Genomic DNA, 54,555 nt, shown 5'->3' with positions numbered 1-54,555 from the left:
CCCCCGCCCCGTCCCCGCCCCGTCCCGTCCCGTCCCGTCCCGTCCCGTCACCCGGCATCATGGGCGAATGATCATTGCCGCCGCACAATTCACCCCCGTACCGGGCGACATCGAGGCCAACGCGGCACGGATGGCCGCGCTCATCACCGAGGCCGCCGAGCGCGGCGCAGGCCTGGTGGTCTTCTCCGAACTCGCGCTGACGCACTACGACCGGCACCTGATAGCCGCCGACCCGGCAGGCATGACGGTCACGGAGGACGACGCCCGGCTGGCCCCCGTACGGGAGGCATGCCGGGCGACGGGGGTCGCGGCGGTCGTCAACGCGGCGGGGCGGACGGGCGGTGACGGGGACCGTCCGGCGATCTCCTCGTTCGTCCTCGGACCGGACGGCACGCTGCTCACCCGTTACGACAAGATCCACCTGTTCGAGGGCGAGGGAGAGAGCGAAGGAGCGAGCGAGAGCGCGCTCTTCGCGGCGGGCACCGCCGACGGCCGCTTCACCCTGGGCGGCATCCGGTTCGCCCTCGCCACCTGCTTCGACAACAGCTTCCCCGAGGTGCCCGCGCGGGCCGCGGCGGACGGCTGCCGGGTGTATCTCGCCAGCTCCTTCCACGACTCGGCACAGCGGGTGGCGCAGTACGGGCAACTGGCGCGGGAGCACGGGCTCCAGGTGCTGCTCGCCAACGGCACGGGGACCGGGCACTCCGGTCCGGGGTGCGGCCTCAGCGGCGTCTGGCTGCCGTCCGGCGAACGGGTGGCGGCGGCCGCCGAGTGGACCGGGCCGGTGCCGGGTGACGGCGCGGAGCTGGTGCTCAGCGATGTCCGCGACCGGATCACGCTGATGGCCGACCCGGAGGTGGCCGCGATCCCCGTCCAGGAGTGCGGCGAGCCGCTGGTGGACGTGCGGACCGCGGCGCCCGAGCTGCTGGTGGCCGACCTCCGGGACGACGAGCGGGGCGCCTACGCGCAGCTGCGCGAGGGAGTGCTGAAGCGGCTGCTGGCGGCGCAGCGGGCACTGCCGGACGGGCTGCGGCTGAAGATCGTCGAGGGCTACCGGCCACTGGAGCTGCAACGCCGCTACTTCGAGGAGTACGTGGACGAACTGCGGGCCCTGCACCCCGACCGGGACGCCGGGCGTCTCCACCAGGCCGCCAGCCGCTATGTGTCGCCGCCCGGGATCGCCCCGCACAGCGCCGGTGGCGCGGTGGACCTCACCCTCGTCACCACGGAGGGCGAGGACGTCGACATGGGGACTCCGATCAATGCCGGTCCGGAGGAGAGCAACGGCGCCTGCTACACGGGTGCCCCGGATCTGAGCCCCGCCACCCGCACCCACCGGCGGGTGCTGAACGCCGCCCTGAACTCCGCCGGGCTGGTCAACTACCCGACCGAGTGGTGGCACTGGTCCTACGGCGACCGCTACTGGGCCCTGGCGACCGGCGCGGACCATGCGCTGTACGGGCCGAAGGAGTGGGACGGGCCGACGGAGGGCGACGGGCGGTGACGTGCCGCCGCGCACCCGGCCCCCGTACCGCTCGGCGGTGCGCAGGCTCGTGCGCGGCGAAGGTCCCGGGCCTCAGCCCTGCGGCAGCTCGGGCGCCAGTGCCTCCAGTTCCGCCCGGGTCGGATAGGACGGCTGGGCGCCCGGCTTGGTGACGGCGGCGGCGCCCACCCGTACGGCGAAGCGCGCCGCCTCGGGCAGCGCGTCGCCGCGGGCCAGGCGGGTGGCGAGGGCGCCGGTGAAGGCATCGCCGGCGCCGGTGGTGTCCACGGCCTTGACCCGAACGCCCGGGACGTCCGCGGCTCCCGAGGCGTCCAGGACCAGCGCACCGTCGCCGCCGAGGGTGACCACGACGGAGCGGGCGCCCCTCTCGCGCAGCGCCTGCGCCCACTCGGCGGGAGTGCCGTCGGCGAGCCCTGAGAGCTGCCGCGCCTCGTGCTCGTTGACGACCAACGGGTCGGCCACCGCGAGGAGTTCGGGGGCCAGCGCGGTCGCCTCGGGCGCCGGGGAGGGGTTGAGGACGACGCGGGTGCCGGCCTGCTCGGCGGCCGTGGCGGCGGCCCGTACGGACTCCATGGGGATCTCCAGCTGGAGGGAGACCACCGCGGCCGCGGCGATGGTGTCCTTCGCGGCGGCCACGTCCTGCGGGGTGAGGGCAGCATTGGCGCCGGGCGAGACCACGATGCTGTTGTCGCCGTCCGGGTCGACGATGATCATTGCGGTGCCGGTACGGGCCGCGTCGTCCACGATCACCGGCGAGACATCGGTGCCCGCGTCGTGCTGGGCGCGCAGCAGCAGTTCGCCGTATGCGTCGCCGCCGACCCGCGCCAGCAGCGCGGTGCGCCCGCCGATCCGGGCCGCGGCGGCCGCCTGGTTGGCCCCCTTGCCGCCGGCCGATTCGACCAGGTCCGTGCCGGTCACGGTCTCGCCCGCGCCGGGCCGCCGCTCGACCCGTACCGTCAGATCCGCGTTGGCCGAGCCGACCACCAGGACGTCATACATGCACCGCTCTCCCACTTCACTCACCTGTCGTTGCCGTGCGGCCCGCCGGGGCCGCGCTCTCAGCCGTCGAACTTCGCGGCGTTCTTCGCCGTCACCAGCACCACCGGCACCCTGACCGACTGCGGCAGCTTCTCACCACGGGAGGCCTTCAGCGCCCACTCCACGGCCTGCTTGCCGAGGAGTTCCGGCTGCTGGGCGACGGTGGCGGTCAGCGTGCCGTTGCGGACCGCCTTGACGCCGTCCGGGGTGCCGTCGAACGCCACGACCTTCACGTCCTTGCCGGAGCGGCCGCCCAGCGCTTTGGACGCGCCCAGCGCCATCTCGTCGTTGGCCGCGAACACCCCGCCGATGCCGCGGTGTGCCTGGAGCATGTTGGTCATCACGTCCATGCCCTTGGTGCGGTCGAAGTCGGCGGGCTGCCGGGCGACGACCTCGATGCCGGGGTACTTCTTGATGCCTTCCTCGAAGCCCTTGCCGCGCTCGCGGGCGGCGGAGGTGCCGGCCTGGCCCTCCAGGAAGGCCACCTTGCCCTTGCCGCCGAGCGATTCGGCCAGCGTCTTCGCGGCGAGCCGGCCGCCCGCGACATTGTCGGAGGCGATGGTCGAGCCGACCTTGCCGCCGTTGACACCGCGGTCGATGGAGATGACCGGCACCTTCGCCCGGTTGGCGACGCCGACGGCCGGTACGGCGGCGTCGGAGTCGACCGGGTTGATGATGGCCGCCTTGACGTTCTGGCTGGTGAACGTCTCCATCTGGTTGATCTGCTGGGTGGGGTCGTTCTGGGCGTCGGTGATGTTGAGGTGCAGACCGCGGGCGTCCGCCTCGGCCTGGGCGCCCTTCTTGATGCCGACGAAGAACGGGTTGTTCATCGTGGACAGCGCGAGCCCCAGGTCGGTGTTGCCGCCGCGGTCGCAGCCGGCCAGCCCCAGGGCGACGGTCGCGGCCAGCCCGGCCGCCAGCGACGCCTTGATCCGGGCGTTCCCCCGGGCGTTCCTCGGGGCGTTCCTACGGGCCTTCATCGCGCGCTCCGGCGGCGCAGCGTGTCCAGGAGCACCGCCAGCGCGATGACCAGTCCGGTGGCCACCTGCTGCCAGAACGCCGAGACGCTCAGCAGGTTGAGGCCGTTGCGCAGGACGGCGAGGATCAGCGCGCCGATGAGGGTGCCGGAGGCCTTGCCGGAGCCGCCGGAGAGGCTGGCCCCGCCGATGACGACGGCGGCGATGGCGTCCAGCTCGTAGCCGGTGGCGGCCTGCGGCTGGGCGGAGGTGAGCCGGGCGGCGAGCACGATGCCGGCGACCGCGGCGAACACCCCGGACAGCGCATAGATGGCGAGCTTGCGGCGCTTGACGTTGATGCCCGAGAGCCGGGCCGCCTCCTCGTTGCCGCCGATCGCGAACATCGCCCGGCCGGAGTACGTACGGGCCAGGATCAGCGCGGCGATCAGCCCCATCGCGATCATGACGAGGACGGGCACCGGCAGCCAGCCGCCGAGGGTGTCACCGAGCGCCCCGACCGAGGCGGGGAAGGGGATCGGGGAGCCGCCGGAGATGACCAGGGCCAGACCGCGGCCGATCGAGAGCATCGCCAGCGTGGCGATGAAGGCGGGCAGCTTGCCGTAGGAGACCAGGGCGCCGGAGACCAGACCGGCCGCCGCGCCGGTCGCCAGGCCGAGCAGCACCGCCATCCAGACGGGCAGGCCCTCCCCGGTGGCCGCCCAGGCGACGACGGTGGCGGAGAGCGCGGCGACCGAGCCGACCGACAGATCGATACCGGCCGAGACGATCACGAAGGTGACGCCGAAGGCGAGGATCGCGGTGACCGACGCCTGGACACCGACATTGAGGAGGTTCTGGCCGTTGAGGAAGTCCCTGGACAGCACCGCCATCACCACGACCAGGGCGATCAGTCCGCCGAGCGGGCCGTTTCTGAGGACCGCCCGGGAGAACCACGCCCCCGCGCCGTCCCGGTCCGGTGCCCGTCCCACCGCCTCGGCGGCAGCTCCTGTCTTCACCTCAGTGGACATCGGAGCCCTCCATCGCGCTCTTGTCGTTGTGCTTCGTGCTCGTGCCGTGCGGGGACTGGAGCGCCAGCTCCATCACGGCGTCCTGGGTGGCCTGTTCGGCCGACAGCTCACCGGCCAGCCGGCCCTGCGACATCACCAGCACCCGGTCGCTCATACCGAGCACCTCGGGCAGATCGCTGGAGATCATCAGCACCGCGCGGCCGGACGCCGTCAGGTCGTTGATGAGCTGGTAGATCTCGACCTTGGCGCCGACGTCGATGCCGCGCGTCGGCTCGTCGAGGATCAGCAGCCTGGTGTCCGCCAGCAGCCACTTGCCGATGACGATCTTCTGCTGGTTGCCGCCGGAGAGGGTGCGGGCGCTCTGTCCCAGGCCGCTCATCCGGACCTTCAACTGCTCGGCGACGGTGGCCGCTTCGCGCCGCTGCGCGCCCCGGTCCACCAGTCCGCCGCGGGTGTCGCGGTCGAGCCTGGCGAGGGTGAGGTTGTCCTGGAGGGAGGCGTCCAGGACCAGGCCCTGGCCCTTGCGGTCCTCCGGTACGAGGCCGAGCCCGGCGCGCATGGCGGCGCGGACATCGCCGCGGGCCAGCTCCTTGCCGTCGATCTCGACCGTACCGGCGTCATAGCGGTCCACGCCGAAGATCGACCGGACCACCTCGGTGCGGCCCGCGCCCACCAGCCCGGCGAGACCCACGACTTCACCGGCCCGGACCTCGAAGTCGATGCCCTCGAAGACCGGCCCGGCCACCGAGCCGTTGCGGGTCAGACCGCGGACGCGCAGCAGGGGCGCGCCCGGCGTCTCGGGGCGCTGCCTCGGGTACTGCTCGGCGATGTCCCGGCCCACCATGAGGCGGATCAGCTCGTCCTCGTCCGTCGAGGCCGGCACCTCCTCGACGGACCGGCCGTCGCGCAGGACGGTGACCCGGTCGCCGAGCGCGCCGATCTCGTCCAGGTGGTGGGTGATGAAGATGATGCCCACGCCGGTGTCCCGCAGCTCGCGGACGATCCCGAAGAGGGTCTCGACCTCCTCGGAGGTCAGGACCGCGGTCGGCTCGTCCATGATCAGGACGCGCGCTTCCAGGCTGAGCGCCTTGGCGATCTCGACCATCTGGAGGCGGGCGATGCCCAGTTCGGCGACCGGGGTGTTCGGGGAGACGTCGAGGCGAACGCGCCGCAGCAGTTCGGCGGCCCGTGCCCGCATCGTCTTCCGGTCGACCAGGCCGAGCGCGGTGCGCGGCTGGCGGCCCAGGAAGATGTTCTCGGCGACGGTCAGCCCGGGGACGAGGTTGAACTCCTGGTAGATGGTGGCGATGCCGTGCCGTTCGGCGTCCTGCGCCGAGCGGATGGTGACCTCCTCGCCGTCCACGAGGATGCGGCCCTCGTCGGGGCGGTGGGCGCCGGAGAGCATCTTGATGAGGGTGCTCTTGCCCGCGCCGTTCTCGCCGAGCAGGACATGCACCTCACCGGTGCGCAGGGTCAGGTCCACGCCGTCCAGCGCGCGGACGCCCGGGAAGGACTTCGTCACCCCCTCGACGCGCAGCAGTTCGCGGCCGCCCGGTACGTCGTCGTTGACGCCGGTCATGCGCTGCCCCTCTCTTCCTCGGATGACTCGTGTGGTGACTGACTCGGGTGGCCCGCCCGGCCGGGGGAGCCGGACCGGAGTGCCGGTCCGGGCGCCGGGCGGGCCTGCTCAGGGGGTGGGCAGCTCGCCGCAGGAGCGGCGGGTGACCAGCCGGGCCGGCAACAGCACCGAGGCGGCGGGCCGGCCCTCGATCCGCTCCAGCAGGGTGTGGACGGCGGCCCGGCCCAGTTCGCGGGTGGGCTGGGCGATGGCGGTCAGCGGCGGGTCGGTGTGGGTGAACCACGGCACGTCGTCATAGACCACCAGCGCCACATCGTCGGGAACCCGCAGCCCGCGGGCGCGGAGTTCGTCCATCGCGCCCAGCGCCATCAGGTTGTCGGTGGCCAGCACCGCGTCCGGCGGCTCGGCGAGGTCGAGGAAGTCGCTCATCACCCGCCGGCCACCGGTGTGCTGGAGGTCGGGGGTGGCGCCGACCCGCTCGTCGGGCAGGGTGAGGCCGTATCCGGCCAGCGCCGTACGGAAGAGGGCGAGGCGCTCGTCGCCGGTCGGGGTGCCGGCCGGGGCGACGATGATCGCGGGCCGGCGGCGGCCGAGGGCGGCGAGGTGGGCGGCGAGCTCGGTGAGCGCGGTGCGGCCGTCGGCGCGTACGCAGGGGGCGTCGATACCGGGCACGGTGCGGTCCAGCAGCACCAGCGGGGTGCCGGAGGCGACGACCTCACGGAGCATCGCCGAGCCGGTGCCGGCCGAGCTGACCAGCAGACCGTCGATCCGGCGGTCGAGCAGGGTGCGGATGTAGTCGTCCTGCTGTGCGGGGCGTTCGCCGGCATTGCCGATGACCAGGCTGTAGCCGAGGCTGCGGGCCTCGTCCTCGACGGCGTCGGCCAGCTCGGTGAAGAAGGGGTTGGTGAGGTCGCTGATGATCAGGCCGAGGGCACCGGTCCGGGCGGTGCGCAGCGCGCGGGCGACGTTGTTGGGGCGGTAGCCCAGCTCCTGTACGGCGGCGAGCACCCGCTCGCGGGTCTCCGCGACCGGGCTGTGGCCGTTGAGGACGCGGGAGACCGTGGCGACGGAGACCCCCGCCCGCTCTGCCACATCTTTGATGTTCGCCATGGCGCCGTTGCCATTCTGTCCGTGCGCGCGCTCACCGTGCGGGAGAGCGGGTGCGCATGATCAACATGTAATCGATTTCTTGAGCAGTTCGTGGGGGCTACGAAATCGATTACACGGCGGGTGCGTCAAGATGCGGCGAAGGTGGCCTGCGTCACATCGGGGCGGGGTGGGGTGGGTGCGGGCGCGCGGGGGCCGGGGATGCGGGTGCGGCGGCCGGGCACGGTGGTGCGGCCCTGCGCGCTGCGACAGACACAGGGCCGCACCCGCCACCGCGGACGCAGGGGGCCGCAGCCCGCGCAGACACTCCAGAGGCAGCCCCCGCCGCAGACGCCAGGGACCGCCCCCACCACGGACGCCAGAGACCGCCCCGCCGCATACGCCAAGGGCCGCACCCCGTCGCGGGATGCGGCCCCTGCGTGCGTGCCGGTGCGGCCGTGCGTCAGGCGACGGTCAGCTTGACCTCGATGTTGCCGCGGGTCGCGTGGGAGTACGGGCACACCTGGTGCGCCTTCTCCACGAGGTCCTTGGCGGTCGCCGCGTCGACGTTGGGGATCGCGGCGGAGATCTCGACCGTGAGGCCGAAGCCACCGTCCGGGGTCTTGCCGATGCCGACCTGGGCGGTCACCCGGGAGCCGGAGACATCGGCGTTCTCCCGGCGGGCGACGACGCTGAGCGCACCCTGGAAGCAGGCGCTGTAACCGGCCGCGAAGAGCTGCTCGGGGTTGGTGCCGGCGCCACTGCCGCCCTGCTCCTTGGGCGGGTTGACGATCACGTCGAGCTTGCCGTCATCGCTGGCGACGCGGCCGTCACGGCCGTTCTCAGCGGTGGCGACGGCCGTGTAGACGACGTCGACGGTCTGGATGGACATACCAAATCCTCCTGTGGTTCGCCGCGACTCGCGCCCACGGATCGCGACGGCTTGCCGCTGAGCCTAACGGTCTGGCGCAAGGCCCCCGCCGGGGAGTCACCCACTCTCCCCGCCAGGTCCTGCGTCGGACCGCCAGGGTCACCGTCAGACCGCCAAGCCCTGCGTCAGGCAGCCAGAGCCACCGTCAGTCCGTGAGGCTCACGATCATCTTTCCGGTGTTCTCACCGCGCAGCAGGCCCAGGAACGCCTCGACGCCGTTCTCGATACCGGCCACCTTGGTCTCGCTGTACTTCAGCTCGCCGGAGCGGATCCAGGCGGAGACCTCCTCGACGAACTGCGGCTGAAGTGCGGCGTGGTCGCTGACCAGCAGGCCCTGGAGGCGCAGCCGCTTGCCGATCACCATCGCGAGGTTGCGCGGGGCAGGGCTCGGCTCCGTCGCGTTGTACATCGAGATCATGCCGCAGATGGCGGCGCGGCCATGGACATTGAGGGAGCTGATGGCCGCTTCGAGGTGGTCGCCGCCGACGTTGTCGAAGTAGACGTCGATGCCCTCCGGCGCGGCCTCCTTGAGCTGCTTGGCGACATCGCCGTTCTTGTAGTTGAAGGCGGCGTCGAAGCCGTACTCCTCGACGAGCAGCTTGACCTTGTCGTCGGAGCCGGCCGAGCCGATGACCCGGGAGGCGCCCTTGAGCTTGGCGATCTGGCCGACCTCGCTGCCCACCGCGCCGGCCGCGCCGGACACGAAGACGGCGTCGCCCTCCTTGAAGGACGCCACCTCCAGCAGACCCGCATACGCGGTCAGGCCCGGCATGCCCAGCACACCGAGGTAGGCGGTGAGCGGAGCCAGCGACGGGTCCACCTTGGCGGCACGCTTGGCATCCAGCACCGCGTACTCACGCCAGCCGAGGCCGTGCAGGACGTGGTCCCCGACGGCGATGGAGTCGTCGCGCGAGGCGATGACCTCGCCGACCGCGCCGCCGTCCATCGGCTGGTCGAGCTGGAAGGGCGGGACGTAGGACTTCACGTCGTTCATCCGGCCGCGCATGTACGGGTCGACGGAGAAGTGCTGCGTACGGACGAGGATCTGACCCTCACCGACCTCGGGCACCGCGGCCTCGCGCAGCGCGAAGTCCTCCGGGGTGGGCCAGCCGTGGGGGCGGGCGACGAGGTGCCATTCGCGGCCGGTCGTGGGCAGTGCGGACATAACGCGATCCTCCTAAAGCTTCAGGTACTGAAACAACCATGCCCCTCGATATTTCATGTTGTCAAGTAAATGGGTATCCTCGTGTGCATGACCCCCCGCGCAGACTCCTTGACCGTCGAGGTCGTCGAGCTCATCGGCACCGTCGTCGCCCGCTACTACGAGGAGTACGAGCACGCCGCGGCCGAGCACTCCCTCACCGGCGCCCAGGCCAGGGTGCTCAGCCTGCTCTCCGCCGAGCCGCTGCCCATGCGCAAGGTCGCCGAGCGCCTGAAGTGCGAGCCGTCGAACATCACCGGCATCGTGGACCGCCTGGAGACCCGCGGCCTGGTCGAGCGCCGCCCCGATCCGGCCGACCGCCGCGTCAAGCTCGCCGCCCCGACCGGCGAGGGCGCGCGCACGGCCGAGGCACTGCGTACGTCACTCCACTTCGCGCGCGAACCCCTCGGCCGGCTGACGGTCGCCGAGCGGACGCTGCTGAGGGAGCTGCTGCAACGGATGCTGGGCGTCACGCCCGAGTGAACCGGGCGGCGGCCGTCAGGAGCCGCACTGCACACCGACCACCCCGGTGGCGTCCGCCTCCCCCTCGGCTCCCGTGGTCCGCAGCCCCCGCAGCAGCGTCAGCGCCGCCACCGCGGCACAGGCCATGACGCCCGCGGCGACCAGCACCGCCGTCTGTAGTCCCCCGGTGAACGCGGCGCGGGCCGCGGTCAGCAGCGCCTCGCCCGCCCGGCCCGGGAGTGCACCGGCCACGGCGGCGGCGCCCGCCAGCGTCTCCCGTGCCGCGTCGGCCGCGCCCGCCGGAAGGCCGGCGGGCAGGGCGTCACCGATGTCCGTGCGGTAGATCGCGCTCCCGATGGTGCCCAGGATCGCCATGCCCAGTGCGCCGCCCAGTTCGGTGCCGGACTCCAGCACGGCCGAGGCGGAACCCGCCCGCTCGGGCGGCGCGAGGCCGATGGCCAGTTCGTTGCCGAGCGACATCACCATGACCAGGCCCGAGGCGTAGACCGCCGAGCCCACCAGGACGAACCACAGGGCCGAGCCCGGTTCCAGCCAGGAGAGCCAGACGAAGCCGCCGGCCGCGATGACGCACCCCATGGCGATGACATACGCCCGGTCCATCCGCTGGGCGAGCGCGGTGGCCGCCGGCGCCATCCCGCCCACCGCGAGGGTCGGCAGCAGATTCCACAGTGCCGCCTCCATGGGACTCATGCCCCGTACGGACTGGAGGTACTGGGTGAAGAACACCGCACAGCCGACGATCGCGAACATCGCCAGCAGATTCATCAGCACCGAGACGCTGAACCCGCGGTGCCGGAACAGCTCCAGATCGAGCATCGGGTGGCGGGCGGTGCGCTGGCGGTACACGAAGGCCGCGGCGGCCAGCAGGCCGCCCACGACGGCGAGTACGGGCCATGCCGCCAGGCCGTCGCGGGCGATCTCCTTGACCCCGTAGACCACCGGCAGCATCGCGAGCAGGGACAGCAGCGAGCCGGGCAGATCGAAGCGTCCGGCCGCCGGGTTCTTGAACTCCGGCAGCAGCAGCGGCCCGCAGACCAGCAGCAGCACCATCGCCGGAGCGTTGACCAGGAACACCGAACCCCACCAGAAGTGCTCCAGCAGCGCCCCGCTGAGCACCGGGCCGATCGCGATGCCGCCGGTCACCGCCGTCGACCAGATCGCGACCGCCTTGCCGCGCTGCCTGGCGTCGTGGAAGAGGTTGCGGATCAGCGCGAGCGTGGACGGCATCAGGGTCGCGCCGCCGATGCCGAGCAACGCCCGTGCGGCGATGAGCATTTCGGCACTCTGCGCGTAGGCGGCGGCCCCGGAGGCGAGTCCGAAGAGGAGGGCGCCGGACAGCAGCAGCTTGCGGCGGCCGATGCGGTCGCCGAGCGCTCCCATGGTGATCAGCAGGCCGGCCAGGACGAAGCCGTAGACGTCCAGGATCCACAGCTGCTGGACGCTGCTGGGCTCCAGCTCCGCGGTCAGGAACGGGACCGCGAAGTACAGCACCGAGACGTCCATCGAGACGAGCAGGCACGGCAACAGGAGGACGCCCAGGGCGGTCCACTCCCGGCGGCCGGCCAACGGTTTGGATGTGTACGCAGTAAACGACATGGGTGACACGGTAAGCAGAGTGCGCTTACGGTGCAAACAGTAGGACTGACAAGGGAGTTGGAGGTGCGTCACACTAGTGCACTTGCCTAGTGCGATGCCCTGATCAAAGACGCCCTGTTACCCTCACAGCCCGCCGAACCGCCCTGGTGCACTAGTACGGAGGTCCCCCCGTGGAGCAGCCGGCCCCGCCGCCCTACCGCCGGATCGTCGACACGATCCGCCGCCGTATCGACACCGGCGAGCTGACGCCGGGCGACCGGGTGCCCTCGACCCGGCGGATCACCCAGGAGTGGGGGGTGGCGATGGCGACCGCCACCAAGGTGCTGACGACGCTGCGTCAGGAGGGCCTCGTACGGGCCGTACCGGGAGTGGGCACGGTCGTGGCCGAGCCGCAGCGGACCGCCCGCAGCGGGGCGGCGCGGGAGCGGCGGCCGCGCGAGACGGACAGCGGGCTGAGCCGCGAGAGCGTCGTACGGGCCGGGGTCAAGGTCGCCGATGCCGAGGGGCTGCGGGCGCTGTCGATGCGCCGGGTCGCCGCCGAGTTCGGGGTGTCCTCGATGGCGCTCTACCGTCATGTGGCGGGCAAGGACGAGCTGGTGCTGCTGATGGCGGACGCCGCGTTCCACGACATCGAGCTGCCCGAACCGGCGCCGGACGGCTGGCGCGAACGCATGGAGGCGGGCGCGCGGCTGCAATGGGAGCTCTACCGGCGTCACCCGTGGCTGGCGCAGTATCTGTCGCTCACCCGGCCGCAGCCGATGCCGCGGGCGATGGCGCTGATCGAGTGGACCATGGCGCGGGTCCGGGGCATGGACCCGGTCACGCTGATCCACATGGCGCTGACGCTGCTGGGCTACGTGCTGTCCACCGCCGCCGGGTTCGAGGACGATCTGGAGGCCGAGCAGGAGACCGGCATGGACCAGAACCAGTGGATGGCGACGATGGAGCCGGTGTTCGACGGCATCCTCGACTCGGGTTCCTATCCCATGTACGCGGGGCTCTCGGGAATCGAGGAGGACGTGGTCAACCTGGAGTCGCTCTTCGAGTTCGGGCTGGCCCGTCTGCTGGACGGTATGGAGACGCTCGTCGAGGGCCGGGCGGCCGGGGCCGCCGGCGCCGGCTGAGCTCCCCGACGGCGGCCCTCCCGCCCCCGGAACCCGCGCCATCCACCACCATGTCCTTCATGAACGGCACCGCTGACCACGACCCGCCCGCAGGCTCCGGCGCCCCCTCCGGTCTGCCGGGGCCGGTCGCCTTCCAGCTCGTGCTGCTGCGCCGGATGGCCGACCACCACCCCGGCCTGGTCGAGGACGCCCTGCGCACCCTGCGGGTCTCGCGCGCCGACCTGCGCGAGGCCAACCGCCGCTGGCAGGCACGGATGCACGTCCCGCGGGCGCGCGGCGGCGTCCAGCCGTATCGTGCGCTGCTCGGCACCCCCGAGTCCGTCACCGCCCGGCGGATCGGCGACCTCACCTGCGAGGCGCTGGTCTGGCCCGTTCCGCTCTGGCCTGATCTGCGGTTCGAGGTCCTCACCGGCACCAGGGGCGCCGTCTGGAACGCCTGGCTCGTCCGGGCACCCGGCGCCACCGGCCCTGACCTGCGGACGACCGAGGATCTGCGGCCCTGGTCCTGCACGGTCGACGAGGTCGCCCGCGCCTTCGCCCCGGCCCGTCCGATGGAGGGCAGCGCCCCCACCCGCTGGCGGCTGTCGTGCACCGCTCCCGGCCCCGACGGCACGCCCCAGGAGATCGTCCCCGAATTCACCTGGGGGCTGTACCAGCGGCTGACCGGCCCGGCCCCCGCCGCACCGGCAGATCGCTACGGCCTCACCCCTTTGCCCTAACCGCCCCCTCCCCGTCCCCCGAGCGGACCTTCCCAGCAGGCGGCCCGCCGTGCACGACCGGAGGATGACGCACGAGCGGTCCCTGCGAACAGGCCGCACGAGCGCTCCGTCCATACCGGCCAACGGGGAGGAATCACCCATGACCACCAGCCTCGCCCAATTGCGGCGGTGCTCGGCCGCCGTCGACATCGGAGCGGCCCGGACCAGGGTGTACGTGAAGAACCAGGGGCTGGTCGTCGATGAACCGACCGTCGCCGCCATCAACACCCGCACCGGGGCGCTGCTGGCCGTCGGCGCCCAGGCCGAGGTGATGGACGGCCGCACCCCCGACTACATCCGCGTGGTGCGGCCGGTCTCCGGCGGCACCGTCGTCGACATCGACATGGCCCAGCGGCTGTTGCGCACCCTGGTCGGCGAGCGGCTGCGCAAGACCTGGCGGCGCCGGCCGACGATGCGGGCCGCGGTCTGCCTCCCGTACGGCAGCGAGCCGCTGGCGCAGCGGGCGGCCGTGGAGACGCTCACGGGGCTGGGGGCACGGCGGGTGGAGCTGGTCGACACCCTGGTCGCCGCCGCGGTGGGATCCGGACTGCCGGTGGAACAGCCCGAGGCCACCATGATCGTGGTGTGCGGCGCGGGAACCACGCAGGTCGCGGTGCTCTCCCTCGGCTCGATCGTGGCCGCGGAGACCGTCCCGGTGGGCGGCAACGCCATCGACCACGCGGTGATCCAGCATCTGCGGCTGCATCACGAGCTGATGCTGGCGGGCCAGGCGGTACGGCCGCTCCAGTTGATTCTCTCCGGTGGCGACGGCCTCTCCCCCGGCTCCACCGAGGTGCACGGCAGGGACGTGGTCAGCGGGATGGCGCGCTCCGTCCACGTCGACACCGAGCGGGTACGGGACGCCATCACCACCCCGCTGACCGCGATCCTCGACGCCATCGGGGCCGTGCTGCGGCGCTGCCCGCCGGATCTGGTGGCCGACCTCGGGGAGCGCGGCATCGTGCTCGCGGGCGGCAGCGCGCTGATCCCCGGACTGGAGCCGATGATCCATCAGGCCACGACCATGCCGGTGCACACCGCGGACCGCCCCGACACCTGTGCCGTCATGGGGCTCGGCGCCATGATCGAGGGCAAGGTACAGCCCCTGCACCTCGATCCGATGGCTCCGTAACGGCCCCGGCCGGCCTCGTACCGCAGCGTGCCGAGCGCGCCACGGGCTCTGCGCGTGACGGGCTCGGGCGCTACAGGATCCGGGCGTTCCAGGCGACCACCGCGGGGCGGTCGTGCTCGCTCCCCAGGACGCCGACCGCGCCGGTCTCGAACGTGAACAGCCCGCCGGCCGAGGGCGGCAGCCCGAGCCGCCGGGCGGCCAGCACCCGCAGGAAGTGCGCATGCGCCACCAGCGCCACATCGCCCTCGTCGACGGCGAGCTGGGACGCGATCCGCGCCAGCACCCGGTCGGCGCGCGCCCCGACCTGCTCGGGTGACTCCCCGGGATGCCCCTCGGGCCCCTCGGTGGCGCCGTCGGAGAACAGATACCAGCCGGGCCTGCTGCGGTGGATCTCGGCGGTGGCGATGCCCTCGTAGCCGCCGTAGTCCCATTCGCGCAGGTCGGGGTCGATCTGCGGGCGGGCGAGGCCCGCCAGCTCGGCGGTGCGCAGCGCCCGTTCCATCGGGCTGGCGTACACCTGCCCGATCTTCCGGTCCGACAGCAGCGGCCGCAGTGCGCGGGCCTGCTCCTCACCCTTGGCGGTCAGCGGCAGGTCGGTCCAGCTGGTGTGCCTGCCGTCCCGACTCCACTCGGTCTCGCCGTGCCGGACCAGAAGGAGGTCGCTCACGAGCCCTGCGCCTGCTGCCCCTGTTCGGCCTGCGCCTGCTCGCCCTGCGCGGCCTCGGTGACCGAGGCGCGGACCTCGTCCATGTCCAGCGCGCGGGCCTGGCCGATGACGTCCTCCAGGGCCTCCTCGGGGAGCGCGCCCGGCTGGGCGAAGACCGCGATGTTCTCGCGGACGATCATCACGGTCGGGATGGACTGGATCTGGAGGGCCTGCGCCAGCTCGGGCTGCGCCTCCGTGTCGACCTTGGCGAAGACCAGGTCGTCGTGCGTCTCGGAAGACCGCTCGAAGACCGGGCCGAACTGCTTGCACGGACCGCACCACTCGGCCCAGAAGTCGATGAGAACGAAATCGTTGCCGGAGACGATTTCGTCGAAGTTTTCCTTGGTGAGCTCGATGGTGCTCATGCGTGTTTCCCTGCTTCCGGTCTGTCGACGATTGCCAGTCGGTCTCCGGCTGCGGTAACGGGCATCACCCATGACGTATTCCGCAGGCCGGACCGTCCCGCACCCCTGCCCACCGATCGCGTTCCTAGACATAGCGATTCACGTGGGAATCCCCACGCCGCCCGCCGGGCTCCCCCACCACGACGAGGGCACCCCCGCACCCCCTGGATACACGCCCTCCCCGGGCGCTTCGGGGAGCTTCGCGGATGCGGTCTCCCCGGAGCGCGCCATGCCACCCCTAGCTCTTCGCCTTGGCGTAGTCGGTCGCCATACCGCCCGCGAAGTCGTACAGGATGACCTGCTCGTCCCCCACGACCCAGGCATCGTGCCCGGGCGGACAGACGAAGACGTCGCCGGGGCCCACCTCGGACTCCGCGCCGTCGTTCATCCTGAGCCGCATCCGGCCCTGGACCATGAAGCAGTTGTGGTGGACCTCGCAGCTCGTGGTCCCGGCGATCGGCCCCACCGACTCCGTCCAGTGCCAGCCGGGCTCGAAGGTGGCCACGGCGAAGTCCAGCCCGGTGAGGTGCAGGGCTTCGAGGTGGCCCAGGGGAAAGTCGCGCCGTTCATCCGGCTTGTCGACCGTCTTGACTTCCATCATGAGGGCTTCCTCCATCCACCCCCCTGGGCCGTCCGTGCATACCCCCTGGTCCTTCCATGGTGCGCCGCACGAAAGCACCCGGCCACCGCGTCCCGCCCGGGGACACGCAGGATTCCACCGGCCCCACGGGATGCGTCCGGCCCCTGGTTCCCGGCGGGAAAGGGGAGCCCTTCCACGACCCCGAGGCGGACGGGCACCGCGGCCGCGAACGACTTCCCCGGGCGCCGCAAACGACTCCCGGGGCGCGCCGGGTACGACTCCCGGGGGCGCCCCGGCCGGGATGTCGCCGGAGAGGTGCCGTGGCACGCAGTCGCCTCCCCCGGCGGCTAGCATCGCGAAAGGACCGCCAAGAACGGAGCTTTCTTCTGTGCGTCATCTGCGCGTAGGCGTCGCCATCTTGACCATGGGAAACCGTCCCGCCGAACTCCAGGCGCTGCTGGACTCGGTCGCCAAGCAGGACCTCCCGCCGGCCCACATCGTGGTCATCGGAAACGGCTCCCCGCTCCCCCCGTTGCCGCACGGCGCGACGGGCGTCGAGCTGAGCGACAACCTGGGCGTCGCCGGCGGCCGGAATGTCGCCCTGGACGAGCTGCGCAAGCTCGGGGACATCGATCTGGTGGTCGATCTGGACGACGACGGCCTGCTGATCAGCCCGGACGTGTTCAGCCGGCTGGCACAACTGCACGCGAACGACCCGGAGTTGGGGATCGTGAGCTTCCGCATCGCCGACGAGCTGGGCCGCACCCAGCGCCGGCACGTCCCCCGCCTGCGGGTCGGCGACCCCGCGCGCGGCGGTCCGGTCACCACGTTCCTCGGCGGCGGGCACTCCCTGTCCGTCCCGATGCTGGACAGGATCGGCGGCTGGCCCGACGAGTTCTTCTACGCCCACGAGGAAACCGACCTGGCCTGGCGGGCCTTGGACGACGGCTGGCACATCCACTACGCGCCCGAGCTGGTGCTCCAGCACCCGTACACCTCGCCCACCCGGCACGCCGTCTTCCACCGCATGGTCGCCAGGAACCGCGTATGGCTGGCCAAGCGGCACCTCCCCGCGCTCCTGGTACCGCTCTACCTCGGCGTATGGGCCGTGCTGACGGCCGTCCGCAGTCGCTCGGCGGCGGGCATGCGCGCCTGGGCCGCAGGCTTCGCCGAAGGAGTACGCACCCCGTGCGGACGGCGGCGGCCGATGCGCTGGCGCACGGTGTGGCGGATGACGAGGCTGGGCCGCCCGCCGGTCATCTGAGAGCAGCCCTGACCCTTCTCGTCACAGACGGGACATCAGGTACGGGTCCGTCACCCCGCCGGGGCAGGCGAGCCGTTCGATGTCCCATCCGGCACGCCGGGCGCCGGCCTGATACGCGCTTTCGTAGAAGCCGAGCACGGCGGCACGAGGGTCGGCCGCGGTGCGGACCTCGTCGTACGGCAGCACCGCCAAGTGGCTGTCCCCGCGGGCGGCCCACTGTGCCGCGGCGGGTTCGAGCGGCTCCTCGGCCAGCCCCGCAGGCTCAGGAGCGGTGTAGGAGTAGAACGCGGGCGCGGTGAACGAGTCGTCGCCGAACCAGAAGCCGAAGCTGATGACCTCCCGGGAGTACGCCTCCCGGGTCACCGGGTCGACCTGACCGGGCTGGTCGATGTGCCGGTCGGAGAACCGGGTGTGGGCGATGTCGAAGGTGTGCCAGAAGTGGTGCACCGGGCTGACCTTCCCCGAGTAGCCCGCGGCGAAGTCCTCCAGCACCGACGCCACCTGGCTGAGAACCCGCCAGTAGCGGTGGGCGTGCCCGGCGTCGTAGGCGGCGTGTTCGGTGTCCTCGGCGAACGGCCGGGCGGCGTCGGGCAGATCGAACGGCCGCGGGACGGCGAGCTCCACCCGGACGCCCAGCGCGGCCAGCGACGCCATGACCGCCTCGTAGAAGGACGCCACGGAGTGGCCGACGAGCGGAAAGGAGACCGTCCGGCCGTCCCCCGTCGCGATGACCATCCGGTGGCCGACGAAGTCGAAGTCCATCGTGAAGAGCGGGTTGTTGTCGCACTGCCCCATCGGACGGGTGGTGATGCCGCGTCCGGTCAGATGGAACGGGACGTTCCACCAGTGGTTGCGCCGGGCACTGGCGGCGAGCCGGATCTTCCCCACGATCTGCGCAAAACGATGGAGTGTTTCTTTGGTGTCCCGCCATTCGGCGAACGGGATCGGCGGGAACAGCTCCATCGTCATCACCTGCCCTTCCCGCCCAACGCTCCTGACGGCCGGACGGGTCCTGGAAGACCAGATGACCACGCCCGGAGAGGTACGGCACGTCGTCGAACCCGAGAGGCGCAACGGCGTTCGCGCAGCGCACCGGCCGGAGAGGACCGCGCGGAGAGGGCCGGGCGGACCCGGCTGGTCGACGGTGACCGCCAACCCCCGTTCAGTGACGGAACGACGCCCCTGCCACCAGGCCGTACCCAGGACAGCGGCGCAGAGGATAAGCCTCAGCCGCCTCGATGGCACCTCGCCGGAGGCGACATCTCCCATCAAACTAGAACAATTCGACAACGCATCCCGGGCGGAGCAACATGAATTTGTGGGAGGTGCACAGATGATTGCGAACCTCAGGCGACGGCAGGGCCCCCGGTGGGGTGTATGCCGAGCAGACGGGCCTCTCCGCGATCAACGACCATGAGCCGAGATGAGCTCATGTTCTCCAGACCGCACGTGAATCACTGGCCGGCCTTGCAGATCGCCCTTCTCGGCGGTTTCGACCTCGTGGTCGGCGATGTGCCGGTGGTGGTCCCCGTCGGCTCGAAGCGACTCCTGGCGTTCATCGCGCTCAACGGCCGCACTGCTGCCCCTCGGTCCCTGGTCGCCGGAAGTCTTTGGCCCGAAGCATGTGAGCAGAGCGCGCACACGAACCTGCGGTCGGCGTTGTCACGCCTGCGCAGCATCGGCAGGAGAGCCCTGGAGGTCAGCCCCACCGACGTGCGCCTCGCGCGGGACGTCAGCGTCGATCTGCACCACGCGCGATCGCTGGCCCAGCGCATACTCGACCCCGGCGTCCCGGCCGAAGAGCTCCAGCTCAGTGCGGCGACCGTCGACCAGCTCTCCGGCAACCTGCTGCCCGGCTGGTACGACGACTGGGCATTGCAGGAGGCGGAACGCTGGCAGCAGCTTCGGCTCCACGCCCTGGAGTCACTGGCGGGAGCATTCATCGACACGAAGCAGTTCGCCGGGGCGGTGGCGGCCGCCCACGCGGCCGTACAGGCCAATCCGCTGCGGGAGAGCAGCCAGGCGTCACTGATCCGCGCCCACCTGGCGGAAGGCAACCCGTCCGAGGCGCTGGACGACTTCGAACGCTACGAGCACCGCCTCCGTGACGAGCTCGGACTTCGCCCCACACCGCGGCTGCGCCGCCTGATGGACGGGCTGCTGCGGCCGCACCCCGGCCGGTGACGGCGCCCCGGCGGCGCCGGGCTTCGAGGTACACAGCCCCCTCGCACCGGCGCACCGGCCCCCCCTCAGCCATTCGGCGCAACAACATGTTTGCATCGGTATGAGTCTATTTATTCTGATGTAGCGGCGGTGACCTGAAGGACGAGGTGATCCGTCGGCGCATTCGTTGATGTCCGGGACCCGTGAACGGGGGAGCATGGTGGAGCCAAGCGGGTCCTCGGACGAGACCGGCACGGACGGTGCCGACGAAGGCAAGAAGCCCGGACGGTCCGCCGCCGTCCGCGGGCTGCCGGCGGCGCCGAACGGGTCCTGGCCGCTGCTGTCGCGGATCGTGATCATGGCGGCCATCGGGTTGCTGACAATCGGTGTCACGCTCCACCTGCTTCTGCTGTTCCTGTTCGTCGCCCCGCCCAACGCCATCAGCAAGAAGTACGAGCGGCCGGTCAAGGGCTACGTCTATCCCGAGTTCGACCAGAACTGGCAGCTCTTCGCACCGAACCCGCTCCAGGACAACATCGCCGTGTACGCGCGCGCCCTGGTCGCGTTCCCCGACGGCGCCCGGCGCACGACGAACTGGCTGGCACTGACCGCCCAGGACATCCGCGCGATCAGGCACAATCCCGTGCCCAGTCACGCGCACCAGAACCTGCTGCGTCAGGCCTGGGACTTCTACAACAGGACACACGATGCCAAGGGGCGGGCGATGGGCCTGCGCGGCGAACTCGCCGAGGCCTTCGTACGCCGGATCGCGGCTCAGCGGCTGGGGCCGCGGATCGACGGCGGTCAGGTGGTCAAGGTGCAGATCTACGCGACGAACACCCCGATCATCCCGCCCAAGTGGAGCGACGACCGCGCGAGCACCGAGAAGACCTTCCAGATGCTCCCATGGTGGCCGGTCTCCAAGAAGGAGTTCCCGTGAGCGTCGAGAAGGACATGGCCCCAACGCCTTCCCCCTTCAAGGACATGGGCACCAGGCTCGACGCGGCGATCGCCAGGCTCCTGAACAAGATCACGAGTGCGGCACTCGCGCCGTACCAGGCCGCGATCATCCGGATCGGCTTCGCCCTGACCTTCGCGCTCTACCTCTTGCGCGAGTGGCCGCACCGGCTGGAGCTGTACGGCACCACCAACCCGTGGGGATTCGACCTGGCCCAGCGCCTCATCGCCTCGAACGACGCGTTCACGGTCCTGATGTGGTCGAACAACAGGCTGTGGTTCGAGCTGGTCTACCACGGGGTGATCGTTGCGAGTGTGCTGCTGCTCCTGGGGTGGCACACCCGCACGATGTCGATTCTGTTCATGGTCGGCGTGTTGTCCCTGATGAACCGCAGCGTCCTCCTGGGCGACGGCGGCGACACCCTCATCCACCTGATGGCGAGCTATCTGGTGCTCACGCGGTGCGGGCAGGTGTGGTCGCTGGACGCCCGACGGCGGGAGCGCAAGGGGACACCGCACCCGGACGGCTGCGACCGGGTGAGCGTGGCACTGTGGGCCCTCGCCGGCGCGGGCCTCGCCATCGCACAGATGACGGGATTCGCCAAAATCCCCAAGGGCTGGGTACTGATCCTCTGGGGACTGTGGTTGGTCCAGGCCCTGTGGTTCTGGGCGGGGCGACGTCGTTCCCCGGACGCGAGGGCGCTGTTGGATGTCGTCGCCAACCTCGTCCACAACGCGGCGATGCTGGTGATCGGCGCCCAGGTGTGTCTGCTCTATGCCACCGCCGGCTGGTACAAGATCCAGGGCGCCCGCTGGCAGGACGGCAGCGCCCTGCACTACCCACTCCATCTGGATTACTTCAGCCCGTGGACCGGTCTGTCCCAGGTACTCGACAGCCGCTCCATCGTCGTCACACTGATCACCTACGGCACCGTGGTCGCACAGGTCGCCTTTCCCTTCACCCTTCTCAACCGACGGGTGAAGAACGTCATGCTTGCGATCTTGATGACCGAACACGCGACCATCGCGGTGATCTGCGGCTTGCCGTTCTTCTCACTGGCGATGATCGTCTCCGACATGGTCTTTCTGCCGACGAACTTCCTGCGCTGGGGCGGGTCGAGGATTGCGGCCGCGCGCGACCGCCTCACCTCACGACTACCCGGGAGCAAGGGTCCGGACGACCGGAACGACAGCCGGAGCGTGCCCGTCTGACGCGCTGTGCGCCCTTACGCAGGCGATGCCCGGCACGCGCGGCCCCCTGGCGGAACGGCCCGTAGCGGGCACGAACCGCCAGAGGGATTGCGGGATGGTGCCCGCCCCTCAGCGTGAGCCGAGAGCTCTGCCGAGCGCGTGCCCTGCCTCGGGCGTTGTCGGCTCGGCCGCCTGTGCTGATGCCATGCGCTCAGCCGCCGGCTCCTGTGGTGCCACCCGTGGCACCGGTCGCGCCGGTCGCACCGGTCGCGCCAGTCGCACCAGTGGTGCCTCCTCCCGTGGTGGTGGCACCCGTGCTGGTTGAGGTGGCGCCGGTTGTGGTGGCGCCGGTGCTGGTGGTGGCGCCGGTGGTGGCGCCGGTGGTGGTGGTGGCGCCCGTGGTGGCGCCGGTTGTGGTCTGGGCACCGGTCGTCGTGCCGCCGGTGGTGGTCTGGGCACCGGTCGTCGTGGCGCCGGTGGTGGTCTGGGCGGCGGTCGTCGTGGTAGCGCCGGTGGTGGTGCTGGCGCCGGTGGTGGTGCTGGCGCCGGTGGTGACGGCGCCGGTTACGGTGGTGGCGCCGGTTACGGTGCGTCCGCCACCCCCGCCACCCCCGCCGCCTCCGCCGCCTCCGCCGCCCCTCTTGCACAGCGCCCTGACCGAGCCCGGAGCGACATCGATGACCTTGCCGGTGAACTTGCTGACGCACAGGACGTCTGCTGCTCCTGGCGCCGCTTGTGTCGCTTGGGTCGGAGCCTTCGCAGCCGCTGGTTCAGCGCCTGTCGCCCCTACCGCTCCCATCGCTCCGACGAGCGCCGCCGCTGCGAAAGACGCGCCGACCACATGGGTAAAGCGCTTCCGGATGATCGTCATCACTGCGCCTCCTCTTCCTCTCTAGAGCCCATAGATGAATCCAGAGTGGGAGCGCGGCCATGACCGCAGCGTTGAGCCGGCGTGACCCTCGCGTGACGCCGTTCGGTGTGCGTGGCGAGGGCCAACCGAACAGACCAGCACATTCCTCGACTTCGTCAAGGGCGAGCGGCGGTACTCCCTGTGGGGCATCTTCTCGGCCCCCGGCACGGCGCAATGTGCGCGATGCCCTGGCCCGAAGTCAGGCTCGACACCGCCGAGTCCACGTCGTCCGTCGTGCCCCACGAGGTGGCCTACGGCGTGCGCCAGGAGCGGGCCGGGAAGGCCTGCGGAGCGAGAAGAACCGGAACAACCAGTTCCAAACGGATGAACGGGGGCCGCCGCGCTGACGCGGTGACCCCCGTTCTCACGCTTCCCCAGGTAGAAAGAACCTTCGCCCTGGGTGCTGCGGTGGGGCGGGTGGGACTCGAACCCACGGCCGACGGATTATGAGTCCGCTGCTCTAACCGGCTGAGCTACCGCCCCCCACGGCGCGTCGCGCACATTTGTGCGCGCCGTCTGCCGCAGCATAGCCGCTCATACGATCTGTTGCCCGTGAGGGCCGCCGCCGTGCGACCACGCACGTCCAAGAGGACTTCGATCACCGGGCGTTCGGTTCCACGGCACAAGAAAAAGGACCCCTTCCGGGGTCCTCTTCCCTCTGCTCCCCCGACTGGACTCGAACCAGTAACCCTCCGGTTAACAGCCGAATGCTCTGCCAATTGAGCTACAGGGGACCGCGCTCCCCCGACTGGACTCGAACCAGTAACCTGCCGGTTAACAGCCGGCTGCTCTGCCAATTGAGCTACAGGGGATTGCTCTGTGTGCCTCGAATGCACCGCAGTCCGGTCTTCCGGACGGCGCGCGCTCGCTGCGACACATACATTAGCGCAAGCAGGGGGGTGCTCCGCCAATCGGTATCGCCTCAGGTCACCTCGGGTGATCTCAGGCCCCGGAGGGTAGGCGCGCGGCACAGCCCGGCACTCCGGTCCGTACCGGTACCGGACGGGTCCGACGAGAGGAAAGGTGGAGCAATGCGCTACCGGCTCACGTTCATCGCGGGACTGGCCACGGGGTATGTGCTCGGCGCACAGGCCGGCCGGGAACGGTACGAGCAGCTCCGCAAGGCCGCCCAGCGGATCAGCCGGAACCCGGCGGTGCGGAACACCGCGGAGTCCGCCGCGCTGACCGGGCGCGAGGCGGCGTCGAAGGCGTTCGGGACGGTGTCGGCGAAGGTCGGCGACCGGCTGCCCGACTCCGTCAGCAGCCGGGTGCGCTCGCTGCGCGCGCAGCGTTCCCCCGATGAGGACGACTGGGGCACCAGCAACACCTGAGCCGCAGCCCCGGGGGCAAACCCTGACGCTGCCCCTATGCGTCGTATGGGGCATCATCTGAGTCCATGGGGATAGTCGCCGGATTGGACAGTTCGTCCGAGAGCACACGGATCGTCGTCTGCGATGCGGACACGGGCGCCGTCATCAGGCACGGGTACGCGCCGCACCCCGTCGAGAAGGGGCCCGACGTCGACCCGCAGGCATGGCTGATGTCACTCGGCGAGGCGGCGGGAGGCGGGCTGCTCGAAGGGGTGCAGGCGATCGGCGTCTCCGCGCAGCCGCACGGCCTGGTCCCGCTGGACGTCGAGGGCAACCTCGTACGGCCGGCGCTGGTGGGCAATGACCGGCGGGCACAGTCCGCGGCCGCGGATCTGATCGACTCGCTGGGCGGGCGTACCGCGTGGGCGCAGGCCGTCGGCGCGGTGCCGCAGGCGACGCATGCGGTGACGAAGATGCGCTGGCTGGCACGTACGGAGCCGGCGCATGCGGCCCGTATCGCGGAGATCATGCAGCCGCACGACTGGCTGGCGTGGCAGCTGCTGGGGCGGCCCGCGCGGCGTACGACGGACCGCGGCGGGGCCTCGGCGACGGGCTTCTGGTCGGCGGCGACCGAGTCGTACCGGCCGGATCTGGTGGAGCTGGCGCTGGGCCATCAGGTGCGGCTGGCGGAGGTGCTGAGCCCCTCCGGGACGGCCGGGTTCACCCCGGAGGGGCTGCTGATCTCCGCCGGTACGGGCGAGATGATGGCGGCCGCCTTCGGGCTCGGCGTCGGGCTGGGTGACGCCGTGGTGTCGCTGGGCGCCTCGGGGTCGGTGTTCAGCATCCACCATGAGGCGCTGGCGGACCCGACCGGCACGATCACCTCGTTCGCGGACGCGACCGGCCGGCATCTGCCGGTGGTGCACACCAGCAACGCGGTGCGGGTGCTGCGCGGTGCGGCGGAGATGCTGGGGACGGATCTGGAAGGCCTGTCCGAGCTGGCGCTCCAGTCCTCGCCCGGTGCGTACGGCATGGTGCTGCTGCCGTATCTGGAGGGCGAGCGGACCCCGCATCTGCCGCACACCGCCGGGTCGTTGCACGGGATGCGGCGGGAGAGCATGAAGCCGGAGCACATGGCGCGGGCGGCCGTGGAGGGCATGCTCTGCGGGCTGGCGGACGCGCTGGACGTGCTGCGCGGGCGGGGCGTGGCGGTGCGCCGGGTGTTCCTGCTGGGCGCGGCGGCGGAGCTGGGCGCCGTGCAGGCGGTGGCGCCGGGGCTGTTCGGGGTACCGGTCGTGGTGCCGCAGCCGGCCGAGTACGCGGCGCTGGGCGCGGCGCGGCAGGCCGCTTGGGCGTGGGGGGTGGCGCACGGCACGCTCGCCCCGGCCCCCGGCGCGGAGCCCCGGCCGGGCGGCCAGGCCGCCTGGGTCGATCCGCCGCAGTGGCCGGCCGCCGCGAGCCAGGTGTTCGAGCCGGGCGAGGAGCTGCCGGTCGGCCAGGCCGTGCGCCAGCAGTACACGACGGTGCGCGACGAGACCCACCCCGGGGCGTTCCACCAGGAGGGGTGACGTACCGGGCCGGGAAGGGTGACGTACTGGACCAGGAAGGGTGACGTACCGGGCCGCGCGGGGCCGGGGTCCCGGCGGCCTCAGTCGAGGTAGCCGCGGAGCTGGTCGGCGAAGGCGTGGTCGCGGAGTTTGTTGAGGGTCTTGGACTCGATCTGCCGTATCCGCTCACGGGTGACGCCGAAGATCCGGCCGATCTCCTCCAGGGTGCGGGGGCGTCCGTCGGCGAGGCCGTAGCGGAGCTGGACGACCTTGCGTTCGCGTTCGCCGAGGGTCGAGAGGACCGCGTCGAGGTGCTCGCGGAGCAGCAGGAACGCGGCGGATTCGACGGGTGAGGCGGCGTCGCCGTCCTCGATGAGGTCGCCGAGGGCGACGTCCTCCTCCTCGCCGACGGGGGCGTGCAGCGAGACCGGCTCCTGGGCCAGCCGCAGCACCTCGCTGACGCGTTCCTCGGTCAGGTCGAGGTGGGCGGCGACCTCCTCGGGGGTCGGTTCGCAGCCGCGTTCCTGGAGCATCCGTCGCTGGACCCGCACCACGCGGTTGATCAGCTCGACGACATGGACCGGGACGCGGATGGTCCGGGCCTGGTCGGCCAGCGCGCGGGACATCGCCTGGCGGATCCACCAGGTGGCATAGGTGGAGAACTTGTAGCCGCGGGCGTAGTCGAACTTCTCGACAGCCCGGATCAGTCCGAGGTTTCCCTCCTGGACGAGGTCGAGCATGGTCAGCCCGCGGCCGACATAGCGCTTGGCGACGGAGACCACCAGGCGCAGGTTGGCCTCGATCAGACGGCGCTTGGCCATCCGGCCCAGCACCACCAACTTGTCGAGATCGAAGGCGAGTTGAGAGGAGAGGTCGGGCGTGTTGGTGAGCTTCGCCTCGGCGAAGAGACCGGCCTCGACGCGGCGGGCGAGCTCGACTTCCTCGGCGGCGGTGAGCAGCGGAATCCGGCCGATCTCGCGGAGGTACTGGCGGAAGAGATCGGAGGACGGGCTGCCCGTCTCGGGGCGCGGCACCCGCTCCGGGATGATCTCCTCGATGGCCATCTCCACGGCGGGCGGCTCGGCCTGCTGCGGCACGGTGAGCGGCTCGGGGACCGGCTCCGCGTCCGGGGCCGGGAGCGGTTCCGCGGCCGGTTCTGCGGCGGCCGGTGCGTCGGCGAGGGTCTGGGTCTGCACGGGGGCGACCTCCAGGGTGATCGCTGCTGAGGCGGCAGAAAGGTCGGGCACGGATGCGGCCGAGCCGCTGTCCGTCCCGTACGTCGAGAGCGGGTCCGCGGGGGCTTCCGGCACGGTGCGGCCGGGCCCGCCCCGCTCCGAGGACTCAGGCACCGCTCCTCAGTGTGGAGTACGACACACTCCCGCCACGAGGGGCGTGCGAGCACTTTTTGAGTCCGGTCCGTGACCGGACGGCTACCGCGGGGAGTGCCCGAGGGTGTGAGAGCGCCCTACAGGGCGGCGTAACCGCGTTCGCGCAGGGACTGGCCGTACTGCTGGAGGACCCAGAGTTCGTTCTGTACGGCGGTGAGGTGCTCGGGGTCGGCGCGGGGGCCGAGGCGCTGGAGGGTGCCGCGGATTTCGGTGACGCGGTGGTTGACGGCGGCGAGGCGGACGGCGACCAACTGGACGCCGGCATAGGCCTCGTCGGGGTCGCGGCGGGTGTGCAGGGGTTCGACGGCGAGTTCGGTGACCATGGCACGGACGGTGTCGTCGGGGGCCGCCTCCCGCACCCGGGGGACGTACGCACTGTCGTGGGCGCCGGCCGCGGTGCCGCCCGCGTCCTCGATGCACTGGCGGACCACGGCGTAGGGCGGGGCGGTGAACTCGTCGGCCCCGTAGGCGTCGAAGGCCGGGGAGACCAGGTCGGGGCGCTGCAACGCGAGCTTGAGGAGCTCTCGCTCGACGCGGTGGGCGGGGCTGCGGAGGTTGAGCGCCGGGCCGCGCGGGCCGGGCGCGGGGCGGGCCTGCTCGGCGGCCTGGGGCCGGCCGCGGTGCTGCTGACGGCCCTGGTCGGGGCCGCCCTCGCGGCCGCGCTCGCGGGCCCAGCGGGCGAGCTGGCTGACCCGGCGGACGACGAACTGGGTGTCCAGGATGCCGAGCATGCCGGCCAGCTGGACGGCGGATTCGTGCTGGATGGAGCTGTTCTTGATGTTCGCGACGATGGGGGCGGCCTCGTCGAGGGCGGCGGCGCGGCCGACGGTGGTGTCGAGGTTGTGCCGGGAGACGAGATGGCGCAGCGCGAACTCGAAGAGCGGGGTGCGGGCCTCGACGAGATCGGCGACGGCCGCATCGCCCTTGGCGAGCCGCAGATCGCAGGGGTCCATACCGCCGGGGGTGATGGCGATGGAGGTCTCGGCGGCGAACTTCTGGTCGTCCTCGAAGGCACGCAGCGCCGCCTTCTGGCCTGCGGCGTCGCCGTCGAAGGTGAAGACGACCTCGGATCCTGCGTTGTCCATCAGCAGCCGGCGGAGGATCTTGATGTGGCCCTCGCCGAAGGACGTACCGCAGGTGGCGATGGCGGTGGTGACCCCGGCGAGATGGCAGGCCATGACGTCCGTGTAGCCCTCGACGACGACCGCGCGGTTGGTCTTGGCGATCTCCTTCTTGGCGAGGTCGATGCCGTAGAGGACCTGGGACTTGCGGTAGAGGGGTGTCTCGGGGGTGTTGAGGTACTTGGGGCCGTTGTCGTCGTCGCGGAGCTTGCGGGCGCCGAAGCCGACGACCTCGCCGGCGATATCGCGGATCGGCCACATCAGGCGGCCACGGAAGCGGTCGATGGGACCGCGGCGGCCCTCCTGGGAGAGGCCGGAGAGGACCAGCTCCTGGTCGCTGAAGCCGCGGCCGCGCAGAAAGCGGGTGAGGTGGTCCCAGCCGGCCGGGCTGTAGCCGACGCCGAAGTGCTGGGCGGCGGCCTGGTCGAAGCCGCGCTCGGCGAGGAATTTGCGGGCGATCTCGGCCTCGGGGCCGTCCAGCTGCTCGATGTAGAACTGCGCCGCGGCCTTGTGGGCCTCCACCAGGCGGGTGCGCTCGCCCTGCTGGCGGCCGGGGGTGTAGCCGCCCTCCTCGTAGCGCAGGGTGATACCGGCCTGGGAGGCGAGCCGCTCGATGGTCTCGGCGAAGGAGAGGTGGTCGAGCTTCATGATGAAGTCGACGGTGTCGCCGCCCTCCTGGCAGCCGAAGCAGTGGTACAGGCCCTTGGCCGGGCTGACGTGGAAGGACGGGGACTTCTCGTCGTGGAACGGGCACAGGCCCTTGAGGTTGCCACCGCCGGCGTTGCGGAGCTGGAGGTACTCGGACACGACGGCGTCGATCGGGACCGCGTCCCGCACCGCCTTCACATCGTCATCGTTGATCCTGCCTGCCACGCGTGAATTCTACGGCCGGGGTCGGACACCCCTGGCCACCGGCAGCCGCCGACGGGCCCGGCCCGTTCGGGCGGGCGAGGGGATTCGTGTCCGGGCACCCGAGCGGGCGGCGGTGGCGAAGCCCGTCGGCGCGGGCGAGGCGGCGCCGACGGCAGACGAAGCCACCCGACGCCGCTCCCCTCACCCCAGTAGTTCCAGGAACCGCTCCAGCCCCACGTTGCCCCCCGAGATGATCACGCCGATGCGGGGCGGGTGGGGGTCGCGCCCGGGCCGGCCGGGCACGGGGGGAAGATCGACGCGGCCGTTGAGCAGGGCTGCGAGGGCGCTGGCGCCGCTGGGCTCGGTGACGATCTTGAGGCGTTCGAAGGCCAGCTTCATGGCCGCGCGGATCTCGTCGTCGCTGACCAGGACGACGGAGTCGAGGAGGCGGCGGTTGACGGAGAAGGTCAGCTCGCCGGGGGTGTCGATGGCCTGGCCGTCGGCGATGGTGCGCGGGACGGGGATGGTGACGGGGTGGCCGGCGGCCAGTGAGCGCAGGGTGTCGTCGCCCGCCGCCGGCTCCACGCCGATCATGCGGATGCCGGGGACCAGCGCGGTGGCGGCGGTGGCCGAGCCGGCCATCAGCCCGCCGCCGCCGACCGGTGTCAGCAGCGCGTCGAGCGGGCCGGTCTCCTCGATCAGCTCCAGGGCCGCGGTGCCCTGACCGGCGATGATGTGCGGATGCTCGTAGGGCGGGATCAAGGTGAGGCCGCGCTCCTCGGCGAGCTGCCGGCCAAGGGCGGCGCGGTCGCCGGTGTAGCGGTCGTAGCGGACGATCTCGGCGCCGTATCCGGCGGTGGCGTCCGTCTTGGACTTCGGGGCGTCCTCGGGCATCACGATGACGGCGTGGCTGCCCAGCTCCCGGGCGGCCAGGGCAACGGCCTGGGCGTGGTTGCCGGAGGAGTACGCGGCGACCCCGCGTGCGAGCTGTTCCGGGGAGAGCCGGGAGACCGCGTTGTAGGCGCCGCGGAACTTGAAGGCGCCGGCCCGCTGGAAGTTCTCGCACTTGAGGTGGACTTCGGCGCCGGCCAGTGCGTCGAGGGTGCGGGAGCGCAGCACGGGCGTGCGGTGTGCCACGCCCGTCAGCCGCCGGGCGGCGTCCCGGACGTCGTCGAGCGTGACGACCGGGACGTCGGTGTTGCCGGGGCCGGTGGGCCCGGTGGGGTTCTGCGTCATACGCGCACGCTACGGGAGCAGTGAGGTCAGCGGAACCTCCGGATCGGCCAGCTCGCCGGGCTCCAACCGCACCCCGCCGCGGATGAGTTGCTGGATGGTTTCGGCGACGTCCCAGACGTTGACGTTCATCCCCGCGAGCAGCCGTCCGTCCTCGCCGAGCCAGAACGCGATGAACTCCCGCTTGGCGACGTCACCGCGGCAGACGACCTGCGCGTAGGAGCCGGGCGGGGCGTAGCCGGAGTACTCCATGCCGACGTCGTACTGGTCGGAGAAGAAGTACGGGACGCGGTCGTAGCTGATGTCCTGGCCGAGCATGGCGCGCGCGGCGGCCGGGCCCCCGTTGAGGGCGTTGGCCCAGTGTTCGACGCGCAGCCGGGTATCCAGGAGCGGGTGGTCGGCGGCGGCCACGTCGCCGGCGGCGTAGATGTACGGGTCGGAGGTGCGCAGCGCCGCGTCGACGGCCACCCCGCCGCCGGCCTCCGGGTCGGCGAGGTCGAGTCCGGCCTGTTCGGCGAGTGCGGTGCGCGGGGCGGCGCCGATCGCGGCGAGCACGTCGTGGGCAGGGTGCTCCTCGCCGTCGTCGGTGCGCACGGCGAGCACCATGCCGTCCTGTCCGACGATCTCGGTGAAGCGGGCGCCGAAGTGGAAGCGCACGCCGTGTTCGCGGTGCAGATCGGTGAACAGGCCGCCGAGTTCGGGCCCCAGGATGCCGTGCAGCGGCGTCGGGGCGGCCTCGACGACGGTGACCTCGGCGCCGTAGGAGCGGGCCGCGGCGGCGACCTCCAGGCCGATCCAGCCGGCGCCGGCGATCACCAAATGCCCGTTGTCGCGGCCGAGGGAGGCCAGGACGCCGCGCAGCCGTTCGGCGTGGGCGAGGCGGCGCAGGTGGTGCACGCCGGCCAGGCCGGTGCCGGGGATGTCCAGGCGGCGCGGCTCGGCGCCGGTGGCCAGCAGCAGCTTGTCGTAGGCGATCAGGGTGCCGTCGCCGAGGCGGACGGTCTTCGCCTCGGGGTCGAGGCGGACGGCGGGCTGGCCCAGGTGCAGTTCGATCTGTGCCTGGGCGTACCAGGCGGGTTCATGGACGAAAACGCTGTCGCGCTCTTCCTTGCCGAGCAGGAACCCCTTGGAGAGCGGGGGGCGCTCGTACGGGTGGTCGCGCTCGTCACAGATGAGGATCACCCGGCCGGTGAACCCTTCCGCGCGGAGAGTCTCCGCGGCCTTTGCGCCGGCCAGGCCACCCCCGACGATGACGAACGTCTGGTGTGCGTCGACCACTTGCTTCCTCCTCGTTGCGGTGCCGTACGTCCGCGTCCGTAAACGCCCCCCGGTGTACCCCCGGTCTGCCTTCCCCGGATTGATGCCTTCGGTGCCGTCGGGGTTCCCGTGCGCTGCTGAACGGGTGTCCCGTGCGCGGTGGTCAGGGTTCTCTGTTCACTGATGTCAGGGTGCCCCGTTCGAAAACGGTCGGGTTCGAGCGTCCCGCACGGAGCGTGAGGGGGGAAGAGGGGCTTCCCCCCTAGGGTCACCTTCTGTTGGCCTTGGTGTGACCAGGCTTTCGGGTGAGACGGGCGTGCAGAGAGCGCGCCGAGATGTCGGTCAGGGCCGCGATCTGGTCGATGACGGCACGCATCCGTGCGGTGTCGTCGGGGGCCGCGTCGAACAGTGAACGGAACTGCGGATCAAGGCCGTCGGGGGCGCGGGCGAGCAGCGCCTCGGCCAGTTCGGCGATGACCACACGCTGGTCGGCACGGAGCGCTTCCTGGTCGGGGCGCTGCATGACGTACCGGTCGGCGACGGCTTTCAAAACGGCGCATTCCAGCCGCGTTTCGGCCGGAACCACCAGCTCCGCCCCGTAGCGCGTGAGCCGCCCGCTCCCCCACCGGGCCCGGGTCGCGGCCTCGGCGGCGAGACAGAAGCGGCCGATCAGCTGACTGGTGGCGTCCTTCAGGCGGGCCTGGGCGAGCGCGGAGCCGTCGTAGCCGTGCGGCCACCACTCCTGTTCCAGCAGGCGGTCCAGCGCCGCGGTGAGTTCCCCCTCCTCGGCGCCCGGCGCATAGCGCGCACCGGCGACCGCGAAGATCTCGGCGCGCTCGGCGTCGGCGAGCAGGAGGTTGGGGTCGAGGTGTCCGGCGTGCAGCCCGTCCTCGACGTCGTGCACCGAGTACGCCACATCGTCGGACCAGTCCATGACCTGCGCCTCGAAGCTCTGCGCCCCGTCGGGCGTGTCCTGCCGGAACCAGTCGAAGACCGGCAGGTCGTCCTCGTAGACCCCGAATTTCGGGGACCCGGGGTCGGTGGGGTGGGCGCCGCGCGGCCAGGGGTACTTGGTGGCCGCGTCGAGGGCGGCGCGGCTGAGGTTCAGGCCGACGCTGACGGTCGAGCCGTCCGGTGCGGGCACGAACCGCTTGGGCTCCAGACGGGCCAGCAGCCGCAGCGACTGGGCGTTGCCCTCGAAGCCGCCGCAGGGCGCGGCGACTTCGTTGAGTGTCTGCTCGCCGTTGTGCCCGAAGGGCGGGTGGCCGAGATCGTGCGCCAGACAGGCGGTCTCGACCAGGTCCGGGTCACAGCCGAGGGCGGCGCCGAGCTCCCGGCCGACCTGGGCGCACTCCAGGGAGTGGGTCAGCCGGGTGCGCGGGCTGGCGTCCCAGGCGGGGGTGTGCGCGCCCGGGGTGACGACCTGGGTCTTGCCCGCCAGCCGGCGCAGCGCGGCGGAGTGCAGCACCCGGGCGCGGTCGCGCTGGAAGGCGGTGCGTCCGGGCCGTTTGTCGGGCTCGGGGACCCAGCGTTCGGCGTCGGCCGTGGTGTAGCCGGAGATGGTCGGTGGTGTGCCCGTCATACAGCGACGGTAGCCGCCCTGGCGCTCTCGGGGTCGGATCCGGTACGCGCAAGGGGCGCCTGGTCGCACGCCAGGAGCGCCTGGTCGTAGCGGTGCAGTACGAGACGGGCCAGTGCGGGGTGGTCGCCCAGGGGCGCGGCGGCGGGGCCGGGGGCGGCGGCCGCGCACTGGGCGGCGAAGCGTCCGGGGGCGGTGAAGCAGCCGGCGACGGCGATCCGGTCGTGGCCGCGGGCGGTCAGCGCGCGGACCGCGTCGGCGACGGTGGGGGCGGCGGCGGACGCGTACGCGGGGACCACAGGGGTGCCGCCGAGCCGGGCCGAGAGCAGGTGTGCGGTGCGCTCGGTGTCCTGGGCCGAGCGCGGGGCCCGGGAGCCGGCGGCGGCCAGGACCACGGCGGTGCGCGGGGAGCGGTCCCCGGGGAATCCGGCCTCCAGGAGACGGCCGTGCAGTGCCTCCGCGAGGAGGGTGTGCGGCCCGAGGGGCTCGGCTATGCGGCCGGTCAGCTGGGGTGCGGCCGCCAGTGCGGCGGGCAGGTCGTGGGTGACGTGGTGGCCACGGCCGAAGAGCAGCGGGACGAGGACGGCCGCACCGTGCAGCTCCGCGAGGGTGTCGGCGAGCAGCGGCCGGTTCAGCTCGATGTGCCCGAGCCGTATGGGCAGACCGGGGCGCAGCGCACGGACCCGGTCGAGCAGCGCACGGACGGTGGGCAGGGCACGGGGGTCGCGGCTGCCGTGTGCCACGGCGACGAGGGTGGGGGCCGGGGGTGCCGGGTGGCGGAAGCCGCGCAGCCGGACCCGGCGGAGCTGGGTGCTGAGCTGTGCGCTGATCTCGGCGGCGAGGTCTTCCTTGCCGAGGGGGGCGGAGGACGCGGAGGTCGGGTGCGGTAGCGGCGCCGTCATGGCGTGAGCGTGGCAGCCGGGCGTTGCGGTGCCGTTTCCCCGCGGCGAACTTCGTGTTCCCTCCGCCTCGCACCGGCGGTCGGCACGGGGGAAGGACGGGCGGAGAGGGAAGGGCGGACGGCAGGGCAGGAGGGGCGGCAGGGCAGGAGGGGCGGCAGGGGTGAAACTCTCGCCCCTGCCGGCCGCTCCCGGCCAAGACACGCCCTACGCCTGGTGCGCGTCCACTTCCTTCAGGTACTCCGCGCGGGTCGCCTCGTCGAGGAAGGAGGCGCGGAAGGAGTTGCGGGCGAGGGTGCGCAGGGTCTCCCCGTCGAGGCCGAGGGCGTCGCGTACGGCGGTGAAGTTGTCGTCCGCGTAGCCGCCGAAGTAGGCGGGGTCGTCGGAGTTGACGGTCACCAGCAGCCCGGCGTCCAGCATCGCGGGCAGCGGGTGGTCGGCGAGGTCGTCGATGACCCGCAGCCGGACGTTGGACAGCGGGCAGACGGTGAGCGGCACCTGGTCGGCCACCAGGCGGGCCACCAGCCGCTCGTCCTCCAGGGACCGCACACCGTGGTCGATCCGGTCCACGCCGAGGACGTCCAAGGCCTCCCACACATACGCCGGGGGCCCCTCCTCCCCCGCGTGCGCCACGCACTTGAGCCCGGCCTCCCGCGCCAGCGCGAAGACCTCCTTGAACTTCGACGGCGGGTGGCCGACCTCGGCCGAGTCCAGGCCGACGGCGGTGATCCGGTCGAAGTAGGGGCGGGCCGCCTCGAAGGTCGCGAGGGCGGACTCGGCGCTCTCGTCGCGCAGGAAGCACATGATCAGGCGGGTGCTGATGCCGTAGGTCTCCCGGGCGCTGTCCAGCGCGCGGGCCAGGCCGTTGATGACCGTGCCGATCGGGACACCGCGCGCGGTGTGCGCCTGCGGGTCGAAGAAGATCTCGGCGTGCCGTACGCCCTGCTTCTCGGCGCGGGCGAGGTAGGCGTGGGCGAGGTCGGCGAAGTCGTCCTCGGTGCGCAGCACGGCCATCAGCGCGTAGTAGAGGTTCAGGAAGGACTGGAGATCGTCGAAGGAGTAGGCACGGCGCAGCTCGTCCTCGGTGGAGTAGGGCAGCGTGACGCCGTTGCGCTCGGCGAGCGCGAAGGCCAGCTCGGGCTCCAGGGTGCCCTCGATGTGCAGATGCAGCTCCGCCTTGGGCAGCGGCGCGGGGGCGGTTGCGGCGGAGGGGGAGGACGGGGAGGAAGCCACGCGGGTCACACCTGTTCTGCGGTACGGGAAGGGGCCTCGGCCAAGGCGCCCGCCAGGGATGCGGGACGGCCCTTGGAGAGGAGTCGTCCAGGTTAACCGGGGTACGGTCCGCTGCCGCGGCGGCGCTCGGGCGGGCCGGTCACCGGTCTCGTTCCCCCGGCGTCCGTCGCCCCTCGGCCCGTCCCCCGCGGCCGTTCCACCCCCGCCGTTCCCCCACCGCCGTTCAGCCGGCCGCCGCCCTCGATGCCGGCCAGTCGCCGCCCTCGATGGGGGTGCCGGTGGCGCGCAGCCGGGCGGCGAGGGGTGCGGCCGCCAGGTAGACCCAGGCCCGTACGGTCCTGCCGTCCGCGCACACGGCCTCGGTGGGCACCCGCTCGTAGAGGTTCTCCGGGTCGCCGGGGGCGTAGTCCTCCAGCCGGTCCAGCGTGGCGCACACCTCGTCGTAGTCGGTGTCGCGGGGCCGGACGAGGGCGCCGTGCACCACCGCCTCGGCGGGTCCGGCGGTGGCGTAGGGATAGCCGGGGCCGTCGAACAGCAGCGCGCCGCCGATGCGGGCCGGTTCCTCGGCCGCGGTCCGTCCGCGCAGGGCCCAGGCGTGGTTGGCCTCGCCGGGGCGCAGCGTTCCGTAGACGAAGAACGGCAGCCGCTCGGGCTCGCTGGTCATGGCGGTGCTTCCTCTCCGGGACAGGGTGTTCCCGCTGCCACGATGCCAGGCCGCCGGTGCAACCATCACGGCGCGGTGGGCGTCGCTGCCTGCGAGATCGATCACGGTGGGTGTGATCGGGGACGGGGGCACGGGATGCGGGCACTGGGGCCGGGGCTGGGGCGGCGTATACGGAGCGGGGCACGCCGGCTGCGGCTGCCGCGGACCCGGCGTGGCCGCCGCCGCGCCTATCAGGTCGTCGTGGCGCTGACGGTGCTGGCGCTGGCGCCCGCGACCTGGCTGAACGCGACCGCGGGCCCGCGGGTGCGCAGTGTCGCGGACGTGCCCGCCGCGCCCGTCGCCATCGTCTTCGGCGCGGGCCTGTGGAACGGCGCGCCGTCGCCGTACCTCGCCCACCGGCTGGACGCGGCCGCCGCGCTGTACGACCGGGGCACGGTCCGCGCGGTCCTGGTCACCGGCGACAACAGCCGGCACGACTACGACGAGCCGGACGCGATGCGCGCCTACCTGCTGCGGCACGGCGTCCCGGCCCGCAGGATCGTCAGCGACTATGCGGGCTTCGACACCTGGGACTCCTGTAGCCGGGCGCACCGGATCTTCGGTGTGGACCGGGCGGTGCTGGTCAGCCAGGGCTTCCACATCCGGCGCGCACTGGCGCTGTGCACGGCGGCCGGCGTCGACGCGTACGGCGTCGGGGTCGCCGCGAAGCACGATGTGACCTGGGCGTACGGCGGTGTCCGGGAGATCTTCGCGGCCGGGAAGGCGGCGGCGGACGCACTGCTGCGGCCCGATCCGCACTTCCTCGGCCCGCACGAGAAGGGGGTCACGGAGGCGCTCCGCCAGGGGGCGGAGGCGCGCCGCCAGGGGGCGCCTCCGCCGCCCCGTCGATCACGCCTGTGACGCGCGGGTGTAGAGGTCGAGCACCTTCGCCCCGAAGTACGGGCTGTAGGAGATGCGGTCGCTGTCCGGGCCCTTGGGGCCGCCGCCGTTGAGGCCGCCGATCAGCCCGATGACCCGGCCGGTCCCCTTCTCCTCGTCGAAGTCGGTCAGCCAGGGGCTGCCGGAGGTGCCGCCGTAGAACCCGCCGCACTCCATGCGAAGTTCATGGGTGCCGGTCAGCCGGCTGGTGCGGGTGGCGCAGCGTACGGCGCGGTCCTCGGGGTCGTGGCGGACGTTCGGATAGCCGACGACGGTGACGTCGTTGGTGTAACCGGGCGTCGCGGTAAGGGTGTTGCCGCCGGTGATCTCCTCGAGGGGACGGCCGTCCTCGTCGGGGGCGACGGTGGCGAAGGCGAAGTCCAGGTCCGCCGCGGCGCCCGTGGTGCCACGGCCGGGGTAGGCGAAGGTGTCGTCGATCGCCCAGACCCCGTACGGCTGGGTGGTCTCGCCGGAACGATACTGCGGGACAAATGCCGCCCTGGTTCCCGGATTGCAGTGCCCGGCGGTGAGGATCAGATTGCCGTGCGGGCTGTGCACCACGCTGGCGGTGCAGTGGTGCGCCTTGGTGTCCCCGTCGACGGAGAACAGCACGCCGACGGACGGGATGCCGCCGAAGTGCCGTGCGGTGGCGTCGGATCGGGCGGCGGAGCGGGTGGCGGGCGCGGCGGACGGGGCGGCGGTGTCGCGCCCGGCTTCCGAGGCGGTGGGTTCGGCCGGGGCGTCGCCCTCGGCCGGCGCGGCGGCCGCCATCCGGTCGGCCGTCCAGTAGGCGGCCGCGTCCCGGCTGGTCCAGGTGGCAGCCGGATCGGGGCTGGGCTTGTTGGCGCCCGGTGCCTCGTGCGGGGCGTCCTCGACCGCGTGGACGAGGGGTGCGGCGGCCAGGCACATCGCCACGCCCAGGACGGCCGTCGTGGCCCTCCGCCACCGCCGGCTGCCGGGCCTGGTCTGCTCGGCTCGCGTCATGGCGTCGCGGCCGGTGTTCTCTCGCTGCACGTCAGCTCGTCTCCTTCGCGACCCAGGACAGATAGCCGGCACCACCGCGGGTGACCGGGGTGGCGATGATCTCGGGGGTGTCGTAGTCGTGTGTCTCCAGGAGATAGGCCTCCAGCGCCTCATAGCGCGCCTCGGCCGTCTTGAACAGCACCTGCCACTCCTGACCGGTCTCGACCGCGTGTTCCCAGCGGTACACCGAGGTCACCGGCGCACTGATCTGCGCACAGGCGGCGAGCCTGCCCTCGATCGCGCCACGCGCCAGTTGCCCGGCCTTGTCTTCGCTGTCGATGGTCGTCATGACGGTCAGGAATCGGGCCGGCCCGGTGGGATCGGGCGGCTGGTTCGGGGCAGTCGGGTCGGCCACGGTGGCGCATCCTTCGCGGTGGGGGGACAGGCGGGACGGTGGGCCGCATCGGTCGAGGACATCTGACCGAGGACACCGGACCGCACCGCATCGTACGGACCGAGATGATCATCCCGTAAGTGACGGGCCCGCCCCGCGACGGTATTTATCCGGACGCCGCCCCGCTCGGGCCGCGGGCACCGGGGTCCGCGCCGGAGCCCCCGGTTGCGTCCCCCCGTGCACCGGCAACGATGGAGAGGGAGCCCAGCCGCCGGTCCGCACGAAAGGCCAGCATCATGGACGATCTCGACGCGCTCGCCCGCCAACAGCTCGAGGAGGCCAGGGCCTCCGCTCACGGGCGCAGTGCCCGGCTCTTTCTGCGCGACGGCCCGCTGCGGCAGACCGTGATCGCGCTGGTCGCGGGCGCCGAGCTGGACGAACACAACGCACCGCCGGCGGCGAGCCTCCAGGTGCTGCACGGCCGGGTCCGGCTGACCGGAGCCGGTGGCGGCCTGGAGCTGACGACTGGTCAGGTCGCCGACCCGCGCGAGCGGCACGGCCTGCTGGCCGTCGAGGACTCGGCGGTGCTGCTGACGGCCGTCACGGAGATTGCGGCGGGGGCGCGCCCCACGGCGAGCGCGGGAGCGATGCGGGATTAGCGGGCTCCGAGTGGAGCCATCTTTCCAGTCTTCACATTTTTCTGAATATTACGTACTCTCCTGAGTATGACCAGTCCGAGTACGAAGGTGCAGCTGACCGAGGAGAAGGAAACCCTCCTCGCCACGCTCTACGGCCGCGCGATCGACAGCCGCGCGAAGAATCCGGTCCTCGGCGACACCACGGCCGCCGACACCGTGCGGCGCCTCGACTACGACTTCACCAGAATGCGGCTGAGCCCCGGCGACGCGGCCGGAGTCGCGCTGCGGGCCCGGCAGTTGGACGTCTGGACGGCGCGCTTCCTCGCCCGGCACGAGGAGGCGGCGGTGGTGCATCTGGGCTGCGGCCTCGACACCCGCGTCCAGCGTCTCGACCCCGGGCCGGGGGTGCGGTGGTACGACATCGACTACCCGGAGGTCATCGCGCTGCGGCGGGAGCTCTACCCGGAGCGCGCGGGCTACACCGCCATCCCGTCCTCGGTGACCGATCCGGCGTGGACGGCGCAGATCCCCTCGGACCGGCCGACGATCATCGTGGCCGAGGGGCTGCTGATGTATCTGACCGAGGAGGACGGTACGGCGCTGCTGCGGCGGCTGATGGCCCACGTACCGGGCGGTGAGCTGGCCTTCGACGCCTTCAGCCGCTTCGCGATCCGTGCCCAGCGGCTCAACCGCGTCGTCGTGAAGGCCGGCGCACGGCTGCACTGGGGCACGGACCCCGCGGGCATCGCGCGGCTGAGCCCGGAGCTGGAGATCGTCGAGCACCTCAGCGCCCTGGAGATCCCGGGGATCGAGAAACTGCCGACGGCCTACCGGCTGGCCGCCCGCGCGTCGCTGAAGGTGCCCGCGGTGCGGGACATGGCGCGGATGTACCACTGCCGGTTCTGAGCGGAGCGGCCCCGGCAGCGTCGGGCGGGCCGTGGCTCAGGCCGCCAGCCACTGGTCGTACGCCAGCTTGCACAGCAGCGCGACCACCACGACCACCAGGACGCCACGGACGAAGCCGGCGCCGCGCTTGAGCGCCATCCTGGCCCCCACCATGCCGCCGACGAGGTTGAACAGCGCGAGCAGGGCACCGAGTTGCCACAGCACGGTGCCCTGGATCGCGAACATCGTCAGCGCGCCGATGTTGGTGCAGACATTGACGACCTTGGCGGTGGCCGAGGAGCTGACCAGGTCCATGTGCAGGATCGCGGTCAGCGCGACAATGAGGAACGCACCGGTCCCGGGCCCGATCAGCCCGTCATAGAAGCCGATGCCCAGGCCCGCCACGAGGACGGCCGCCACGACCCGCTTGCGGGAGACCGGCCCCGAGGGGGCGGGCGCGGTCCCGAAGGCCGGGCGGAAGAGCACAAAGGCGAGCACCCCCAGCAGGACGGCCATGATCAGCGGGCGCAGCACCTCGCTGTTGATACCGGCCGCGAAGAACGCCCCGGCCAGCGACCCGGCCATCGCGGCAAGCCCGATGCGCAGCGCGGTGCGTACATCGATCGGGGCCTTGCGGACGTAGGTGATCGCGGCCGCGGTGGTGCCCACGATGGCGGTGGACTTGTTGGTCCCGAGGACGTACGCGGCCGGGGTGTGCGGCAGGCCGACGAGCAGGGCGGGGAGCAGCAGCAGTCCGCCACCGCCCACCACGGCGTCGATCCAGCCCGCAGCGAGGGCGGCCAGGCACAGCATGGTCAGGGTGAACAGTGATATGTCAGGAGGCACCGGTTGATCTTATGAACCGCGCCCGGCTCCGGCTCCGCATTTCATGGATGCCGAAGCGGAACGGGTGCGGAAGCCGAGGAGTCTGTGACTGTGGGGCCGAGACTGTGGGGGTCGAGACTGTGGGGACTGGGACTGTGGAAACCGTCTTTCCGATCGGTGGAGAGCTGTCCGTCCGGCGGCTGGGGTTCGGGACCGGCGGGCTCGTCGGCCCCGGTTACTGGGGACCACGGCACGACGATCCGCAGCGCTCCGTCGCGCTGCTGCGCCGGGCCGTCGAGCGCGGGGTCACACTGATCGACACCGCCGACAACTACGGCCCGGACGTGGCGGAGGAGCTGGTGGCGCGCGCCCTGCGCCCGTATCCGGCGGAGCTGGTCATCGCGACGAAGGGCGGGGTGGTCCGTACCGGCCCGGACATCTGGCATATCGCGGGGCGCCCGGAACAGCTGCGCGCCATGTGCGAGGCGAGCCTGCGCCGGCTGCGGACCGACACCATCGGCCTCTACCAGCTGCACCGGCTGGACCCGGAGGTACCGATGGCCGACCAGCTGGGCACGCTGCAAGAGCTCCAACAGGCGGGAAAGATCCGGCACATCGGGCTGGACTCCATCGACGCCGGCGAGCTGACGCGGGCGCAGGAGATCACCCCCATCGCGTCCGTACAGAACCGCTACAACCTGCTGGACCGCGCGGCGGAAGACGTACTGGAGCTGTGCGAGAAGCAGGGCACGGCGTTTCTGCCGTGGTTCCCGCTGGGCCATGGCGCGCTGGCCGACGGCGCGGGCGAGACGCTCGCCGCGGTCGCCGCCCGGCACGGCGCGACCACCGGACAGATCGCGCTGGCCTGGCTGCTGCACCGCTCCCCCGTACTGCTGCCCACGCCTGGTACGGGCTCGCCCGGCCATCTGGACGAGAACCTGGAGGCGGCCCGGATCGCCCTTACGGAGGGGGACTTGGCGCAGTTGGAGGCACTGTCCTAGCCCGCCGTCCGGGAGTCCCGAGGGCGGCGCCCCCTGCGGCATCGTCTGCGGGTGCTCCCGACCCCTGGCGCTCACGTCGGGGTCGTGCTCCGGCGCCGGCAGGCGTGCGCCCCGACTCTCCGCGATCCGGCGTACGTCGATGAGCGATGCGGTCAACTCGACGGCCAGCAGGTGGATTTCCCCGGGCGTCCAGGCCCGCTCGGCAAGAAGGCGCCGCGCTTCCTCGATGAGTTCGGCGGCCGAACCGAGCTGCGCCGCCTCGATGTTGTCGGCGAGGCGGGACACGTAGCCGGTCCCGTCGCTCACGAGAAAACACGGCTTGCCCTCCGGGCCCACCCACGGCAGAAGCCGCGCGACAGGGTCGGTCATGTCGTCCACTCCGTCACTCCAAGTCGAAAACCAGGTGTAGTCATTCGGTCACCCGGACAACGCGACGGGCAATAGAATCGGGGTGCTTGAAGCGGCTCTGCGCAAGTCTGCGACCTGCCGCGATACCGGCGCGCACACACATGACGAGAGGTCATAGCGTTGGACGAGACGACCCCACCCGAGCACTTGAATCCGCTCCAGCGGTTCGGCCGTGACATCAAACAGGTACGGCTGGCCCGCAAGCTCACACAGAAGCATCTGGGCAAGGCCACGGGTTACTCCGAGGGCTACGTCAGCAAGGTCGAGTCCGGGACGCTGCTCCCCCGGCCCAGCGAGAAGTTCGCCAAGGGCTGCGACCTCACCTTCGGTACGGCCGAGTTATTCGCCGGGTTGCTGCGGAGGATCGAGGAAGGGGATCACCCGAGTTGGTTCGTGCCGTATCTGAACCTGGAGCGGAAGGCTTCGCGGATACTGGATTACTCAACAGACCTCGTGATGGGCCTACTTCAGACGGAGGACTACGCGCGAGCGATCTTCCGGGCGTACTTCTCTCGAGAAGACGAGGAAGCGATCGAAGGCAAGGTCACCGCGCGTCTGCGGCGTCGCGAGGTATTCGAGCGGGACACTCCCCCGTCCTTCTGGGCCATCCTGCACGAGGCCTGCCTGCGAACGGTCGTAGGAGACGCGGAGGTCATGGCCGGGCAACTCGAATTTCTGCTGACGGCAGCCGCATCGCCGCACATCAAACTTCAGGTCATGCCGTTCTCGGCAGGCGCTCCCGCCGCGCACGCGAAGCCCTTCATTGTGCTGCGCTTCACAGACTCCCGCACGGTGCTGTACACGGAAACCCGGGTAGGAGGCAGGATGCACGACTCCGAACAAACGGTCGACGCCGCCTTGGACGATTACGATCTGCTCAGGGCACACGCGTTGTCCCCGGATCGATCAGTAGCTCTGATCAAGACTCTGTTGAAGGAGTACCGCGCATGAGCCCCGTCTTGGATCTCGCCGCCGCCGAATGGGTCAAGTCGTCCTACAGCGACGCCAGCGGTGGGAACTGCGTCGAGTTCTCCCCCACCTTCACCTGGGTCAAGTCGTCCTACAGCGAAGGCAACGGCGGGAACTGCGTCGAATTCTCCCGCGCCCTCACCCAGCCCCACGGCGTCGTCCCCGTCCGTGACAGCAAGAACCCGGACGGCCCGGCGCTCGTCTTCCCTGCGGGTGGCTGGTCCGCGTTCGTCTCGGCCGTCAAGGACGGGCAGTTCTCCGCGTGAGCCACACGGCCTGAGCCACACGGCGTGCCCGAGCAGCCGGTTCGCCCCACAGAACGCACTTTCCGGTGAGAGGGGCATCTCGTGGTGACGTGCCGCCGCGCGTCGAGTACCGCCTGACCGAAGCGGGCGAGGCGCTGCGCGCCACGGTCAACGGCATGTGCGCGTGGACGCGCCGGTACCTCGACGAGATCGAGTCCGCCCGCCGCCGCTTCGACGCGCGGGCCGACGGTCCCGAGCCCTCGGCCCGCGCCTGAACGGGGTGCCGGAGGGGCCGGTGAAGGGCCTTACAGAGCAAGGCAGTTGGCCGGGTGTGAGGCGGTTCTTAGAACCTTCTTAAACCCGCCGACTATCCACATCCACATGAAACCCAACCTCCCCAAGGCCACCGGGCGACGCCGTACCACCCGTGTGCTCGCCGCCTCGCTCGCGCTGTCCGCGACCACCTTCGGCGTCGCCGGATGTGACAGTGCCGCCGCCGGCACCCTGGAGGGCAGCCGCCTCGCGCTCCCCGTCGCCGGCGGTACGGCCGTCGTCGACACCGCCTCGCTGGCGGTGAGCGCACACACCGAGGACGGGCGGCAGCTGGTGCTGTCCGCACCGGCCGGCGGCGGGCTGGGGGCGCCGGGGCCGGTGACCCGTACGGCCGACGGGGCGCGCTGGAGCTACCCCGCCAAGGGGCTGAAGGTCACGGCGAGTTCGGAGCGCGGGCGGCTGCGGATCAAGCTGCGGGCGGACCGCGACGGGTCGGTCAACTGGCCGGTGTCCGGTACCGACCGGGCTGCCTCCGCCCTGCAACTGCCGCGCGGCGAGGGCCTGGACGTGCCCGTGCAGGACGCGTTCTGGAACGCCGACGCGGAGAAGGGCGGGCTGGCCAACAGCACCGTCGACATGGGCGAGGGCCTGGCCCTCCCCCTGTGGGGCTACTCCATGGGCGGGTCCTCCGGGTCGGGCGGGTCCGGCGGCGGGCACGGCGTCAGCTATCTCACCCCCACCGACATCGGCACCTCGCTGCGCTTCGCCTCCACCGGGGGCCGGCTGCGTGCCACGGCCGCGCACGCCTTCGACGCCGGGGAGGGCACCCGCGACTACGACGTCTCCTTCGCCCTCACCGACGGGAACCCGGTCGCCCCGGCCGCCGACTACCGCTCCTATCTCTCCCAACACGGCCGGCTCGGCAGTCTGCGCAAGAAGATCCGGAAGAACCCGGCCACCGGCAAGCTGCTCGGCGCGTTCCACGCCTATGTGTGGGGCGATGCCCGTACCGCGTCCGGGGTCGACAAGCTGAAGCAGCTGGGCGTGGACCGGATGTGGCTCGGTTACGACTCCGGGCCCGACCCGATGAACGCGCAGGCGGTGCGGGCCGCCAAGAAGGCGGGCTATCTCGTCGGCCCGTACGACACCTTCGCCAATGGCCAGAACCCCAAGAGCGCCGACAGCCCCACCTCCGTCTGGCCGGGCCGGGTCTATCCCGATTTCTGTGTCCGGAAGGCCGACGGCAGCCCGGAGACGGGCTTCGGCAACCGCGGCTGCTACCTCAGCTCGCGCGCCTTCGAGAAGGCCGAGCCCAGCAAGCACTACCTCGCCGACCGCACCCGCTCGATGGTCGCCAACGGCGCGGACAGCTACTTCCTGGATGTGGACGCCACCGGCGAGCTGTTCCGCGACCACGGCAAGGGCCATCGGATGACCAAGGCGGGCGACCGCGAGATGCGGCTCGCCCGGATGGAGCGGCTGTCGAAGAACCTGGTCCTCGGTTCGGAGGCCGCGCAGGCGTGGGCCAACAAGGCGGTGGCCTACAACCACGGCTCGGGCACCCCGGTGGCCGACGGCCTGTGGAAGCTGGAGCGCGACAAGAAGACGTGGGGCGGCTACTTCCCGGAGAAGGCCCCGGGCGCCTTCTTCAAGCCGGTGCAGCTGCCCGCCGACGTGGCCACCGCCATGTACGACCCGAAGTACCGCGTCCCCCTCTACGAGACCGCGCTGCACGGTTCGCTGGTCAACGCCGAGCGCTGGGAGCTGTCGTACGAGAAGCTGCCGGCGCAGAAGACCACCCGGGCGCTGCTCGCGATGCTCTACAACACCCCGCTGAACTATGTTCTCGACGGGCCGACGATCGCCAAGAACGGGCCCGAGCTGGCCGCGCTCCAGAAGTACTTCTCGCCGCTGCACCGCGCCGCGGGTACCGAGAAGATGACCTCGTTCCGGTGGCTGACCGGCGACCGTACGGTCCAGCGCACGGTCTTCGGCAACGGCAAGCTGACCGTCACCGCCAACTTCGGCAGCAAGGCTCAGAGCGGACTGCCGGGCGGCTGTGTGGATGCCAAGCTGAGCGCCGACAAGCAGCCGCGGCGGCTCTGCCCGGCGCAGCTGAACGGCTGATCAGCCGGCGGGGCGGCGGCCTCTCACACGGCAGCCGCCCTCACCCACCGGCTCTCCTGACACGCCGGCCGCCCTCACCCACCGGCTCTCCTCACACGCCGGCCGCCCTCACACGGCGGCCGCCCCGCCACTGAGGGCAGCGTTCCGCACGGGAAACAGAGCAGATGCGGGCGGGTAACAGCCGGACCGCAGGCTGACGGGCATGACCTCGATGCCGCCGCACCCCGATGCCACGCCGGACGCCGCCCCCGGCACCCCCACCCTTGTCCTCATCGGCCACGGCATGGTCGGCCAGCGCTTCCTGGAGGAGCTGGCCGACCGCGGTGTCACCGGGCGGGCGCGGGTGGTCGTGCTGTGCGAGGAGCCCCGCCCGGCCTACGACCGCGTCCAGCTGACGTCGTACTTCGCCGGACGCACCCCGGACGATCTGAGTCTCGTCGATCCGGACTTCATGGCCCGGCACGGCATCGAACTGCACCTCGGCGACCCCGCCACGGCCGTCGACCGCACCACCCGCACGGTCACCGCCCGCTCCGGCCTGACCGTCCGCTACGACGCCCTGGTGCTGGCCACCGGCTCCTACCCGTTCGTGCCGCCGGTGCCCGGCAAGGACAGCGCGGGCTGCTTCGTCTACCGCACCATCGAGGACCTGCTCACCATCGAGGAGTACGCGAAGAACGCCCGCACCGGTGTGGTGGTCGGCGGCGGGCTGCTCGGCCTGGAGGCGGCCGGTGCGCTCAAGGGGCTCGGACTGCGCACCCACATCGTGGAGTTCAGCCCGCGGCTGATGGCCCTCCAGGTCGACGAGGGCGGCGGCCAGGCGCTGCGCCGTACCGTCGAGGGGATGGGCCTGGAGGTGCACACGGGCGTCGGCGGCAAGGAGATCGTCGCGGACGCGGCGGGCGCGGTGACCGCCATGGGCCTGTCCGATGACTCCCGTATCGAGACCGACCTGGTCGTCTTCTCGGCCGGTGTCCGCCCCCGCGACCAGCTCGCCCGGGACTGCGGGCTGCCGGTCGGCGAGCGGGGCGGCATCGTCGTCGACGAGCAGTGCCGCACCGATGACCCGGCCGTGTACGCGATCGGCGAGTGCGCGCTGGCCGCGGACGGCCGGGTCTACGGGCTGGTCGCGCCGGGCTACGACATGGCCCGGGTGGCGGCCGGCACCATCGACGGGCAGCTCGGCGGCGACGCCGGAGCGCTCACCGGCTTCACCGGCGCGGACCTGTCCACCAAGCTGAAGCTGCTCGGCGTGGACGTCGCCTCCTTCGGGGACGCACACGGCACCGCCGACGGCGCTCTGGACGTCGTCTACTCCGACTCCCGCAGCGGCGTCTACAAGAAGCTGGTGATCGGCGCCTCGGGCGAGCTGCTCGGCGGGGTGCTGGTCGGCGACGCCGAGGCGTACGGCATGCTGCGCCCGCTGACCGGCACCGTTCCCCCGCTGGCACCCGAGCAGCTGGTGCTGCCCGCCGGGGTCGCGGGCGAGGGCGGCGGCGCGCTCGGCCCGTCCGCGCTCCCGGACAGCGCGGTGCTGTGCAACTGCCACAACGTGACCAAGGGGACGGTCCGGGCCGCGGTCACCGAGCACTCCTGCGGCACCCTCCCCGAGATCAAGAAGTGCACCAAGGCCGGTACCGGCTGCGGAAGTTGCGTCAAATCGCTGACCGCCGTGATGAACGACGAGCTGGCGGCGTCCGGCGCCGTCGTCGACACCGGTCTGTGCGGCTGCTTCCCGCACACCCGCGCCGAGCTCTACGAGATCGTCCGTACGCTGCGGCTGACCACCTTCGCCGCGCTGCTGGACTCGCACGGCCGCCCGGAGGCCCGGAACGGCGACGGCTGCGAGGTCTGCAAGCCCACGGTCGGCTCGATCATCGCCTCCCTCGCGCCCTCCGTCGGCGCCGGCGGCTACGTCCTGGACGGTGAGCAGGCCGCCCTCCAGGACACCAACGACCACTTCCTCGCCAACCTCCAGCGCAACGGCTCGTACTCGATCGTGCCGCGCATCCCCGGCGGGGAGATCACCCCGGAGAAGCTGATCGTGATCGGCGAGGTCGCCCGCGACTTCGGCCTCTACACCAAGATTACCGGCGGTCAGCGTATCGATCTCTTCGGCGCCCGGGTCGACCAACTCCCGGCGGTGTGGGGCCGGCTGGTGGCGGCCGGCTTCGAGTCCGGCCATGCGTACGGCAAGGCGCTGCGCACCGTGAAGTCGTGCGTCGGCCAGACCTGGTGCCGCTACGGCGTCCAGGACTCGGTCCGTATGGCCATCGAACTGGAGCTGCGCTACCGGGGCCTGCGCTCCCCGCACAAGCTGAAGTCCGCGGTCTCCGGGTGCGCGAGGGAGTGCGCGGAGGCCCGCGGCAAGGACTTCGGCATCATCGCCACCTCCAACGGCTGGAATCTGTACGTGGGCGGAAACGGCGGCGCCGATCCGCGCCACGCCGACCTGCTCGCCCAGGACTTGAGCGACGCCGAGCTGATCCGCCTGATCGACCGCTTCCTGATGTTCTACATCCGCACCGCCGACCGGCTGGAGCGCACCTCCGCCTGGCTGGAGCGGATCGAGGGCGGCCTCGACCACGTGCGGGACGTCGTCGTCCATGACTCCCTGGGCCTGTGCGACGAGCTGGAGGCCCTGATGGCCGCCCATGTCACCCATTACCGCGACGAGTGGGCCGAGACCCTCGCCGACCCCGAACGGCTCGCCCGCTTCGTCTCCTTCGTCAACGCGCCCGACGCGCCGGACCCGTCCGTGCGCTTCGTGCCGGAGCGCGACCAGGTCAAGCCGGATCTCACACTGCTGGCCGGGCCGACACTGCCCGTTCGCACACTGGAAGGGACCTCTGTCCGATGACCACTGCCACCGCACCGCTCACCCTCCCCGAAGACGTCGCCACGGCCACCACGGTCGAGATCCGCTGCCCCCAGCAGGGCTGGGTCGCCGTCTGCACGCTGGACGACCTCACCCCCGGGCGCGGGGTCGCCGCCCTCCTCCCGGACGGCACCCAGGCCGCCCTCTTCGTCGACCGCGCCGGCCAGGCGTACGCCATCGCCAACCGCGACCCGTTCACCGGCGCCCAGGTCCTCTCCCGCGGCCTGACCGGCTCGGCCGACGGCCGTACGTTCGTGGCATCACCGCTGCTCAAGCAGCGTTTCGACCTGTCGTCGGGGGACTGCCTGGACGATCCGTCGGTCTCGGTGGCGACCTATGGCGTGCGGACGACGGGCGGGGGGCGCGACTGCTGATCCGACCCGCTTGGTGGCTGCTGCCCGCCATGTGCTGCCGCCTGCTGTCTTCCGCCTGCCGCCTGCCGCCTGCCGCGCCTGACCGCGAAGTGCAACCTGCCGGTTGCACCTCCTCGCCTTACGTGCAACCATGAGGTAGCACGTAAGGCATGGGCATCAGCCGGCTCGGGATCGGCAGGAGGGTCACCTCATGAGCACTGACAGCAAGAGCAAGCAGGGCAACGGCAGCGGCAAGGGTGCGGGCGACACCAAGGACCGCATCGAACGGGAGATCAGCATCGCCGCGCCCGTGGAGCGGGTCTGGGCCGTGCTCACCGAGCCGGAGCACGTCGGCTCGTGGTTCGGCCAGGGCGAGCCGACGCCGGTCGACCTGCGGCCGGGCGGCATCATGGAGCTCGACCACGGGGAGTACGGCCAGTTCCCGACCAAAATCGTGAAGGTGGACCCGCCGCACCACTTCTCGTACCGCTGGGCCAGCGCGTACCCCGGTGACGTGGCGGTCGAGGGCAACTCCACCCTCGTCGAATTCACCCTCACCCCGGAGGGCGACGGCACCCGTCTGCGCGTCGTGGAGAGCGGATTCACCGGTCTCGTCATCCCCGAGGAGCGGAGGAAGACCGCCGGGTACGAGAGCCACTCCGAAGGCTGGTCCGGCCAGGTGGAGAACATCCGGCGGTACGCGGAGCAGCTCGCGGCATGACGAGGGCCGGAGGAGCGGACGTGGGCGGGGGCACGGGCGCGGGCCCGCGCGAGGGTGGGGGCGGGAACGCTGGTCCGGGCTCGGGCGCGGACGCTCATGCCGGTACGGGCTCGGACGCCGGTACGGGCTCGGACGCCGGTACGGGCTCGGACGCCGGTACGGGCTCGGGCGCAGACGCCGTGGCGGAGGTGTTCTCCGCGCTGGCGGACCCCACCCGCCGCCGGATACTCGACGCCCTCGCCGCACACGGCGAGGCGACCGCCACGGTCCTGGCGGCCGAACTTCCGGTCAGCCGCCAGGCCATCGTCAAACACCTGGGGGTCCTCGACCGGGCCGGGCTGGTCGCCGGCCACCGGGAGGGGCGGGAGGCGCGCTACCGGGTCATACCGGAGCGGCTCGGGGTCACCGCCCGGTGGATGGACCGGGTGGCCGCCGCGTGGGACACCCGCCTCTCGGCGATCAAGCGCCTCGCCGAGGGCGAGTGACCCCGCGTCCGAGGGACGCTCACCGGGCGAGCTGTTCCGGCCACCGCCCGCCCGCCACCCGTCCCTTCCCCTCCGACCCCGGCCGCCCCACCCACGTACTCTGGTCGCCCCCCTACGGAGGAGCACAGGCGTGACCCGGTGGAACACCAGCCACATCCCCGACCAGACCGGCCGCTCGGCAGTCGTCACAGGTGCCAACAGCGGTCTCGGCTACGCCACCGCACGCGAACTGGCCCGCCATGGCGCCCGCGTGCTGCTGGCCTGCCGCGATGAGGCACGGGGCCGCGCCGCCCTGGACCGTCTGCGGTCCGAAGTCCCCACGGCTGAGGCCGAGTTCCGACGGCTCGACCTGGCCGATCTGTCCTCCGTACGGGACTTCGCCGCCACCCTCGACGATTTCGACGGCGACCGCCTCGACCTGCTCATCAACAACGCGGGCGTGATGGCACTGCCGTACCGCACCACCGCCGACGGCTTCGAGATGCAGTTCGGCACCAACCACCTCGGCCACTTCGCGCTGACCGGGCTGCTGCTGCCCAAGCTCCTCGCCACACCCGGCGCCCGGGTCGTCACCGTCTCCAGCATGCTGCACGCCCTCGCCGACCTCGATCACACCGATCTCAACAGCGCGCGGTCCTACCGTCGCTGGGTCGCGTACGGCCGCTCCAAGAGCGCCAATCTGCTCTTCGTCCACGAGCTGACCCGGCGGCTGGCCGCGGCCGGCTCACAGGTCGTCGCGGCCGCCGCGCACCCCGGATACGCCTCCACCAATCTGATGACCGCGGGCGTCCGGATGGAGGGACGCACCTCCACCGAGCGGATCATCGACCTCGGCACCCGCCTCATCGCCCAGTCCCCGGACGGCGGCGCCCTGGGCACCCTCTGTGCGGCCACCGCCCCGCACATGCGGCCGGACTCCTTCATCGGCCCGCGCAACGGCCTGCGCGGCGCCCCCGTCCAGTCCTTCCGCGCCCCCTGGACCAAGAAGGACGCCAACGGCGAGCGCCTGTGGGCGGCCTCGGAAGAACTCACCGGCGTCCACTACGACTTCTCACGGCCGGCGTCGGCGCTCTGACCTGCGTCGGAAGGGAAGTTGGCCGGGAGTTGGCCGCTCCCCGCGTCAAGACCGCCAAGGGACCGCCAGGGACCGCCAAGGGACCGCCAGGGACCGCCAAGGGACCGCCAGGGACCGCCAAGGGACCGCCAGGGACCGCTGACGGCGGCCGTCGTGCCCGCACGCTGAGTGGTCCAGCACGGTGTTGCACGGAGGTACGACGACAGATGTCGATGGTTTCCCGGCCCGATGGCCGGCCCGAGGAACCGCCGGATACCGCTGCCGGCCCGGTCCACGGGCGGCCGGGCCACGGCTCGGGAGACATCACCGCCCACGGCTCCGACGGCGCCACCGCCTCCACTTCCGTATCTACATCCACACCCGCTGCCGCACCCGACTCCCGCCACCGCCTCACCGCCCTCCAGGGCCTGGCCGCCCTCTCGCTCGACGCCATGGCGTCCGTCGCCTACGGCCCCGAGTCGATCGTGCTGGTCCTTGCCGCGGCAGGCGGCTACGGCCTCGGCTTCACCCTCCCCGTCACGCTCGCCATCGCCGCACTGCTCGCCGTACTGATCGCCTCGTACCGCCAGGTGATCGCCGCCTACCCCGACGGCGGCGGCTCGTACGCGGTGGCCAGGACCCACCTGGGCCGCCGCACTTCCCTGGTCGCCGCCGCCTCTCTCCTCCTCGACCACGTGCTCAATGTCGCGGTCTCCGTGACGGCCGGCGTAGCGGCGCTGACCTCGGCGTTCCCGGACCGCCAGGCCGCCGAGGCCCTGCGCCGGGACTGGGAACTGTGGAACCCCGGCGTGGAACTCCTCGAACTGCCCTCCGCCAACCGCTCCATCGGCGGCCCCGTCGCCGCGTACGTCACCGACCTCACGGCCCGCCGCCAGGCACCCGCATCACCGTCCTGATCCCGGAGGCCGAACCCGCCCACCTCTGGCAGCGTCTGCTGAAGAACCAGCGCGGTGCGGTCGTCGCCCACGCGGTCCGCCGGGACACCGACGCGGTCATCTGCCGGCTGCGGGTCCGGCTGGAGGCGGACGCCCGCATGTGGTGACACCGCAATATCGGTGCGCCGTCCTACCGTGACGTCATGAACTCCGCCATGGATTACGACGGACACTGCGCCGAAATCGTCCACCAGGCCGGTCTGCTGGCGTCCTGCCTCACGGAACAGGCCACCGACCTCACCACCATCGTCCCCTCCTGCCCCGACTGGAACCTCGCCCAGCTGCTCCGGCATCTGGGCGAGACCCATCGCTGGGTCGAGGACCTCGTACGCACCCGGGCGACCGCGCCCCCGCCCGACACCGCCCTCCGCGTCCTCCCCCGCGATACCGCCCAGAGCCCGGCCGAAGTCGCCGCCTGGCTCACCGAAGGCGCCCGTCTCCTGGCGGACACGCTGCGCTCCTCGGGCCCCGACGCCGAGATCTGGACCCCGCTCCCCTCCGGCTCCCCGCGTTTCTTCGCCCGCCGCATGGCCCACGAGACGGTCATGCACCGGGCCGACGCGACCCTGGCCCTCGGCAGGGACTTCACCATCGACCGGCGGGTCGCCCTCGACACCCTCGACGAATGGATGGAACTCGGCTCCCTCCCCGAGGTGTTCGACTACCACCCCGACCGACGCGAACTCCTCGGCCCCGGCCGCACCCTCCACTTCCACGCCACCGACACCCCGCCGGAAGCGGCCGCCGACTGGATCGTGGACCTCACCGGCGACACCCTCGCCTGGCGCCGCGCCCAGGAACCGGCCGCCGTCTCCGTCCGCGCCCCCCTGACCGACCTCTTGCTCCTCATCTACGGCCGCGTCCCCGCCGACAACGACACCTTCGAGATCACCGGCGACGCGGAACTGCTGGAGTTCTGGCTGGCACGGGTGCTGTTCGGATGAGCACCGGCGGAGGGGCGCGGCGGCAGTACATACGGGCACAGGGGCTGACGGGCTGGGCCAGGGGCTGGGCTCGGGGGCTGTGGGTGGTCGCATCCCCGCCCCGGAGGTGAACCAATCAGGCCATCACGGCGTGAGTTAGGTTGACCACCATCCACAGGACCAGCATCAAGGAGACAGCGTCATGACCGATTCCGACCGGCCGGCCGGCACTCCCGGTCTGCCTCCTACGCCGCCCCCGTACCGTCCACAGCTCGGACCGGACCCCCTGCCGACGAACGAGGCCGAGGCGCTGGTGATCGGCCGGCAGCACTTCCCCGAGGTCGGCTCACCAGGCGGGCCGTCCGAGCTGTACGTCCACGAATTCGACATCGGCTACCTGATCCACGCGAGCTGGCCGGCCCCCGAGGACCCCGCCGCCCGCCCTGCGGAACCCGGGGGAACCAACGTCGTCATCTCCAAGATCGACGGCGAGGTGTCCTTCCTGCCCAACTTCCCCCCGGAGTCGGCCGTGGAGCTCTATCACAGTGCCCGCAACCGGAGGACGTCCTGAGGCATCCGGGCCCCGGACGTCTCCCGCCACAGGGAGCGCCGGCCTCCCGCCGATACACCTGGTGGGCTGTCAACACTGGAAGCTATTCTTTGGCTTGAATATGGCATTGGGTGACCGTTACCGACACGGGGGGACGTTGTGGCAGGCGCTGGTGGGTTCCAGACCAATGTGGAGGGCCTCAAGGCGGAGGGCACCAACTTCGTCAAGCTCGGCGAGGACTTCTATTCGTCGGTGGCACGGCTGATGGACGGCCTGCACGCGCAGGGGGCGGGTCCGCCCAGCAATGGTCAGGAAAAGGCGCCGCCGGACAAATCGTTCGGCGAGCAGTTCATGAGCGGCCTGACGACGTTCGACAGCAAGGACGGCGCTCCGCCGTGGGGCGATGACGAGATCGGAGAGAAGTTCGGTGTCGCCTATGAGGGCGTGCGGGACGGTATGTACGAGTCGATGGGCCATCTCTCCGCGAAGCTTCAGGAGATCGGCAAGGCCCTGACCTCGATGTCCAGGAACCACGCGGAGAACGAGGACTTCAACGACTCGCTGATGAAGCAGCACGTCGAGAACAAGCAGGCGTGGCGGGACCCGACGGCCGAGGACGACGCCGTCACCCGCACCTCGTGGAGACCCGCGCAGCACTGAGTTCACCTGCCGGATCCGAAATCTGTGACGCGGCGGCCTTTCCGCGCACCCCGCGTCCGTAACACGTCTGAATGCGCGTTTTTCACGGGGGAGTTCCATCTTGTCTGTCATGCTGCCGGATCCTCTTGAGTGGGTCCTCGACATGCTCGGCTTCAACTGGCCGCACGCAGACGAAGACAAGCTGATCGCATGCGCGCAGGTCTGGCGCAATTTCGCGGCGGAGGTCGAGGGCCATCAGGCCCGCGGCAACAGCTACGCGAGCAATGTGCTCGGCGAGAACTCCGGCGACTCCATCGAGGGCTTCAGCAAGGCCTGGGAAAAGTTCTCGGGTGGTTCGGGGTATCTGAACGACGCCCGTGAGGCGGCCGAGGTCATCGCCTTCACGCTGGAGGCCGCCGCCGCCCTGGTCATCGGCATGAAGATCGCCGTCATTGTCCAGTTGGCCATCCTGGCCGCCGAGATCATCGCAGCCCAGGCGGCGGCTCCGTTCACCCTCGGACTGTCCGAAATCGGTGGCGCGGCCGCCACGCTGGCCACCCGTGAGATGGTCCGCAAGATCCTCAAGGAGGTCGCCAAGCAGCTGCTCGAGGCGATCGTTGAGGCGGCCAAGGAACCGGTGATCTCCGCACTGGAAGCGATGGTCTCCGACCTCATC

49 protein-coding genes, 3 tRNA genes and 4 pseudogenes (1 of these 56 running past the window's edge) are annotated in these 54,555 nt (G+C 71.6%); 29 read left to right on the top strand and 27 right to left on the bottom strand.

From position 1 onward, the window contains the following. Positions 1-67: 67 nt before the first annotated feature. Positions 68-1,504 (top strand): nitrilase-related carbon-nitrogen hydrolase, encoded by a 1,437-nt coding sequence (locus tag IF67_RS39040; protein WP_037839159.1) that lies wholly within the window; start codon positions 68-70, stop codon positions 1,502-1,504. Positions 1,505-1,576: 72 nt separating this feature from the next. Here IF67_RS39040 and IF67_RS0111375 read toward each other — a convergent pair whose 3' ends face one another. From IF67_RS0111375 to IF67_RS0111345, 6 genes and pseudogenes are all read right to left on the bottom strand, one after another. After that, on the bottom strand, positions 1,577-2,503 hold the full coding sequence (locus tag IF67_RS0111375) for a ribokinase (RefSeq protein ID WP_030984683.1): 927 nt from the start codon (positions 2,501-2,503) through the stop codon (positions 1,577-1,579). 59 nt (positions 2,504-2,562) lie between these two features. Continuing rightward, positions 2,563-4,526 (bottom strand): annotated as a pseudogene (locus IF67_RS46220) (substrate-binding domain-containing protein). After that, positions 4,516-6,105, bottom strand: coding sequence for a sugar ABC transporter ATP-binding protein (locus tag IF67_RS0111360; protein ID WP_030984677.1), 1,590 nt, complete (start codon positions 6,103-6,105; stop codon positions 4,516-4,518). The pseudogene IF67_RS46220 and the gene IF67_RS0111360 overlap by 11 nt, the downstream one beginning before the upstream one ends. A 108-nt stretch (positions 6,106-6,213) precedes the next feature. Continuing rightward, positions 6,214-7,215, bottom strand: a complete 1,002-nt coding sequence (locus tag IF67_RS0111355; protein WP_030984676.1) for a LacI family DNA-binding transcriptional regulator — start codon at positions 7,213-7,215, stop codon at positions 6,214-6,216. Between the two features lie 439 nt (positions 7,216-7,654). Beyond that, entirely contained in the window at positions 7,655-8,083 is a 429-nt protein-coding gene (locus IF67_RS0111350) for an organic hydroperoxide resistance protein (RefSeq protein WP_030984674.1), read from the bottom strand. Positions 8,084-8,267: 184 nt separating this feature from the next. Then, positions 8,268-9,287, bottom strand: coding sequence for an NADP-dependent oxidoreductase (locus IF67_RS0111345; RefSeq protein ID WP_030984672.1), 1,020 nt, complete (start codon positions 9,285-9,287; stop codon positions 8,268-8,270). Positions 9,288-9,374: 87 nt separating this feature from the next. Here IF67_RS0111345 and IF67_RS0111340 point away from each other — a divergent pair, with 87 nt between their 5' ends. Then, positions 9,375-9,806: a MarR family winged helix-turn-helix transcriptional regulator gene (locus IF67_RS0111340; RefSeq protein WP_030984671.1), complete on the top strand. Its 432-nt coding sequence runs from the start codon at positions 9,375-9,377 to the stop codon at positions 9,804-9,806. Between the two features lie 15 nt (positions 9,807-9,821). On the opposite strand, the gene IF67_RS0111335 is transcribed toward IF67_RS0111340, so the two are convergent. Then, on the bottom strand, positions 9,822-11,402 hold the full coding sequence (locus tag IF67_RS0111335) for an MFS transporter (protein WP_051817894.1): 1,581 nt from the start codon (positions 11,400-11,402) through the stop codon (positions 9,822-9,824). A 170-nt stretch (positions 11,403-11,572) separates the two neighbouring features. Between IF67_RS0111335 and IF67_RS0111330 the strand changes: the two genes are divergently transcribed. The 3 genes from IF67_RS0111330 (at position 11,573) to IF67_RS0111320 (ending at position 14,416) form a co-directional block, all read left to right on the top strand. After that, the gene (locus tag IF67_RS0111330; RefSeq protein ID WP_030984666.1) at positions 11,573-12,526 is read left to right on the top strand and encodes a TetR/AcrR family transcriptional regulator C-terminal domain-containing protein; all 954 of its coding nucleotides are present in this window, start codon (positions 11,573-11,575) and stop codon (positions 12,524-12,526) included. Between the two features lie 59 nt (positions 12,527-12,585). Further along, complete coding sequence (locus tag IF67_RS0111325) at positions 12,586-13,245, top strand: hypothetical protein (protein WP_051817903.1); 660 nt, start codon at positions 12,586-12,588, stop codon at positions 13,243-13,245. Between the two features lie 139 nt (positions 13,246-13,384). Continuing rightward, positions 13,385-14,416 (top strand): rod shape-determining protein, encoded by a 1,032-nt coding sequence (locus IF67_RS0111320; RefSeq protein WP_030984663.1) that lies wholly within the window; start codon positions 13,385-13,387, stop codon positions 14,414-14,416. Between the two features lie 70 nt (positions 14,417-14,486). Here the strand turns inward: IF67_RS0111320 and IF67_RS0111315 are convergent, their stop codons facing one another. The 3 genes from IF67_RS0111315 to IF67_RS0111305 all read right to left on the bottom strand — a co-directional run bounded on the left by IF67_RS0111315 (position 14,487) and on the right by IF67_RS0111305 (position 16,127). Beyond that, positions 14,487-15,083 (bottom strand): histidine phosphatase family protein, encoded by a 597-nt coding sequence (locus IF67_RS0111315; RefSeq protein WP_030984660.1) that lies wholly within the window; start codon positions 15,081-15,083, stop codon positions 14,487-14,489. Then, positions 15,080-15,487, bottom strand: coding sequence for a thioredoxin (gene trxA, locus IF67_RS0111310; protein ID WP_030081319.1), 408 nt, complete (start codon positions 15,485-15,487; stop codon positions 15,080-15,082). Before trxA ends, IF67_RS0111315 begins: the two co-directional genes overlap by 4 nt. A 277-nt stretch (positions 15,488-15,764) precedes the next feature. Beyond that, on the bottom strand, positions 15,765-16,127 hold the full coding sequence (locus IF67_RS0111305) for a cupin domain-containing protein (protein WP_030984658.1): 363 nt from the start codon (positions 16,125-16,127) through the stop codon (positions 15,765-15,767). A 367-nt stretch (positions 16,128-16,494) separates the two neighbouring features. Between IF67_RS0111305 and IF67_RS0111300 the strand changes: the two genes are divergently transcribed. Beyond that, complete coding sequence (locus tag IF67_RS0111300; protein ID WP_030984656.1) at positions 16,495-17,370, top strand: glycosyltransferase family 2 protein; 876 nt, start codon at positions 16,495-16,497, stop codon at positions 17,368-17,370. A gap of 21 nt (positions 17,371-17,391) precedes the next feature. Here IF67_RS0111300 and IF67_RS0111295 read toward each other — a convergent pair whose 3' ends face one another. After that, entirely contained in the window at positions 17,392-18,333 is a 942-nt protein-coding gene (locus IF67_RS0111295) for a DUF5996 family protein (protein WP_030984654.1), read from the bottom strand. A 486-nt stretch (positions 18,334-18,819) separates the two neighbouring features. On the opposite strand from IF67_RS0111295, the gene IF67_RS0111290 reads away from it, so the two are divergent. From IF67_RS0111290 to IF67_RS0111280, 3 genes are all read left to right on the top strand, one after another. Then, positions 18,820-19,554, top strand: coding sequence for an AfsR/SARP family transcriptional regulator (locus tag IF67_RS0111290; RefSeq protein ID WP_030984651.1), 735 nt, complete (start codon positions 18,820-18,822; stop codon positions 19,552-19,554). A 196-nt stretch (positions 19,555-19,750) separates the two neighbouring features. Beyond that, positions 19,751-20,473: a DUF5819 family protein gene (locus IF67_RS0111285; protein WP_030984649.1), complete on the top strand. Its 723-nt coding sequence runs from the start codon at positions 19,751-19,753 to the stop codon at positions 20,471-20,473. Next, positions 20,470-21,702 carry an HTTM domain-containing protein gene (locus IF67_RS0111280; RefSeq protein ID WP_030984648.1) on the top strand — a complete coding sequence of 411 codons (1,233 nt, stop codon included), beginning with the start codon at positions 20,470-20,472 and terminating at the stop codon, positions 21,700-21,702. The genes IF67_RS0111285 and IF67_RS0111280 overlap by 4 nt, the downstream gene beginning before the upstream one ends. Before the next feature lie 190 nt (positions 21,703-21,892). Here IF67_RS0111280 and IF67_RS40270 read toward each other — a convergent pair whose 3' ends face one another. From IF67_RS40270 to IF67_RS0111260, 4 genes are all read right to left on the bottom strand, one after another. After that, positions 21,893-22,552, bottom strand: a complete 660-nt coding sequence (locus tag IF67_RS40270; RefSeq protein ID WP_051817890.1) for a hypothetical protein — start codon at positions 22,550-22,552, stop codon at positions 21,893-21,895. A 448-nt stretch (positions 22,553-23,000) separates the two neighbouring features. Continuing rightward, positions 23,001-23,074, bottom strand: a tRNA-Ile gene (locus IF67_RS0111270). A gap of 178 nt (positions 23,075-23,252) precedes the next feature. Next, a tRNA-Asn gene (locus IF67_RS0111265) sits at positions 23,253-23,325 on the bottom strand. 5 nt (positions 23,326-23,330) lie between these two features. Then, positions 23,331-23,403, bottom strand: a tRNA-Asn gene (locus tag IF67_RS0111260). Between the two features lie 219 nt (positions 23,404-23,622). Here IF67_RS0111260 and IF67_RS0111255 point away from each other — a divergent pair. Together IF67_RS0111255 and IF67_RS0111250 are read left to right on the top strand one after the other, a co-directional pair. Beyond that, the gene (locus IF67_RS0111255) at positions 23,623-23,922 is read left to right on the top strand and encodes a hypothetical protein (protein ID WP_030984644.1); all 300 of its coding nucleotides are present in this window, start codon (positions 23,623-23,625) and stop codon (positions 23,920-23,922) included. A gap of 65 nt (positions 23,923-23,987) precedes the next feature. After that, positions 23,988-25,469 (top strand): FGGY family carbohydrate kinase, encoded by a 1,482-nt coding sequence (locus tag IF67_RS0111250; protein WP_030984642.1) that lies wholly within the window; start codon positions 23,988-23,990, stop codon positions 25,467-25,469. Between the two features lie 80 nt (positions 25,470-25,549). Here the strand turns inward: IF67_RS0111250 and IF67_RS0111245 are convergent, their stop codons facing one another. From IF67_RS0111245 to IF67_RS0111210, 8 genes are all read right to left on the bottom strand, one after another. Further along, positions 25,550-26,797 (bottom strand): RNA polymerase sigma factor, encoded by a 1,248-nt coding sequence (locus IF67_RS0111245; protein WP_030984640.1) that lies wholly within the window; start codon positions 26,795-26,797, stop codon positions 25,550-25,552. 116 nt (positions 26,798-26,913) lie between these two features. After that, positions 26,914-28,830: a DNA primase gene (gene dnaG / locus IF67_RS0111240; RefSeq protein ID WP_030984638.1), complete on the bottom strand. Its 1,917-nt coding sequence runs from the start codon at positions 28,828-28,830 to the stop codon at positions 26,914-26,916. A 180-nt stretch (positions 28,831-29,010) separates the two neighbouring features. Beyond that, positions 29,011-30,045: a pyridoxal-phosphate dependent enzyme gene (locus IF67_RS0111235; protein WP_030984637.1), complete on the bottom strand. Its 1,035-nt coding sequence runs from the start codon at positions 30,043-30,045 to the stop codon at positions 29,011-29,013. A 9-nt stretch (positions 30,046-30,054) separates the two neighbouring features. Further along, positions 30,055-31,320 carry an NAD(P)/FAD-dependent oxidoreductase gene (locus IF67_RS0111230; RefSeq protein WP_030984635.1) on the bottom strand — a complete coding sequence of 422 codons (1,266 nt, stop codon included), beginning with the start codon at positions 31,318-31,320 and terminating at the stop codon, positions 30,055-30,057. 247 nt (positions 31,321-31,567) lie between these two features. Then, positions 31,568-32,881, bottom strand: coding sequence for a deoxyguanosinetriphosphate triphosphohydrolase (locus IF67_RS0111225; RefSeq protein WP_030984632.1), 1,314 nt, complete (start codon positions 32,879-32,881; stop codon positions 31,568-31,570). Further along, positions 32,878-33,780, bottom strand: a complete 903-nt coding sequence (locus IF67_RS0111220; protein ID WP_030984630.1) for a sirohydrochlorin chelatase — start codon at positions 33,778-33,780, stop codon at positions 32,878-32,880. The genes IF67_RS0111225 and IF67_RS0111220 overlap by 4 nt, the downstream gene beginning before the upstream one ends. A gap of 204 nt (positions 33,781-33,984) precedes the next feature. Then, positions 33,985-35,010 (bottom strand): adenosine deaminase, encoded by a 1,026-nt coding sequence (locus IF67_RS0111215; RefSeq protein WP_199812711.1) that lies wholly within the window; start codon positions 35,008-35,010, stop codon positions 33,985-33,987. Between the two features lie 223 nt (positions 35,011-35,233). After that, positions 35,234-35,674 (bottom strand): gamma-glutamylcyclotransferase family protein, encoded by a 441-nt coding sequence (locus IF67_RS0111210; RefSeq protein WP_030984626.1) that lies wholly within the window; start codon positions 35,672-35,674, stop codon positions 35,234-35,236. 135 nt (positions 35,675-35,809) lie between these two features. Here IF67_RS0111210 and IF67_RS0111205 point away from each other — a divergent pair, with 135 nt between their 5' ends. After that, positions 35,810-36,574, top strand: a complete 765-nt coding sequence (locus IF67_RS0111205) for a SanA/YdcF family protein (RefSeq protein WP_030984624.1) — start codon at positions 35,810-35,812, stop codon at positions 36,572-36,574. Here IF67_RS0111205 and IF67_RS0111200 read toward each other — a convergent pair. After that, positions 36,563-37,606: a trypsin-like serine peptidase gene (locus tag IF67_RS0111200; protein WP_234341050.1), complete on the bottom strand. Its 1,044-nt coding sequence runs from the start codon at positions 37,604-37,606 to the stop codon at positions 36,563-36,565. The two genes, IF67_RS0111205 and IF67_RS0111200, sit on opposite strands and share 12 nt — an antisense overlap. Position 37,607: 1 nt before the next feature. Next, positions 37,608-37,970, bottom strand: coding sequence for a divalent-cation tolerance protein CutA (gene cutA, locus IF67_RS0111195; protein WP_030984621.1), 363 nt, complete (start codon positions 37,968-37,970; stop codon positions 37,608-37,610). A gap of 275 nt (positions 37,971-38,245) precedes the next feature. Between cutA and IF67_RS0111185 the strand changes: the two genes are divergently transcribed. Next, positions 38,246-38,608 carry a cupin gene (locus IF67_RS0111185; protein ID WP_030984619.1) on the top strand — a complete coding sequence of 121 codons (363 nt, stop codon included), beginning with the start codon at positions 38,246-38,248 and terminating at the stop codon, positions 38,606-38,608. Between the two features lie 66 nt (positions 38,609-38,674). Next, a complete protein-coding gene (locus IF67_RS0111180) occupies positions 38,675-39,493 on the top strand; it encodes a class I SAM-dependent methyltransferase (protein WP_030984618.1) in 819 nt (272 codons plus the stop codon). A gap of 36 nt (positions 39,494-39,529) precedes the next feature. Here the strand turns inward: IF67_RS0111180 and IF67_RS0111175 are convergent, their stop codons facing one another. Continuing rightward, complete coding sequence (locus IF67_RS0111175) at positions 39,530-40,318, bottom strand: sulfite exporter TauE/SafE family protein (RefSeq protein ID WP_030984616.1); 789 nt, start codon at positions 40,316-40,318, stop codon at positions 39,530-39,532. Between the two features lie 134 nt (positions 40,319-40,452). Here IF67_RS0111175 and IF67_RS0111170 point away from each other — a divergent pair, with 134 nt between their 5' ends. Next, positions 40,453-41,298, top strand: a complete 846-nt coding sequence (locus tag IF67_RS0111170; protein ID WP_234341049.1) for an aldo/keto reductase — start codon at positions 40,453-40,455, stop codon at positions 41,296-41,298. Positions 41,299-41,379: 81 nt separating this feature from the next. On the opposite strand, the pseudogene IF67_RS44795 reads toward IF67_RS0111170, so the two are convergent. Then, positions 41,380-41,667: pseudogene (locus IF67_RS44795) on the bottom strand (hypothetical protein); the annotation flags it as partial. A gap of 159 nt (positions 41,668-41,826) precedes the next feature. Between IF67_RS44795 and IF67_RS0111165 the strand changes: the two are divergent. The 14 genes and pseudogenes from IF67_RS0111165 to IF67_RS45705 form a co-directional block, all read left to right on the top strand. Further along, a complete protein-coding gene (locus tag IF67_RS0111165; RefSeq protein WP_030984612.1) occupies positions 41,827-42,657 on the top strand; it encodes a helix-turn-helix domain-containing protein in 831 nt (276 codons plus the stop codon). Further along, a complete protein-coding gene (locus tag IF67_RS0111160) occupies positions 42,654-42,941 on the top strand; it encodes a DUF397 domain-containing protein (protein ID WP_030984610.1) in 288 nt (95 codons plus the stop codon). Before IF67_RS0111165 ends, IF67_RS0111160 begins: the two co-directional genes overlap by 4 nt. 89 nt (positions 42,942-43,030) lie before the next feature. After that, positions 43,031-43,195 (top strand): annotated as a pseudogene (locus IF67_RS41320) (winged helix-turn-helix transcriptional regulator); the annotation flags it as partial. Between the two features lie 106 nt (positions 43,196-43,301). Further along, the gene (locus IF67_RS0111150) at positions 43,302-45,320 is read left to right on the top strand and encodes a glycoside hydrolase (RefSeq protein ID WP_030984603.1); all 2,019 of its coding nucleotides are present in this window, start codon (positions 43,302-43,304) and stop codon (positions 45,318-45,320) included. 202 nt (positions 45,321-45,522) lie between these two features. Then, entirely contained in the window at positions 45,523-48,180 is a 2,658-nt protein-coding gene (gene nirB, locus IF67_RS0111145) for a nitrite reductase large subunit NirB (RefSeq protein WP_030984601.1), read from the top strand. After that, a complete protein-coding gene (gene nirD, locus IF67_RS0111140) occupies positions 48,177-48,572 on the top strand; it encodes a nitrite reductase small subunit NirD (RefSeq protein ID WP_030984600.1) in 396 nt (131 codons plus the stop codon). Before nirB ends, nirD begins: the two co-directional genes overlap by 4 nt. Before the next feature lie 190 nt (positions 48,573-48,762). Continuing rightward, on the top strand, positions 48,763-49,272 hold the full coding sequence (locus IF67_RS0111135; RefSeq protein ID WP_051817888.1) for an SRPBCC family protein: 510 nt from the start codon (positions 48,763-48,765) through the stop codon (positions 49,270-49,272). A 179-nt stretch (positions 49,273-49,451) separates the two neighbouring features. After that, entirely contained in the window at positions 49,452-49,757 is a 306-nt protein-coding gene (locus IF67_RS0111130) for an ArsR/SmtB family transcription factor (protein ID WP_030984596.1), read from the top strand. A 130-nt stretch (positions 49,758-49,887) separates the two neighbouring features. Beyond that, on the top strand, positions 49,888-50,832 hold the full coding sequence (locus tag IF67_RS0111125; RefSeq protein WP_030984593.1) for an oxidoreductase: 945 nt from the start codon (positions 49,888-49,890) through the stop codon (positions 50,830-50,832). A 206-nt stretch (positions 50,833-51,038) separates the two neighbouring features. Next, a pseudogene (locus IF67_RS44790) lies at positions 51,039-51,566 on the top strand (amino acid permease); the annotation flags it as partial. A gap of 344 nt (positions 51,567-51,910) precedes the next feature. After that, positions 51,911-52,711 carry a maleylpyruvate isomerase family mycothiol-dependent enzyme gene (locus IF67_RS0111115; RefSeq protein WP_030984590.1) on the top strand — a complete coding sequence of 267 codons (801 nt, stop codon included), beginning with the start codon at positions 51,911-51,913 and terminating at the stop codon, positions 52,709-52,711. A 181-nt stretch (positions 52,712-52,892) separates the two neighbouring features. Next, a complete protein-coding gene (locus tag IF67_RS0111110) occupies positions 52,893-53,261 on the top strand; it encodes a hypothetical protein (protein WP_030984588.1) in 369 nt (122 codons plus the stop codon). A gap of 138 nt (positions 53,262-53,399) precedes the next feature. Continuing rightward, the gene (locus IF67_RS0111105) at positions 53,400-53,900 is read left to right on the top strand and encodes a hypothetical protein (protein ID WP_030984587.1); all 501 of its coding nucleotides are present in this window, start codon (positions 53,400-53,402) and stop codon (positions 53,898-53,900) included. A 109-nt stretch (positions 53,901-54,009) separates the two neighbouring features. Further along, positions 54,010-54,555, top strand: the 5' portion of a protein-coding gene (locus IF67_RS45705; RefSeq protein ID WP_051817886.1) for a toxin glutamine deamidase domain-containing protein. 5,949 nt of this gene lie beyond the right edge of the window; only the first 546 of its 6,495 coding nucleotides appear in the window; its start codon is at positions 54,010-54,012; its stop codon lies off the right edge, out of view.

Source organism: Streptomyces sp. NRRL S-1813, assembly GCF_000719605.1.
GTDB classification, from domain to species: Bacteria; Actinomycetota; Actinomycetes; order Streptomycetales; family Streptomycetaceae; genus Streptomyces; species Streptomyces decoyicus.
This window is presented reverse-complemented; position numbering and strand designations above follow the sequence as displayed.

Coding starts and splice junctions, on each gene's coding strand:
- IF67_RS40270 (WP_051817890.1), bottom strand. CDS start 22,552: ATGACGATCATCCGGAAGCGCTTTACCCATGTGGTCGGCGCGTCTTTC.
- IF67_RS0111210 (WP_030984626.1), bottom strand. CDS start 35,674: ATGACCAGCGAGCCCGAGCGGCTGCCGTTCTTCGTCTACGGAACGCTG.
- IF67_RS0111235 (WP_030984637.1), bottom strand. CDS start 30,045: ATGACGCAGAACCCCACCGGGCCCACCGGCCCCGGCAACACCGACGTC.
- IF67_RS0111340 (WP_030984671.1), top strand. CDS start 9,375: ATGACCCCCCGCGCAGACTCCTTGACCGTCGAGGTCGTCGAGCTCATC.
- IF67_RS0111135 (WP_051817888.1), top strand. CDS start 48,763: ATGAGCACTGACAGCAAGAGCAAGCAGGGCAACGGCAGCGGCAAGGGT.
- IF67_RS0111305 (WP_030984658.1), bottom strand. CDS start 16,127: ATGATGGAAGTCAAGACGGTCGACAAGCCGGATGAACGGCGCGACTTT.
- nirB (WP_030984601.1), top strand. CDS start 45,523: ATGACCTCGATGCCGCCGCACCCCGATGCCACGCCGGACGCCGCCCCC.
- IF67_RS0111295 (WP_030984654.1), bottom strand. CDS start 18,333: ATGGAGCTGTTCCCGCCGATCCCGTTCGCCGAATGGCGGGACACCAAA.
- IF67_RS0111220 (WP_030984630.1), bottom strand. CDS start 33,780: ATGACGGCGCCGCTACCGCACCCGACCTCCGCGTCCTCCGCCCCCCTC.
- IF67_RS0111285 (WP_030984649.1), top strand. CDS start 19,751: ATGGTGGAGCCAAGCGGGTCCTCGGACGAGACCGGCACGGACGGTGCC.
- IF67_RS0111255 (WP_030984644.1), top strand. CDS start 23,623: ATGCGCTACCGGCTCACGTTCATCGCGGGACTGGCCACGGGGTATGTG.
- IF67_RS0111110 (WP_030984588.1), top strand. CDS start 52,893: ATGACCGATTCCGACCGGCCGGCCGGCACTCCCGGTCTGCCTCCTACG.
- IF67_RS0111345 (WP_030984672.1), bottom strand. CDS start 9,287: ATGTCCGCACTGCCCACGACCGGCCGCGAATGGCACCTCGTCGCCCGC.
- IF67_RS0111115 (WP_030984590.1), top strand. CDS start 51,911: ATGAACTCCGCCATGGATTACGACGGACACTGCGCCGAAATCGTCCAC.
- IF67_RS0111350 (WP_030984674.1), bottom strand. CDS start 8,083: ATGTCCATCCAGACCGTCGACGTCGTCTACACGGCCGTCGCCACCGCT.
- IF67_RS0111355 (WP_030984676.1), bottom strand. CDS start 7,215: ATGGCGAACATCAAAGATGTGGCAGAGCGGGCGGGGGTCTCCGTCGCC.
- trxA (WP_030081319.1), bottom strand. CDS start 15,487: ATGAGCACCATCGAGCTCACCAAGGAAAACTTCGACGAAATCGTCTCC.
- IF67_RS0111375 (WP_030984683.1), bottom strand. CDS start 2,503: ATGTATGACGTCCTGGTGGTCGGCTCGGCCAACGCGGATCTGACGGTA.
- IF67_RS0111360 (WP_030984677.1), bottom strand. CDS start 6,105: ATGACCGGCGTCAACGACGACGTACCGGGCGGCCGCGAACTGCTGCGC.
- IF67_RS0111160 (WP_030984610.1), top strand. CDS start 42,654: ATGAGCCCCGTCTTGGATCTCGCCGCCGCCGAATGGGTCAAGTCGTCC.
- IF67_RS0111325 (WP_051817903.1), top strand. CDS start 12,586: ATGAACGGCACCGCTGACCACGACCCGCCCGCAGGCTCCGGCGCCCCC.
- IF67_RS0111205 (WP_030984624.1), top strand. CDS start 35,810: ATGCGGGCACTGGGGCCGGGGCTGGGGCGGCGTATACGGAGCGGGGCA.
- IF67_RS0111320 (WP_030984663.1), top strand. CDS start 13,385: ATGACCACCAGCCTCGCCCAATTGCGGCGGTGCTCGGCCGCCGTCGAC.
- IF67_RS0111335 (WP_051817894.1), bottom strand. CDS start 11,402: ATGTCGTTTACTGCGTACACATCCAAACCGTTGGCCGGCCGCCGGGAG.
- IF67_RS0111250 (WP_030984642.1), top strand. CDS start 23,988: ATGGGGATAGTCGCCGGATTGGACAGTTCGTCCGAGAGCACACGGATC.
- nirD (WP_030984600.1), top strand. CDS start 48,177: ATGACCACTGCCACCGCACCGCTCACCCTCCCCGAAGACGTCGCCACG.
- IF67_RS0111180 (WP_030984618.1), top strand. CDS start 38,675: ATGACCAGTCCGAGTACGAAGGTGCAGCTGACCGAGGAGAAGGAAACC.
- IF67_RS0111185 (WP_030984619.1), top strand. CDS start 38,246: ATGGACGATCTCGACGCGCTCGCCCGCCAACAGCTCGAGGAGGCCAGG.
- IF67_RS0111150 (WP_030984603.1), top strand. CDS start 43,302: ATGAAACCCAACCTCCCCAAGGCCACCGGGCGACGCCGTACCACCCGT.
- IF67_RS39040 (WP_037839159.1), top strand. CDS start 68: ATGATCATTGCCGCCGCACAATTCACCCCCGTACCGGGCGACATCGAG.
- IF67_RS0111225 (WP_030984632.1), bottom strand. CDS start 32,881: ATGACGGGCACACCACCGACCATCTCCGGCTACACCACGGCCGACGCC.